52 protein-coding genes (2 of these 52 only partly in view) are annotated in these 55,213 nt (G+C 68.8%); 16 read left to right on the top strand and 36 right to left on the bottom strand.

Annotated features, from left to right (window positions below; translation table 11 throughout):
• The 5 genes from fahA to L1081_RS18710 all read right to left on the bottom strand — a co-directional run.
• A protein-coding gene (gene fahA, locus L1081_RS18730) for a fumarylacetoacetase (protein ID WP_489413520.1) crosses the window boundary here: on the bottom strand, positions 1-140 show its 5' portion. The gene continues 1,135 nt to the left of window position 1, outside the view; the window shows 140 of its 1,275 coding nt (coding positions 1-140); the start codon lies at positions 138-140; the stop codon falls past the left edge of the window.
• Positions 141-168: 28 nt separating this feature from the next.
• Positions 169-1,482, bottom strand: coding sequence for a homogentisate 1,2-dioxygenase (gene hmgA, locus L1081_RS18725; RefSeq protein ID WP_489413519.1), 1,314 nt, complete (start codon positions 1,480-1,482; stop codon positions 169-171).
• A 42-nt stretch (positions 1,483-1,524) separates the two neighbouring features.
• Positions 1,525-1,725 carry a DUF2783 domain-containing protein gene (locus L1081_RS18720; RefSeq protein WP_319440386.1) on the bottom strand — a complete coding sequence of 67 codons (201 nt, stop codon included), beginning with the start codon at positions 1,723-1,725 and terminating at the stop codon, positions 1,525-1,527.
• A gap of 8 nt (positions 1,726-1,733) precedes the next feature.
• Positions 1,734-3,371 carry an FAD-dependent monooxygenase gene (locus L1081_RS18715; RefSeq protein WP_489413518.1) on the bottom strand — a complete coding sequence of 546 codons (1,638 nt, stop codon included), beginning with the start codon at positions 3,369-3,371 and terminating at the stop codon, positions 1,734-1,736.
• Positions 3,372-3,506: 135 nt separating this feature from the next.
• On the bottom strand, positions 3,507-4,466 hold the full coding sequence (locus L1081_RS18710; protein WP_319428718.1) for an MBL fold metallo-hydrolase: 960 nt from the start codon (positions 4,464-4,466) through the stop codon (positions 3,507-3,509).
• A 145-nt stretch (positions 4,467-4,611) separates the two neighbouring features.
• Here L1081_RS18710 and L1081_RS18705 point away from each other — a divergent pair, with 145 nt between their 5' ends.
• Positions 4,612-5,478 carry an IclR family transcriptional regulator domain-containing protein gene (locus L1081_RS18705; RefSeq protein WP_489413517.1) on the top strand — a complete coding sequence of 289 codons (867 nt, stop codon included), beginning with the start codon at positions 4,612-4,614 and terminating at the stop codon, positions 5,476-5,478.
• The gene (locus tag L1081_RS18700; protein WP_489413516.1) at positions 5,475-6,227 is read left to right on the top strand and encodes a Sir2 family NAD-dependent protein deacetylase; all 753 of its coding nucleotides are present in this window, start codon (positions 5,475-5,477) and stop codon (positions 6,225-6,227) included. The genes L1081_RS18705 and L1081_RS18700 overlap by 4 nt, the downstream gene beginning before the upstream one ends.
• Here the strand turns inward: L1081_RS18700 and L1081_RS18695 are convergent.
• The 7 genes from L1081_RS18695 to L1081_RS18665 form a co-directional block, all read right to left on the bottom strand.
• Positions 6,224-6,736: a GFA family protein gene (locus L1081_RS18695; RefSeq protein ID WP_489413515.1), complete on the bottom strand. Its 513-nt coding sequence runs from the start codon at positions 6,734-6,736 to the stop codon at positions 6,224-6,226. The two genes, L1081_RS18700 and L1081_RS18695, sit on opposite strands and share 4 nt — an antisense overlap.
• 21 nt (positions 6,737-6,757) lie before the next feature.
• Entirely contained in the window at positions 6,758-6,979 is a 222-nt protein-coding gene (locus L1081_RS18690; RefSeq protein ID WP_021005054.1) for a hypothetical protein, read from the bottom strand.
• Positions 6,980-7,031: 52 nt separating this feature from the next.
• Positions 7,032-7,697: an ABC-type transport auxiliary lipoprotein family protein gene (locus L1081_RS18685; protein WP_489413514.1), complete on the bottom strand. Its 666-nt coding sequence runs from the start codon at positions 7,695-7,697 to the stop codon at positions 7,032-7,034.
• A 14-nt stretch (positions 7,698-7,711) separates the two neighbouring features.
• Entirely contained in the window at positions 7,712-8,683 is a 972-nt protein-coding gene (locus L1081_RS18680; RefSeq protein ID WP_489413513.1) for an MlaD family protein, read from the bottom strand.
• A 14-nt stretch (positions 8,684-8,697) separates the two neighbouring features.
• Positions 8,698-9,519 carry an ATP-binding cassette domain-containing protein gene (locus L1081_RS18675; protein WP_489413512.1) on the bottom strand — a complete coding sequence of 274 codons (822 nt, stop codon included), beginning with the start codon at positions 9,517-9,519 and terminating at the stop codon, positions 8,698-8,700.
• Positions 9,520-9,574: 55 nt separating this feature from the next.
• A complete protein-coding gene (locus L1081_RS18670) occupies positions 9,575-10,741 on the bottom strand; it encodes an MlaE family lipid ABC transporter permease subunit (protein WP_489413511.1) in 1,167 nt (388 codons plus the stop codon).
• 148 nt (positions 10,742-10,889) lie between these two features.
• On the bottom strand, positions 10,890-11,795 hold the full coding sequence (locus L1081_RS18665; RefSeq protein WP_489413510.1) for a LysR substrate-binding domain-containing protein: 906 nt from the start codon (positions 11,793-11,795) through the stop codon (positions 10,890-10,892).
• Between the two features lie 137 nt (positions 11,796-11,932).
• On the opposite strand from L1081_RS18665, the gene L1081_RS18660 reads away from it, so the two are divergent.
• Positions 11,933-13,561, top strand: a complete 1,629-nt coding sequence (locus L1081_RS18660) for a GMC family oxidoreductase N-terminal domain-containing protein (RefSeq protein WP_489413509.1) — start codon at positions 11,933-11,935, stop codon at positions 13,559-13,561.
• A gap of 116 nt (positions 13,562-13,677) precedes the next feature.
• Here L1081_RS18660 and L1081_RS18655 read toward each other — a convergent pair whose 3' ends face one another.
• The 7 genes from L1081_RS18655 to L1081_RS18625 all read right to left on the bottom strand — a co-directional run bounded on the left by L1081_RS18655 (position 13,678) and on the right by L1081_RS18625 (position 20,409).
• Positions 13,678-14,751, bottom strand: coding sequence for an extracellular solute-binding protein (locus L1081_RS18655; RefSeq protein ID WP_489413508.1), 1,074 nt, complete (start codon positions 14,749-14,751; stop codon positions 13,678-13,680).
• A 12-nt stretch (positions 14,752-14,763) separates the two neighbouring features.
• Positions 14,764-15,894, bottom strand: a complete 1,131-nt coding sequence (locus L1081_RS18650) for an FAD-dependent oxidoreductase (RefSeq protein ID WP_489413507.1) — start codon at positions 15,892-15,894, stop codon at positions 14,764-14,766.
• On the bottom strand, positions 15,891-17,306 hold the full coding sequence (locus L1081_RS18645) for an FAD-dependent oxidoreductase (RefSeq protein ID WP_489413506.1): 1,416 nt from the start codon (positions 17,304-17,306) through the stop codon (positions 15,891-15,893). The genes L1081_RS18650 and L1081_RS18645 overlap by 4 nt, the downstream gene beginning before the upstream one ends.
• Positions 17,303-17,608: a (2Fe-2S)-binding protein gene (locus L1081_RS18640; RefSeq protein ID WP_478079557.1), complete on the bottom strand. Its 306-nt coding sequence runs from the start codon at positions 17,606-17,608 to the stop codon at positions 17,303-17,305. Before L1081_RS18640 ends, L1081_RS18645 begins: the two co-directional genes overlap by 4 nt.
• The gene (locus tag L1081_RS18635; protein WP_489413505.1) at positions 17,609-18,403 is read right to left on the bottom strand and encodes an ABC transporter permease subunit; all 795 of its coding nucleotides are present in this window, start codon (positions 18,401-18,403) and stop codon (positions 17,609-17,611) included. It lies immediately after the preceding gene.
• A gap of 87 nt (positions 18,404-18,490) precedes the next feature.
• Positions 18,491-19,342, bottom strand: coding sequence for an ABC transporter permease subunit (locus tag L1081_RS18630; RefSeq protein ID WP_489413504.1), 852 nt, complete (start codon positions 19,340-19,342; stop codon positions 18,491-18,493).
• Positions 19,339-20,409 carry an ATP-binding cassette domain-containing protein gene (locus L1081_RS18625; protein ID WP_489413503.1) on the bottom strand — a complete coding sequence of 357 codons (1,071 nt, stop codon included), beginning with the start codon at positions 20,407-20,409 and terminating at the stop codon, positions 19,339-19,341. Before L1081_RS18625 ends, L1081_RS18630 begins: the two co-directional genes overlap by 4 nt.
• Before the next feature lie 205 nt (positions 20,410-20,614).
• On the opposite strand from L1081_RS18625, the gene L1081_RS18620 reads away from it, so the two are divergent.
• Entirely contained in the window at positions 20,615-21,472 is an 858-nt protein-coding gene (locus tag L1081_RS18620) for an IclR family transcriptional regulator domain-containing protein (RefSeq protein WP_489413502.1), read from the top strand.
• A gap of 21 nt (positions 21,473-21,493) precedes the next feature.
• Here the strand turns inward: L1081_RS18620 and L1081_RS18615 are convergent, their stop codons facing one another.
• Positions 21,494-21,994 (bottom strand): hypothetical protein, encoded by a 501-nt coding sequence (locus tag L1081_RS18615; RefSeq protein WP_489413501.1) that lies wholly within the window; start codon positions 21,992-21,994, stop codon positions 21,494-21,496.
• Between the two features lie 217 nt (positions 21,995-22,211).
• Between L1081_RS18615 and amaB the strand changes: the two genes are divergently transcribed.
• From amaB to L1081_RS18595, 4 genes are all read left to right on the top strand, one after another.
• The gene (gene amaB / locus L1081_RS18610; protein ID WP_489413500.1) at positions 22,212-23,750 is read left to right on the top strand and encodes an L-piperidine-6-carboxylate dehydrogenase; all 1,539 of its coding nucleotides are present in this window, start codon (positions 22,212-22,214) and stop codon (positions 23,748-23,750) included.
• Between the two features lie 93 nt (positions 23,751-23,843).
• Positions 23,844-24,749 carry a transporter substrate-binding domain-containing protein gene (locus tag L1081_RS18605; RefSeq protein ID WP_489413499.1) on the top strand — a complete coding sequence of 302 codons (906 nt, stop codon included), beginning with the start codon at positions 23,844-23,846 and terminating at the stop codon, positions 24,747-24,749.
• A complete protein-coding gene (locus L1081_RS18600) occupies positions 24,746-25,987 on the top strand; it encodes an aminotransferase class I/II-fold pyridoxal phosphate-dependent enzyme (RefSeq protein ID WP_489413498.1) in 1,242 nt (413 codons plus the stop codon). Before L1081_RS18605 ends, L1081_RS18600 begins: the two co-directional genes overlap by 4 nt.
• 160 nt (positions 25,988-26,147) lie before the next feature.
• Entirely contained in the window at positions 26,148-27,821 is a 1,674-nt protein-coding gene (locus L1081_RS18595) for a thiamine pyrophosphate-dependent enzyme (protein ID WP_489413497.1), read from the top strand.
• A 4-nt stretch (positions 27,822-27,825) separates the two neighbouring features.
• Here the strand turns inward: L1081_RS18595 and L1081_RS18590 are convergent, their stop codons facing one another.
• Positions 27,826-28,125: a hypothetical protein gene (locus tag L1081_RS18590; RefSeq protein WP_489413496.1), complete on the bottom strand. Its 300-nt coding sequence runs from the start codon at positions 28,123-28,125 to the stop codon at positions 27,826-27,828.
• A gap of 407 nt (positions 28,126-28,532) precedes the next feature.
• Between L1081_RS18590 and L1081_RS18585 the strand changes: the two genes are divergently transcribed.
• Both L1081_RS18585 and chrA read left to right on the top strand, forming a co-directional pair.
• Complete coding sequence (locus L1081_RS18585; RefSeq protein ID WP_489413495.1) at positions 28,533-29,291, top strand: TSUP family transporter; 759 nt, start codon at positions 28,533-28,535, stop codon at positions 29,289-29,291.
• Between the two features lie 22 nt (positions 29,292-29,313).
• A complete protein-coding gene (chrA, locus tag L1081_RS18580) occupies positions 29,314-30,660 on the top strand; it encodes a chromate efflux transporter (RefSeq protein ID WP_489413494.1) in 1,347 nt (448 codons plus the stop codon).
• Positions 30,661-31,058: 398 nt separating this feature from the next.
• Here the strand turns inward: chrA and L1081_RS18575 are convergent, their stop codons facing one another.
• The 5 genes from L1081_RS18575 to L1081_RS18555 all read right to left on the bottom strand — a co-directional run bounded on the left by L1081_RS18575 (position 31,059) and on the right by L1081_RS18555 (position 34,479).
• The gene (locus tag L1081_RS18575; protein ID WP_319428768.1) at positions 31,059-32,570 is read right to left on the bottom strand and encodes a tripartite tricarboxylate transporter permease; all 1,512 of its coding nucleotides are present in this window, start codon (positions 32,568-32,570) and stop codon (positions 31,059-31,061) included.
• A gap of 13 nt (positions 32,571-32,583) precedes the next feature.
• Positions 32,584-33,072, bottom strand: a complete 489-nt coding sequence (locus L1081_RS18570) for a tripartite tricarboxylate transporter TctB family protein (RefSeq protein WP_124958416.1) — start codon at positions 33,070-33,072, stop codon at positions 32,584-32,586.
• 195 nt (positions 33,073-33,267) lie between these two features.
• Positions 33,268-33,684 (bottom strand): RNA-binding regulator, encoded by a 417-nt coding sequence (gene rbp / locus L1081_RS18565; RefSeq protein ID WP_319428772.1) that lies wholly within the window; start codon positions 33,682-33,684, stop codon positions 33,268-33,270.
• Between the two features lie 180 nt (positions 33,685-33,864).
• Entirely contained in the window at positions 33,865-34,098 is a 234-nt protein-coding gene (locus L1081_RS18560) for a putative quorum-sensing-regulated virulence factor (protein WP_489413493.1), read from the bottom strand.
• Positions 34,099-34,104: 6 nt separating this feature from the next.
• Positions 34,105-34,479: a translation initiation factor Sui1 gene (locus L1081_RS18555; RefSeq protein WP_489413492.1), complete on the bottom strand. Its 375-nt coding sequence runs from the start codon at positions 34,477-34,479 to the stop codon at positions 34,105-34,107.
• A gap of 65 nt (positions 34,480-34,544) precedes the next feature.
• Here L1081_RS18555 and L1081_RS18550 point away from each other — a divergent pair, with 65 nt between their 5' ends.
• A complete protein-coding gene (locus L1081_RS18550) occupies positions 34,545-35,816 on the top strand; it encodes a DEAD/DEAH box helicase (RefSeq protein ID WP_489413491.1) in 1,272 nt (423 codons plus the stop codon).
• 2 nt (positions 35,817-35,818) lie between these two features.
• On the opposite strand, the gene L1081_RS18545 is transcribed toward L1081_RS18550, so the two are convergent.
• The 9 genes from L1081_RS18545 to argE all read right to left on the bottom strand — a co-directional run bounded on the left by L1081_RS18545 (position 35,819) and on the right by argE (position 47,873).
• Entirely contained in the window at positions 35,819-36,985 is a 1,167-nt protein-coding gene (locus tag L1081_RS18545) for an acyl-CoA dehydrogenase family protein (RefSeq protein WP_489413490.1), read from the bottom strand.
• A 5-nt stretch (positions 36,986-36,990) separates the two neighbouring features.
• Complete coding sequence (locus L1081_RS18540; RefSeq protein WP_489413489.1) at positions 36,991-38,151, bottom strand: acyl-CoA dehydrogenase family protein; 1,161 nt, start codon at positions 38,149-38,151, stop codon at positions 36,991-36,993.
• A gap of 14 nt (positions 38,152-38,165) precedes the next feature.
• Positions 38,166-39,080, bottom strand: coding sequence for an SDR family oxidoreductase (locus L1081_RS18535; RefSeq protein WP_489413488.1), 915 nt, complete (start codon positions 39,078-39,080; stop codon positions 38,166-38,168).
• A 43-nt stretch (positions 39,081-39,123) separates the two neighbouring features.
• A complete protein-coding gene (locus L1081_RS18530) occupies positions 39,124-41,073 on the bottom strand; it encodes an acetyl-CoA carboxylase biotin carboxylase subunit (RefSeq protein WP_489413487.1) in 1,950 nt (649 codons plus the stop codon).
• Positions 41,070-42,692, bottom strand: coding sequence for a carboxyl transferase domain-containing protein (locus L1081_RS18525; RefSeq protein ID WP_489413486.1), 1,623 nt, complete (start codon positions 42,690-42,692; stop codon positions 41,070-41,072). The genes L1081_RS18530 and L1081_RS18525 overlap by 4 nt, the downstream gene beginning before the upstream one ends.
• Before the next feature lie 72 nt (positions 42,693-42,764).
• Positions 42,765-43,538, bottom strand: coding sequence for an MHYT domain-containing protein (locus tag L1081_RS18520; RefSeq protein ID WP_489413485.1), 774 nt, complete (start codon positions 43,536-43,538; stop codon positions 42,765-42,767).
• 142 nt (positions 43,539-43,680) lie between these two features.
• Positions 43,681-45,336, bottom strand: coding sequence for a Vgb family protein (locus L1081_RS18515; RefSeq protein WP_489413484.1), 1,656 nt, complete (start codon positions 45,334-45,336; stop codon positions 43,681-43,683).
• Between the two features lie 115 nt (positions 45,337-45,451).
• Positions 45,452-46,714, bottom strand: a complete 1,263-nt coding sequence (locus tag L1081_RS18510) for a DUF445 family protein (protein WP_489413483.1) — start codon at positions 46,712-46,714, stop codon at positions 45,452-45,454.
• Positions 46,707-47,873 carry an acetylornithine deacetylase gene (argE, locus tag L1081_RS18505; RefSeq protein WP_489413482.1) on the bottom strand — a complete coding sequence of 389 codons (1,167 nt, stop codon included), beginning with the start codon at positions 47,871-47,873 and terminating at the stop codon, positions 46,707-46,709. The genes L1081_RS18510 and argE overlap by 8 nt, the downstream gene beginning before the upstream one ends.
• 101 nt (positions 47,874-47,974) lie before the next feature.
• Here argE and L1081_RS18500 point away from each other — a divergent pair, with 101 nt between their 5' ends.
• From L1081_RS18500 to L1081_RS18490, 3 genes are all read left to right on the top strand, one after another.
• On the top strand, positions 47,975-49,162 hold the full coding sequence (locus L1081_RS18500) for a glycerophosphodiester phosphodiesterase family protein (protein ID WP_489413481.1): 1,188 nt from the start codon (positions 47,975-47,977) through the stop codon (positions 49,160-49,162).
• 110 nt (positions 49,163-49,272) lie between these two features.
• A complete protein-coding gene (locus L1081_RS18495; protein ID WP_489413480.1) occupies positions 49,273-50,475 on the top strand; it encodes an amidohydrolase in 1,203 nt (400 codons plus the stop codon).
• Positions 50,472-51,566, top strand: coding sequence for a DUF2817 domain-containing protein (locus tag L1081_RS18490; protein WP_489413479.1), 1,095 nt, complete (start codon positions 50,472-50,474; stop codon positions 51,564-51,566). Before L1081_RS18495 ends, L1081_RS18490 begins: the two co-directional genes overlap by 4 nt.
• Here the strand turns inward: L1081_RS18490 and L1081_RS18485 are convergent.
• Positions 51,563-52,687 carry an ABC transporter substrate-binding protein gene (locus L1081_RS18485; RefSeq protein WP_489413478.1) on the bottom strand — a complete coding sequence of 375 codons (1,125 nt, stop codon included), beginning with the start codon at positions 52,685-52,687 and terminating at the stop codon, positions 51,563-51,565. The genes L1081_RS18490 and L1081_RS18485 overlap by 4 nt on opposite strands.
• A gap of 57 nt (positions 52,688-52,744) precedes the next feature.
• Here L1081_RS18485 and L1081_RS18480 point away from each other — a divergent pair, with 57 nt between their 5' ends.
• Positions 52,745-54,835 carry a molybdopterin-dependent oxidoreductase gene (locus tag L1081_RS18480; RefSeq protein ID WP_489413477.1) on the top strand — a complete coding sequence of 697 codons (2,091 nt, stop codon included), beginning with the start codon at positions 52,745-52,747 and terminating at the stop codon, positions 54,833-54,835.
• Positions 54,832-55,213 carry the beginning of an aminopeptidase gene (locus tag L1081_RS18475; RefSeq protein WP_489413476.1) on the top strand. 749 nt of this gene lie beyond the right edge of the window, so the window shows 382 of its 1,131 coding nt (coding positions 1-382); the start codon lies at positions 54,832-54,834; the stop codon falls past the right edge of the window. Before L1081_RS18480 ends, L1081_RS18475 begins: the two co-directional genes overlap by 4 nt.

The following is a 55,213-nucleotide window of genomic DNA, read 5'->3' as shown; positions in this document are numbered from 1 at the left end:
AAAGCCTCGCTGCTGCTGCCCGCCGCGCGGAAGCGGCCGAAAGGCAGGTTCTGGATCGGGAAGTCGCAGCCGGCTTCGTTGGCGGAGGCGACCCAGCTGCGCAGCTTCGGGTCATGGGTGGCGTTCAGTGCGGTGGTCATGGATGTCTTTCTGTATTTGAGTCGGCGGTCATGCCTTGAACTGGTCCTGGAGACCGGCCCAGCAGTCGGCGTAGTCGGTGTCGAGCGCGGGGCTCTTGAGCGCGAAGTTCGTTGGAATGAAGCGGTAGCGGCTCTCGAACATGAAGGCCAGCGTGTTGTCCAGCTTGTGCGGCTTCAGGTCGGCGTGCGTGGCCTTGTCGAAGGCTTCCTCGTCGGGGCCGTGCGGCACCATGCAGTTGTGCAGGCTCGCGCCGCCGGGCTTGAAGCCGCCCGGCTTGGCGTCGTATTCGCCGAACACCAGGCCCATGAATTCGCTCATGAGGTTGCGGTGGAACCACGGCGGACGGAAGGTGTTCTCCATCACCATCCAGCGCGGCGGGAAGATCACGAAGTCGCAGTTCGCGGTGCCGGGCGTGTCGCTCGGCGAAGTCAGCACGGTGAAGATCGACGGATCGGGATGGTCGAAGCTGATCGAGCCGATCACCATGAAATTGGCCGTGTCGTATTTCACCGGCGCCAGGTTGCCGTGCCAGGCGACCACGTTGAAGGGCGACTGCCTGGCCGGTGCCTTCCAGAAGCGGCCGCCGAATTTCTTCACGAGTTCGTAGGCGCCTTCTTCGGATTCGAACGCTGCCACGGGCGCCTGGAAGTCGCGTGCGTTGGCCAGGCCGTTGGAGCCGATGGGGCCGAGTTCGGGCAGGCGGAAATGCGCGCCGTAGTTCTCGCAGACGTAGCCGCGCGAGAGACCGTCGGGCAATGCCACCTTGAAGGCCATGCCGCGCGGCAGCAGCGCGATCTCGCCGGGCTTCACGTCGAGCACGCCGAGCTCGGTGGTGATGACGAGGCGGCCCTGCTGCGGCACCACCAGCATCTCGCCGTCGGCGTTGACGAAGGCGCGGCGCTCCATCGAGCGGCCTGCGAGGTACATGAGCGAGCCGATGCCCACTTGCGATTCGGCATCGCCGTTGGCCGCGATGGTGCGCATGCCGTCGATGAAGTCCGCTTCGGCCGCGCCGGCGTCGAGCGGCAGCGGATGCCAGCGCAGGGGCTCGGGCGGCAGCGCGATCTCGCGGTCGGCGCCGGTGGTCCAGTGCGCCTGCGCATACGGCTGGTAGCGGCCCGAGACCACCGAAGGCTGGCGGCGATACAGCCAGGTGCGGCGGTTCTCGTGGCGCGGCGCGGTGAAGGCGGTGCCCGAGAGCAGCTCGGTGTAGAGGTCGAAGGGCGCGCGCTGCGGGTTGTTGCGGCCCTGCGGCAGGGCGCCGGCAACGGCTTCCGAAGCGTACTCGTTGCCGAAGCCGCTCTGGTAGCGCGGCTCGGTATTGGCTGTTGGATGGGTCATGGTGTTCTCTTTCGAAAATCAGGGCGATGAGCCGGCCCGCGCTCAGCTGCCGCGCGCGGCCTCGAAGGCCTCGCGCAGCACGGCCAGCGAGCCGATGTGGTTGGCCAGCACGAGCACGAGCCGCGCATTGAAGGCGTGGCTTTCTTCGGTGGAAAGCCCCTGGTGCGCCTCGATCAGCGCCTCGTAGAAGTCGTCGGGCGCTTCGAGATTCGGTGCGGTGATCAGTTGTTGTTGCTGTTGCATGGTGGTCCTCATGCCTTGGCGAGTGCGCGGCCGATGGCTGCGCGGATGTTTTCTGCCGCGGGTTGCCGCCAGCGCGCGCACACATGCTGGTCGGGCCGCAGCAGGTAGACGGTGCCGGGTTGCGCGTCGTAGCGCTGAGTGGCGAGTTCGCCTGCGGGCATTGCGCCTTCCACGCGCACCACGTGCAGCGGAAGGTCGCAGGACTTCAGCGCCTGCAGGCTGCGTTCGGCCGCTTCGCCGGTGCCGAACAGCAGCGCCGTGAACTGCGCCACATGGCATTCGCGCAGCAGCCAGCCGCTGCTGCCGTCGGCGCGCACGATGGGCGCATCGGCGGCCGCGGCGCCGGGCACCATCGCACCCGCAAACACATCGGCATCGGGCGTGTTGAGCGGCGAATCGCGCAGCACCGCGGGCACCGAGAGCCGCCCGCTGTTGACCAGCGTTCGCGCAAAGGCGTGGCGCTTGGTGAGCTCGAGCACCGCGTCGCGGAACAGCCGGCTCACTTCGCTCTTGGGCGTGATGAAGTCGGTGGCGCGCGTGGAGTGGCGGATGTTCTCGTCGGCCGCGTATTCGCGCTCGCTCGCATAGCTGTCGAGCAGCGCGCCGGGTGCCTCGCCCTTGAGCACGGCCGCGAGCTTCCATGCGAGGTTGTCGGCGTCCTGCACGCCCGAGTTGGCGCCGCGTGCGCCGAAGGGCGAAACGCCATGCGCCGAATCGCCCGCGAACAGCACGCGGCCATGGCGGAAGCGCTCCATGCGCTGGCACGCAAAGGTGTAGACGCTGGCCCAGCCGATCTGGAACTGCACGCCCTCGAAGCCGATGCTGTCGAGCAGCGCGCGCACGCGCGGCGTGATGTTCCCGGGCTTGCGCTCTTCCACCGGATCGGCGTCCCATCCGAGCTGGAAGTCGACGCGCCACATGCCGTCGGCCTGCTTGTGCAGCAGCACGCTCTGGCCGGGGTGGAACGGCGGGTCGAACCAGAAGCGGCGCTCGGTCGGCAGGTCCGCATCCATCGTGATGTCGGCGATCAGGAAGCGGTCGCGGAACACGCGGCCCTTGGTTTCCAGGCCCATCAGCTGCCGCAGGTTGGAGCGCGAGCCGTCGCAGGCGCCGACGTAATCGGCGGCCAGCTGATAGCTGCCCTCGGGTGTTTCGACGGTGAGCACCGCGCCGTCATCGCGCGACTCGATGCCCGTGACCTTGTTGTTCCAGCGCAGGTCGATCAGCGGCAGCGTGGCGGCGCGCTCGACGAGATAGCCCTCGACGTAGTACTGCTGCAGGTTGATGAAGGCCGGGCGCTCGTGGCCGGGCTCGGGCAGCAGGTCGAAGCGGTAGACCTGCTCGTCGTGGAAGAACACCTTGCCCACGTGCCACGACACGCCCTTGTCGACCATGCGGTCGCCGCAGCCGAGGCGGTCGAACACCTCGAGCGTGCGCTTGGCGAAGCAGATCGCGCGCGAGCCGCTGGACAGCGTGTTGTCGTTGTCCAGCAGCACCACGGGAATCCCGCGCAGCGCAAGGTCGATGGCCAGCGTGAGGCCGACCGGTCCGGCACCGACGATCACGACCGGGTGATGGGCGGGCGTGGACGCATCCTGGTCGGCGTGGCGCCTGTAGTCGAAGCGCAGGCTTTGATAGTCGATCACGTTTTGTCTCCGTGTCTTTGTATTGCTCCTTCCCCCGCTGGAGGAAGGCTGGGATGGGGGCTGGCGGCGCTCGAAATTGGCGCTCTGCGTGCCCCCACCCCAACCCTCCCCGGAAGGGGAGGGGAGCAGGACAGGTCAGCCCTCGAGTGCCTTCCACATCTCGATGTCCCGCTCGGCCGTCCACACGCGCGGGTCGGCATGGCCCGAGGCCTCGTCGTACGCGCGGCTCACGTCGAAGGGCATGCAATGGTCGAAGATCACCCACTGGCTGTACTTGGGGCTCAGCTTGGCGTAGGTGTCCTTGTAGACCGTGTTCAGGTCGCGGCCGGCCTTCACGCCCTCTTGCACGCTGGCGTACACGTCGGAGATGAAGTCGCGCGTGCCGCGCAGGCCCTCGGCCACTTCGGCCGGCGTGGTGAGCGCGGCGCCGCGGCCCGGCACCAGCGCGGCGGGTTTGAGCGCGGCGATGTTGTCCAGCGTCTGCGGCCAGTCCTGGAAGTAGGCGTCGCCCGCATACGGCGTGGCGCCGAACTCGACCAGGTCGCCCGACAGCAGCGTGCGCTCCTCGGGCAGCCAGACCACGGTGTCGCCCTTGGTGTGGCCGCGGCCCAGCTGGATCAGCTGCACCTCGAGCTTGCCGAGCCACAGCGTCATCTTGCCGGTGAAGGTCATGGTGGGCCAGGTCAGGCCCGGGGGCACGGTCTCGACGTTCTGGAACAGGCGCGGGAAGCGGCCGATCTCGCTGGCCTTGTCGGCCTCGCCGCGCTCCACGATCAGGTCGCGCGTGTCCTGGCTGGCCAGGATGTGCTCGGCCCCGTAGCCGGCCGCGCCCAGCACGCGCACCGCGTGGTAGTGCGTGAGCACCACGTACCTGATGGGCTTGTCGGTCACTTCGCGGATGCGGCGCACCACGTCGGCCGCCATGGCGGGCGTGGCCTGGGTGTCGGCCACCAGCACGCAGTCGTCGCCGATCACGATGCCGGTGTTGGGATCGCCCTCGGCGGTGTAGGCCCAGGCGTGCGCCGAGATCTGGCTGAAGGTGATCTTCTTCTCTTCCATGTCGGCCTGGCTGGCGAACTTCTTGGCTTGGCTCATCGTGTGTCTCCGTCGGTTGGATCGAAATTGGGATTCGTCTAAAACAAATGAATTTGCGGTTAGCGAATTTCGAGAGTGTAAGCCCGGGATCGGTTCATGTCTAATCCCTTCTTCATGAACGAACAACCAGACGCCAAGGCGGGCCATGGCAGCCAATGACACCGACCGCGCCGCCCAGCGCGGCATCCAGAGCATCGAAGTGGGCGGCCAGCTGCTGCGCGCGCTGGTGCACCACGGCCGGCCGATGGCGCTGAAAGACCTGGCGCGCGAAGCCGACATGACGGCTGCCAAGGCCCATCCCTACATGGTGAGCTTCGGGCGGCTCGGCCTGATCGAGCAGGACCGCGCCAGCGGCCACTATCTGCTCGGGCCGCTGGCCTTGCAACTGGGGCTCATCAGCCTGCAGCAGGCCGACCCGGTGCACATTGCGACGCAGCTGATCGCCGAGGTGGCGCAGCGCATCGGCCACACGGTGGCGCTCGCGGTCTGGGGCGCACGCGGCGCCACCATCGTGCGCACGGCCGAATCGCCGTCGCCGGTGCACGTGAACATGCGTCACGGCACGGTGTTCTCGCTCACCAACACCGCCTCGGGCCGCGTCTTCGCCGCCTACCTGGAGGCGGGGACGGTGCGGCAATTGCTCGACGCCGAGCGCCAGCGGCAGAAGCAGCGCAAGGCCGGTGAAGAGCCGCCCGCGGCCGGCATGCCGCCGCAGCCGCCGCTGCCTTCGTGGAACGAATTCGAGCGCCAGCTGCAGGAAGTGCGCGCGCACGGCATCAGCCGCTCCGAGGGCGAGGTCATCGAGGGCGTCAGCGCCATGTCGGCGCCGGTGTTCGACCACACGGGCGCCATCGTGCTGTCGGTCACGGCCATCGGCCCGGCTGCCATCTTCGACACCGCGTGGGACGGCGAAATCGCAGGCGCGCTCAAGGCCTGCGCGGGCACGGTCTCCGCGCGCCTGGGCGCAACGTCTTCGGGAAGAAACGCTTCCGGAAAAAACCTGGATCCATGACCCTGGGCACTGCTTTTTCTTCTTCTTCCGCGTCTGCCGTCGAATCCGCCATCGCCCTGCTGGGTGCAGCGCGGCGCATCGCCGTGCTCTCCGGCGCGGGGCTGTCCAGGGCTTCGGGCATTCCGACCTACCGCGACGCCGACGGCCTCTGGATGAACCAGAACGCACTGCAGTTCTCCCACGCCGAAGACCTGCAGCGCGATCCCAAGGGCTTCACCCGCTTCTGGGCCCGGCGGCTCGACACGGTCGAGGCCGCGCAGCCGAACCCCGGGCACACGGCGCTCGCGCTGCTGCAGCGGCTGCGCCCCGCCACGCGCCTGATCACGCAGAACGTCGACGGCCTGCTCTCGATCGCGGGCGGACTGGACGTGCTCGAACTGCACGGTTCGCTGCGCCGTTGGCGCTGCGACCACTGCGGCAACCGCCGCGGCCCCTGGCCCTTTCACCGCTGCATGCGCTGCGCCTCGCGCGCCCGGCCCGACGTCGTGATGTTCGGCGAGATGCTGAACCACGGCGTGCTGCAGGATGCCCAGTCGGCTGCGCAGGAGGCGGACGTGTTCATGGTGGTCGGCAGCACGGCCGTGGTCTATCCGGCGGCCGAGCTGCCACAGCTGGCGATGTCGCGCGGTGCCCGGCTGATCACGCTCAACATGGAGCCGCTGCCGCACCTGGACGAGGCGGCCTCGGTGGTCCTGCGCGGCGCGGCGGAGCTGTTGCTGCCGCAACTGGTGGCGGGGATGGGCGGCTAGCTTTCGGAAGCCCTGGCCTCGCGCAGCGCACGCCAACGCGCGAGGCTTGCTGCAGGCCAGTATGCCTCGCGCTCGTAGTATTCGGCCACCGCTGGCGTGCCGGGCGGCAGCACCACCCAGGGCTGCTTCGACATCGTGAAAATGTGCAGGTCCGGCGCCAGCCGGTCGGGCGTATCGAGCGTGCCCACGCGCACGAAGCACACGGCATCGCCCGCACCGGCGTAGTGGCTCCAGAGTGCGACACGGCAATGGGAGCAGCGAACGTATTTCTGGCCGCGTCCGCTGGCCGAAGGCGTCAGCACCACATCGACGGTGCCTTGCAGCAGTTGCATGTGCGCGGGTTCGATCAAGGCGTTGAGCGCGAAGGACGAGCCCGTTTCGCGTTGGCACCAGCGGCAATGGCAGCAGTGCACGAACAGCGGCGCAGCCGTCATGCGGTAGCGCACGGCGCCGCAAGTGCAGCCCCCGTCGAGGGGCACGAAGTCATTGCCGTCAACAGCGGCGGCCATGGTGCTTTCCTGAAAGGGCGCTCAGCCCTTCTTGCCCCCCAGCAGCACCAGCGCCCCGCCCACCACGATGGCGGCCACGCTCGCCCAGGCCGGGAAGTTGACCTGCTGCTTCTCCTTCACCGAGAACTCCAGCGGCCCCAGCTTGGCCTGGTGCGTTTCCTTCGTGAAGCTGAAGCCGCCGAGCCCGAGGCCCGCGATGCCGGCGACGACGAGCAGGATGCCGATGATGCGTGTGGCGTTCATGGTGAGGTCTCCTCCGTTGATGAAAAAAAGCGGGCCGGGGCCGAAGCCGAGCTTACTGCCGCGGCTGCTGGTCCACCCACTGCACGATCTCGGCCACCGCCGTGTCGGTGGCCGCGGCCAGCGCCTTGACGCCGCCGGGCGCATCGGCGCTTGGCGCGGGGCGGCGCACGGTGAAGCTGCGCTGGCCCAGCACGCGGTCGCCGCCGGTGGTGCCGCGGATCAGCGTGGCGCGCATGCGGACCAGGCCAACGCTGCTGCTGGCCGAATCGAAATAGTGGCTGAACTCGTCGAGCGAGATGCGCAGCGTGTCGGGCACCTTGCCCTCGGCGCGCGCGATGGTTGCGGCTTCTTCGGGGCCGAGCACGGTGCGCCGCTCGGCGAGCGCGTCGCGCAGCCGCTGGCGCAGCAGCTGTGCCGGCGGCAGGCTCCAGCGCGACTGCCCGTAGGGACGCAGCTCGTTGGCATCGGCATAGCCGAGCCGGTAGAGGATCTGCGTGCCGTCGAGCCGCGTGTTGCTCTCGATCTCGGCCAGCGCGAGCGTGGGCAATGCGGCCGCGGGCGGATTGGCGGCGGCGGCCGAGGCGGCTGGACCTGGCCCGAAGTCGTACAGCGTGGCGCGCGCGGGCTTGTCGGGCAGCGCGCCGCAGCCGGCGAGCAGCAGCAGGGCGAGGCCGGCGCAGGCGGCCCGGCGCGGATGGAGGTGGATGGCGTTCTTCATGGTCATCATCACGTTCAGGGACGTGCCAGCGAATGGGTGGCGGGCGGCGCGGAGAAGCCGGGCTCGCCGGGCCCCGCGGCGGTGCCGCCGTTGCCGAACAACAGCGACTGCGGGTTGTCGTTGATGCTGTCGGCCGCGCGGCCGAGCCGGCGCACCGCGCGCGAGGTGTCGTCGGCCACGCGGTTCACGCGCGGCAGCGTGGCGGCGTTGAACGAATCGACCGACTGCGCCAGCGCCTTGGTGCCGTCGCTCAGCCGCTCGATCGGACCGTCGGGTGCGTTGAGCCGGCCCACGGTGGTGTTGAAGTTGTTGGCCACGCGCGAGACGTCGCCGGCGGCCGTCTTCACCGAGGACAGAGTGCCCGGAAGCGCCGCGAGCGCCGGGTTCAGGCCGGTCTTCACCGTGCTGTCGAGCTGCTTGAGCAGCGTGTTGGCGCTGGCCGAGGCCGCCGCGATGTTCTCGAGCGCATCGGCCGCGCGCTTCTGGTTGTCGTCGCCCAGCAGCTGGTTGGCGCGCTTGGTCGCTTCGTCGACCTGGTTGATGATCGCCTCGCCGCGGTCCTGCAACTGCGCCAGCATCGAGGGCTTGAGCGGAATGCGCGGCGGATCGTCGTTGTTGGGCGCGAGCGCGACGTTCGATTCGCCCTTGTCGTCCAGCGCGATGAAGGCCAGGCCGGTCACGCCCTGGTAGCTCAGCGTGGCAAAGCTCGAGGTGGTGAGCGGCACGCGCTGGTCGACCGTGATGCGCACGCGCACGTTGCCGCGGGTCTTGGGGTCGAAGTCGATCGAGGTCACCTTGCCGACCGCGATGCCGCGGTAGCGCACCATGGCCTGCGGCTGCAGGCCGCTGACCGGGTCGCGCGTGGAAAGTTCGTAAATGTTGCGCACGGTGTTGTCGCGCGTGAACCAGACCACCAGCCCCACGAGCACGGCGATGAGGCCGAGCACGAAGGCGCCGGCGGCGATGGCATGGGCTTTGTTTTCCATGGTGTGGCTACCTTTCAGTGGACCGCGCCGGCGGGCGGCGGCGGGGCATCGGCGGGTTTGTCATGCAGGGCCTCCAGGGCGCGCTGGCCGCGCCCGCCCAGAAAATATTCGTGGATGAACGGATGCGGATAGGCGATCACCTCGCGCGCCGAGCCGCTGACGATGACCTTGTGGTCGGCCAGCACCGCAATGCGGGTGCTCAGGTCGAACAGGGTGTCCAGGTCGTGCGTGACCATCACCACCGTCAGGCCCAGCTCGCGGTGCAGGCCGCGCAGCAGGTCGCAGAAACTGTCGGAGGCCTCGGGGTCGAGGCCCGCGGTGGGCTCGTCCAGCAGCAGCAGCGGTGGGTCCATGATGAGCGCCCGCGCCAGCGCCACGCGCTTGATCATGCCGCCCGACAGGTCGGCCGGGCTCATGTTGGCATGCCGCGGTTCCAGGCCCACCATCTGCAGCTTGACCAGTGCCGCGTTGCGGATCAGCTCGTCGGGCAGCAGCTTGAGTTCGCGCAGCGGAAAGGCAATGTTCTCGAGCACGCTGAAGGCCGAGAACAGCGCGCCGTGCTGGAACAGCATGCCGACGTTGGCCGCGCCCTTGGCGCTGAGCTCGCCCGGCGCCCGGCCCAGCACCTCGACCGTGCCCTTCGACGGCTTCTCGAGCCCGAGGATCTGGCGCAGCAGCACCGTCTTGCCGGTGCCCGAGCCACCCACCAGCGACAGCACCTCGCCGCGCTCGATGCGCAGGTCGAGCTCGCGGTGCACCACGTGCTCGCCGTCGGCGTTCTTGAACACCGTCCAGAGCTTGCGGATGTCGACCACGGTGTTTGACACATCGCTCATTCGAATGCCTCCGCGCTACGCGCTGCGGTATTCGCCTTGGGAACGGCCCGGCGGCTCATGCCCGAAACCCCACGCCCTTGAACAGCACCGCGAACAGCGCGTCGACCAGGATCACCGCGGTGATCGAGGTCACCACCGACGAGGTGGTGCCGCGGCCCAGGCTCTCGGTGTTGGGCTTGACCTTCATGCCGAAGTAGCAGCCGATCAGCGCAATCAGGATGCCGAACACCGCCGACTTCGCGAGCGCGAGCCAGAGGTTGGCAATCGGCACCGCGCGCGGCAGCGCCGACAGGAAGTAGGCCGGCGAAATGTCGAGCGCGGCGTCGGCCGCGAGCATGCCGCCCAGGAGCGCCGCCATCGAGGTCCAGAGGCTGATCAGCGGCATCGCGATGGCCAGCGCCAGCACGCGCGGCATCACCAGCCTGAAGCCGTGCGGAATGCCCATCACGCGCATCGCGTCGAGTTCCTCGGTCACGCGCATCACGCCGATCTGCGCCGTGATGGCCGAGCCCGAGCGACCCGCGATCAGCACCGCGGCCAGCACCGGCCCGAGCTCGCGGATCAGCGACAGCCCGAGGATGTTGACCACGAAGGCCTCGGCGCCGTACTGGCGCAGTTGCTGCGAGATCAGGTAGGCCAGCACCACGCCGATCAACAGGCCCACCAGCGCCGTGATGTGCAGCGCGGTGGCGCCGAACTGGTAGAGGTGCCCCGAGAAATCGCGCCAGGGCGCGCGGTGCGGCGCGCGCAGCAGCGTGCCGGCGTCGAGCGCGAGCTGGCCGATCAGCCCCACGAAGTCGCGCACCACCTCCAGCGCGCGCGGGCCGGTGTGCGAAAAATGCCGCAGCCGCTCGGCCAGCGTGGGCGGCGGCTCCTCGGGCGTGCCCACCGTGAACTGCGCGACCTGGTCGAGCACCGCCTTGTGCTGCGGCGACATCTCGAGCGTGGCCGGCCAGTCATGGCGCCAGTGGTCCCAGAGCAGCTGCGCGCCGATGTGGTCGAGCTGCTCGATGGGGCGCAGGTCCCAGGCGCGGTCTTCGGCCGGCGGCGCGCCTGCCAGGTCCTTGGAAAGCGCCTGCCACGCGCTGCGCGACGACATGGCCAGCGTGGTCCAGCGGCCGCTGGCCACGGTCCAGCGGCGGCCGTCCTGCTCGCGCTCGTCGACGCGCGGCAACACGCTGTCGGCGGCGGATGCGTCGGCAGTCGGGGTTGCTATGGGCATGATGCGGCGATGGAGGGCGAAGTAAGAAGAAAGAGGCGGTCCGGAAGGGCGCATCGTAACCGGATGAATCGACATTCCCGGTGCGCACCGCCGCCGCTTCGCGTAGGGCGGAACGCCGTTTCGCCGGTCATTCGTAACCCTTTTCCGCTCAGTTCCAGGCCCGCGCGAGCGCGTTCCATGCGCTCGCGATCACCGGCTCGTTGCGCCGCGCCGCCAGCGAGACGAAGCGCAGTGCGCAGTCCAGCTGCACGCGGTCGGCCATCACGAGGCCGTGCGACTGGCTTTCGCGGATGGCGATCGAGTCGCGCAGCAGGCTCAGGCCCACGCCCGATTTCAGCAGGTCGAGCATCGAGGCCTCCTGGTCCACCAGCGCCACGCGGCGTGGCGACAGCCCGAGCGGGCCGAACACTTTTTCCAGCAGCCGGTGGTGCGCCGACTCCGACGGCGTGGCCAGCCAGGGCAGCGCGGCCAGCGCCTTCCAGTCGCGGCCCAGCACCTGCGGGCCCCAGCCCGCGGGCGCGACCACGCGGTAGGTGAAGCGCGTGAGCGTGCGCGCCGCGAGCGGTGCCGGCGCGGCGGCATCGCCTTCGTCCGCATCGAGGTGGAAACCCACGTCGAGCTCGCCGCGCAGCACCTGGGCCAGCACCGTGCCGCTCATGCCGTGGCGCAGCTCGGTCTCGATCTGCGGGGCCGATTCCACCAGTTCGCGCAGGAACATGCCGAGCCGGGTGAACTCCGGATCGAGGATGGTGCCGATGCGCAGCGCCCCGCGCACCGTGCCCTGCAGGTTGCGCGCGGCCTGCTGCAGGTCGCCCACGGCCGCGAGCACGCGCTCGGCCTGCGGCAGCAGCGCGGCGCCATCGGCCGTGAGCGCCAGCCCATGCGGCGTGCGCGTGAAGAGCTGCAGCCCGGTTTCCTCCGCCAGGCGCTTGAGCTGCAGGCTCACGGCCGGCTGCGTCAGGTGCAGCCGCTCGGCCGCGCGCGACACATTGCCCTCGCGCGCCGCCAGGACGAAGGCACGCAGAATCTGAAGGTCCAAGGCGGCGGCTGTCATATAAGAACGATTTATATGCCAATCGCTGCGAAATCATTGGCTTTTTGCGCATGGCTTGAGAGAAACTGCCCGCCGAAGCCCTCACCGGGCCCATGAGCACAAGAAATACCGTTGACCCCCGGAGACAAGCCAGCGCCATGAGCGACAACACATTCGACTACATCGTCATCGGCGGCGGCACGGCCGGCGCATTGATGTGCAACCGGCTGACCCGCAAATCGCAGCAGCGCACGCTGCTGATCGAAGCCGGCCGCAAGGACGACTACCACTGGATCCACATTCCGGTGGGCTACCTCTACTGCATCGGCAATCCGCGCACCGACTGGCTCTACAGCACCGAGCCCGACGCCGGCCTCAACGGCCGCGTGCTGCGCTATCCGCGCGGCAAGACGCTGGGCGGCTGCTCCAGCATCAACGGCATGATCTACATGCGCGGCCAGTCGCGCGACTACGACCGGTGGGCGCAGCTCACGGGCGACGACGCCTGGCGCTGGCAGAACGTGCTGCCCGACTTCAAGAAGCACGAGGACTACTACCTCGGCGCCGACGAGCTGCACGGCGCCGGCGGCGAATGGCGCGTGGAGAAGCAGCGCCTGCGCTGGGACATCCTCGACGCCTTTGCCGAGGCCGCGGTGCAGGCCGGCGTGCCGCACAGCACCGACTTCAACCGCGGCAGCAACGAAGGCGTCGGCTACTTCCAGGTCAACCAGAAGAACGGCTGGCGCTGGAACACCGCCAAGGCCTTCCTGCGGCCGGTCTGCTATGGCCGGCCCAACTTCGAGATGTGGGTCAACGCGCATGTGACCAAGCTGATCATCGAGACCCAGGCCGACGGCAGCCGGCGCTGCACCGGGGTGCAGGTGTGGGACGGCCACGAGATGGTCACCGCCCATGCCACTCGCGAGGTGGTGCTGTGCGCCGGCAGCATCGGCTCGCCGCAGATCCTGCAGCTCTCGGGCATCGGCCCGGCCGAGCTGCTGCGCCAGCACGGCATCGAGGTGGTGGTCGACGCGCCCGGCGTCGGCGCCAACCTGCAGGACCACCTGCAGATCCGCGCGGTCTACAAGATCAACGGTGCGCCCACGCTCAACGTGCTGGCCTCCTCGATGTACGGCAAGGCGAAGATCGGCCTCGAATACCTGATGAAGCGCAGCGGGCCGATGAGCATGGCGCCGTCGCAGCTGGGCGCCTTCACGCGCAGCTCGCCCGAGCATGAGTGGCCGAATCTCGAATACCACGTGCAGCCGCTGTCGCTCGATGCCTTCGGCGATCCGCTGCACAGCTTTCCGGCCTTTACCGCGAGCGTGTGCAACCTCAACCCCACGAGCCGCGGCACCGTGCGCATCAAGAGTCCGCGCTTCCAGGATGCGCCCGCGATCGCGCCCAACTACCTGAGCACCGACGAAGACCGCAAGGTGGCGGCCGATTCGCTGCGCGTGACGCGCCGCATCGCCTCGCAGCCGGCGCTCGCCAAGTACAAGCCCGAGGAATGGAAGCCCGGCGTTCAATACCAGAGCGACGAGGACCTGGCGCGCCTGGCCGGCGACATCGCGACCACCATCTTCCATCCGGTCGGCACCACGAAGATGGGTGCCGACGGCGACCCGATGGCGGTGCTCGATTCGAAGCTGCGCGTGCGCGGCGTGCAGGGACTGCGCGTGGTCGATGCGGGCGCGATGCCGACCATCACCAGCGGCAATACCAACAGCCCGACGTTGATGATGGCCGAGAAGGCCGCGGGGTGGATTCTCGAAGACAACCGCTGAGTTTGTGCCCTGCGTTTTCGTGGGATGCCGCGGAACCGGCTTTGCCGGGCCGCTGGCGTCGCCCCCGGAAGGGGGTGGGCGAAGCGACACGAAGTGCGCGCAGACTGGGGGTGAGCCTATTTCTCGATCGTCTTGTTCCACCGCGCGTTCCACGCGGGCCGATTGGCATTGATGCTGTCCCAGTCGATCGTGACCGCCGTCTTCATCCACTTGTTGATATCGGCCACCTGCTGCACACCGTCGCCCACGGCCGGCGCCTTGGGGTTGGTCGGGATCTGCGCGCCGTACTGAAGCACGTTGGCCTGGGCCAGCGGGCTCAGCAGGAACTCGGCGAGCTTTTGCGACAGCTCGGGCTCGCTGTTGTTCGCGATCACGCACTGGCCCACCATCAGCACCACCGCGCCTTCCTTCGGCGGCGCGTATTCCACCGGAATGCCCTTGGTCTTGAGCGCGGCCACCGCGGTGGGCGTGAGCGGGAAGATGGCGGCCTCGCCGGTCTGCACCATCTCCGACAGCTTGGCCGAGCTCGGGATGTACTCCAGCACGTTCGGGCCGATGGTGGTGGGCCAGGCCTTGAAGCCGGGCTCCACGTTCTTGTCATTGCCGCCCTGGATGCGGTTGAACATCAGGAAGCCGTGCAGCCCGAAGGACGATGAGGACATCGACTGGAAGACTACCTTGCCCTTGTACTTGGGGTCGGCCAGGTCCATCCACGAGGTGGGCGGCGCCCAGCCCTTTTCCTTGAACATCTTCGCGTTGTAGGCCAGGCCCGTCATGCCCAGGCTCACGCCGCTGGCCATGTCGTCCTTGAAGCGCGCCGCCGGGTAGATTTCGCTGAGCGACGGGTTGGTACGCTGCTTCTGGCACAGGCCCATGCCGATGGCGCGCACCATGATGCCGTCGTCCAGGAACATCACGTGCATCTGCGGGCGGTCCTTGTTGGCCTGCGCCTTCGCGAGGATGTCGGACGAGGTGCCCGGCACCACCACCACCTTGGCGCCGTAGAGCTTCTCGAAGGCCGGGAACACGTACTGCGTGTACGCCTTCTCCATGGTGCCGCCGTTCATGCCGATGTAGAGCGTCTTGGTCTGCGCGCCGGCCGCGCCGCCGGCCGCGAGCGCGGCCACCGCCGCCGCACCGAGCATGGTCCGGCGAAGAGAGAAGAAGGAAGTCTTCCGGAAACGGGACATGGTGTTTTCCTTTCAGGGTGGGGTGGGGGTGAAGCGTTCGATCGAGAAGCTCTCGATCGGCGTGCTGCTGCGGCCGTCGCGCACGAGTTCGGCCAGCACTTCGCCGGCAGCGGGGCCGACCTGGAAGCCCGCGCCCGAAAAGCCGAAGCCATGGAACAGGCCGGGCGTGGTGCGGCTCGGCCCGAGCACCGGCTGGCGGTCGGGCAGGTAGCCTTCGGTGCCGCTCCAGGTGCGGATGAAATGCGCATGGCGCAGCGCGGGCAGCAGCTCGACGGCCTGGGCGGAGAGCGAGGCGATGGCGTCGCGGTCAGAGCGGGCGCGGTCGGCATCGAGCGCGATGCCCTTGCCGCCGCCGCCCAGCACGAGGTTGCCGCGCGCCACCTGGCGGCAGTAGATGCCGCCGCCCTCCACGCCGAGGCTCCAGTCCATGAAGAAGGGCAGCGGCTCTGTCACTGCCATCGCGGGATGGCCCGATTGCAGCGGCACCTCTTCGCCGAACTCCGTGGCGATCGAACCGGCCCAGGCGCCCGCGCAGTTGAGCAGCGCCGGCGCATGCACTTCGAGCGCATTGCCCGAGCGCAGCATGAACGCCTGGCCGTCATGCGCCACCTCGTCGACCTTGTGGCGCTCGAAGACCTGCGCGCCCGCGCGCTGCGCCGCGAGCGCGAAGGCCGGCGACACCAGCCGCGGATTGGCCTGCCCGTCTTCCGCGCACAGCGAGCCGCCGACGGCGCGCGCGCCGAGCCAGGGACAGCGCTCGCGCAGGCGGGCATCGGAGATCAGCTCGAGGCCCAGGTCGAAGTCGCGGCTTTGCGCACGGTAGCGTTCCAGCGACGCCATGTCGGCCTCGCTGCGCGCGATCTTGAAGTGGCCCGAGCGCAGGTACTCGCCGTCGGTGCCGATGGTTTCGCGCAGGCGGCCCCAGATGCGGTGCGCGCGCTGCGCCAGCGGCAACTGGTCGATCGGACGGCCCTGGCGCCGCACGCCGCCGTAGTTCACGCCGCTCGAACGCGAGCCGCACAGGTCGCGCTCCAGCAGCACCACGCCGATGCCCATCTGCCGCAAGGCCAGCGCGGCGGACGCGCCGACGATGCCGCCGCCGACGATCGCTACGTCGGTGCGCAATGTCTGGCGCCCGCTCATTCGCCGGCTCCTTCGGCGGATGGCGCGGCGGCCAGGCGGATCGGAATCGGCTTGATGGGCGCCTGCCCGCGCAACCGGCCCACCTGCCGCAGCGGCAGCCCCGTGGCATGCGCGAGGATCTCCGCCGCCGCTGCGCCGCACATGCGGCCCTGGCAGCGACCCATGCCGATGCGCGACAGCGCCTTCAGGCGGTTCATCTCGTCGGCGCCGGCGGCGGCGACGGTCTGGCGCAAGGTGCCGGCCGTGATGTTTTCGCAGCGGCAGACCACGAGTTCGTCGGGCGCATGCGCGGCCCAGTCCTGCGGCACGGGGAAGGCGCGTTCGAGCCCTTCCCGGAATCCGCCGAGCTTGTAGAGCTTGCGTTCGAGTTCGGTGGCGCGCATCGCATCGACCGCCACGCCGTTGTCAGCCAGCAGCGCGAGCGCCGCGCGTTCGCCGGCCCATTCGGCCGCATCGGCACCCATGATGCCGGCGCCGTCGCCCGCAAGGTACACGCCGCGCACGCTGGAGCGGCCGGCCGCATCGCGCACCGGCAGATGGGCGCGGTGCAGCGGCGCGAATTCGAAACGGCAGCCCAGCAGGTCGGCCAATTGCGTTTCGGAGCGCAGCGCGTAGCCGAAGCCGACGGCATCGCAGGCCAGCGCGCGTTCTTCGCGGCCGTCGTGCCACGCGACGCCGGCCACCCGGCTCTCCTGGGCATCGCCGAGCACGCGCAAGGGCCGCACGCCGCTGTGCAGCGCCACGCCGTGCGCGCGCAGCCAGGCCACGTAGTACACGCCCTTCGCGAATACGGCGGGCTGCCGCAGCATCGCGGGCGTGGCGGCCAACTGGTCGGCGAGGCGCGCGGTGTCGAGCACCGCGGCCACCTTCGCGCCGGCCTTGGCGTACTGATACGCCACCAGATAGAGCAGCGGGCCGGTGCCCATGAACACCACGCGCTCGCCGATGGCGCAGCCCTGGAACTTGAGCGCCACCTGCGCGCCGCCCAGCGTGTAGACGCCGGGCAGTGTCCAGCCCGGCACCGGCAGCACGCGGTCGGTGGCGCCGGTGGCAACGATCAGCTGGCGGTACGAAAGGTTCGACGTGCTGCGCGTCGGGCCATGCAGCACGTCGAGCCGGCCGCCTTGCGCATTCCACACCAGGCTGTCGGGACGGTAATCGATGCGCTCGCGCAAGGAATCGAAGGCGGCATGCACCGCATCGGCGCGGCCGGCTTCGAAGCCATAGAGCGCCTGCGCGCTGCGCTGGGCCAGGCTCGCGGGCGGCCGCCGGTAGATCTGCCCGCCGGCGCGCGACGCCTCGTCGATCACCACCGGCCGCAGGCCGTGCGCCACCAGTGCCTGTGCGGCGCGCACGCCGGCCGGCCCGGCGCCCACGATCACCGGCCGCAATGCGGCAGGAGAAGCCGTCATGCGCCGCTCCTTCCGGTGACCAGCGCCATGCCCGGCGCGATGAAGGTGGAGCAGGCGCGCAGGCGCTCGCCCTGCTCGGTGGCGATCCAGCAATCCTGGCAGGCGCCCATCATGCAGAAGCCCGCGCGCGGGGCGCCGCTGAATTCGTTGCGCCGCAACTGGGCGGCCTGCGTGAGCACCGCGGTCAGCACGGTGTCGCCCACGAGGGCGGAGGCGGGCTGGCCGTCGAGCGTGAAGGGCACCGCGGCGCGGCCGGTCTCGGCCACGCGATGCAGCAGCGGTTGAAGCTTTGGCAAGCTCATCTATCGGCGCCCCACCAGCACGCGGTCCAGCCCGTAGACGCGGTCGAGCACCACCATGGCGATGGCCGTCACCGCCACCATCAGCGCCGACACCGCCGCCATCAGCGGATCGATCGACTCGGTGGCATACATGTACATGCGCACCGGCAGCGTCACCGTGCTGGGCGAGGTGACGAAGATCGACATCGTCACTTCGTCGAAGCTGTTGATGAAGGACAGCAGCCAGCCGCCCGTGACGCCCGGCAGGATCATCGGCAGCGTGATGCGCCGGAACACCGTGGCCTGGCTCGCGCCCAGCGAGAGCGCGGCCTGCTCGGCGCTGCGGTCGAAGCCCACCAGCGCGGCCACCACGAGCCGCAGCGTGTAGGGTGTGACGATCAGCGCATGCGCCATCACCAGCCAGCCGAAGCTGCCCGTGCCGCCCACCAGCGCGAACAGGCGCAGCAGGGCCACGCCCAGCACCAGGTGCGGAATGATCAGCGGCGAGAGGAACAGGCCGTTGAGGAAGTCGCGCCCCGGAAACGCGTAGCGCGTGATCGCCATGCCCGCCGGCACCGCGAGCAGCGTGGCGATGGTGGCCGAGGCCAGCGCGAGCCACAGGCTGTTCCAGAACGACTGCATGAAGTCCGGATGCGCGAACACCGCCTTGAACCAGCGCAGCGAGAAGTGCGTGGTGGGAATCGTCAGCGTGTTCTCGGGCGTGAACGCGACGACGCACACCACCACGAGCGGCGCCAGCATGAAGGTGATGACGAGCGCGTTGAACGCCAGGGCGAGGGGGCCGTTCTTGGTCATGAGGCCTCCCGCCGGGCCGCCCCAAGGGAGGCCTGCGCCCCCTCGGGGGGCAGCGAATACACGAAGTGATGGAGCGTGGGGGTCATATCACCCGAGCGCTTTCTTGTAGCGGCCCTCGACGAGGCGGTTGTAGCTCAACATCACGATGAGGTTGGCCACCAGCAGAACCAGCGCGACGGCGGCGCCGAGCGGCCAGTTGAGTTCGTGCAGGTACTCGTCGTACACCACCGTCGCGACCATCTTCAAGCGGCGCCCACCGAGCAGCCCCGGAATCGCGAACGAGCTCGCGGCCAGGCCGAACACGATCAGGCTGCCCGAGAGAATGCCCGGCATCACCTGCGGCAGCACGATGCGCCTGAGCGTGGTGAAGGGCGAGGCCCTGAGCGAGAGCGCGGCGTTCTCCACGCCCGCGTCGAGCTTCTGCAGCGAGGTCCAGACCGGAATCACCATGAAGGGCAGCATCACGTGGACCAGCGCGACGATCACCGCGGTCTCGGTGTAGAGCATCTTCACCGGCCCGATGCCCACCAGCCGCAGCAGCCCGTTCACCGCGCCTTCGGGCCCGAGCAGCATGCTCCAGCCGAAGGCGCGCACCACCACCGACACCAGCAGCGGCGCCAGCACCACCAGCAGCAGCACCGAGCGCCAGGGGTTGCGCATGCGACTCAGAACATAGGCCTCTGGCGCGCCGACCAGCACGCAGATCAGCGTGACGAGGCCCGAGATCCAGAAGGTGCGCCAGAAGATGCCGTGGTAGTACGAGTCGGTGAACACCTGCGCGTAGTGCGCGAGCGTGAACTCGCCGGCCTTCGGACCGGTGGCCGGGTCGTAGACGTTGAACGACAACACCGCGGTGAGCGCGAGCGGCACCACCAGCAGGGCCGCGAACAGCAGCAGCGCGGGCCCCGACAGCCACCAGGGCGTGGCCTTGCCCTTCATGCCGCCACCGCCTCGCCGGCCGGCAGCAGCCGCGTGCAATGCGCAGGCCAGTCGATGCCGGCGGCATGGCCTTCGCCGAGCGCGTCGCGGCCGTCGTTGGGGCTCAGCACCATCAGGTCGCCGGCGGGCGTGCCCAGGCGATAGAGCCACTGGCTGCCGAGGAAGAAGCGCTCCAGCACCTGGCCATCGAGCCGACCGCGGCCGGCCTCCACCAGCTGCAGCTTTTCGGGGCGCACGCTCATCAGCACCGCATCGCCTGGCATGTAGCCGGTGTCGTCGACCTCGACCGCGAGCGCGCCCACCGCCACATGGCAGCTGCGCGCTCCGCTGGCCGTGACGCGCCCGTTCAGCAGGTTGGCCTTGCCCACGAAGGTGGAAATGAAGCGCGTGCTCGGATGCTCGTACACGCGGTGCGGATGGTCGATCTGCGTGGCGCAGCCGCCTTCCATCACCACCACGCGGTCGCTGATCGACATGGCCTCGCTCTGGTCGTGCGTGACCATCACCGTGGTGGTGCCCACCTTGCGCTGGATCTGGCGCAGCTCGAACTGCATCTCCTCGCGCAGCTTGGCGTCCAGGTTGGAGAGCGGTTCGTCCAGCAGCAGCACCGGCGGCTCGATGACGAGCGCGCGGGCCAGTGCCACGCGCTGGCGCTGGCCGCCCGAGAGCTCGCGCGGGTAGCGCGCGGCATGCGCTTCCAGGTGCACCAGCGCGAGCGCCTGCTTCACCCGTTCAGCGCGCTCGGCCTTGGGCATCTTGCGCATCTCCAGGCCGAAGCTCACGTTGTCGGCCACCGTCATGTGCGGGAACAGCGCATAGGTCTGGAACACGATGCCCAGGCCGCGCGTGTTGGCCTTGGCATGCGTGATGTCCTTGCCCGCGAGCTCGATGCGCCCGCTCGACACCGCCTCGAAGCCCGCGATCATCTGCAGCGTGGTGGTCTTGCCGCAGCCCGAGGGGCCGAGCAGCGAGACGAACTCGCCCTTCTCCACCGTGAGGTTCATGGCCGACACGGCGCGCGTGGCGCCGTAGAACTTGGTCAGGTCGGTGAGCCGTAGGAACGACATGGAAGGGCCTTTCTGCGGGGGTCTTGATGGCATGCAGCACCTTGGTGCACGCCGCGGACAAAGAGAGAACTTTCAATTCACTCTATTGCAACGATCGCGCCAGAACGCCTCGGGTATTCCATTAAACAGAATTTTTATCGAATTTATTCCGTTCAATGGAATATAGTGTGAAGAATCGAACTCAGGAATTCCACAGGAGCAAGGCATGGAAACCCCTTCGGCAGCCAGCGGCGGCGTGCCGCGTGTCTTTTCGGTGATCCGCGCGCTCGGCGCGGTGCAGGCCGAGGGCGGGCGAGTGACCCAGATCGCACGGTCCGTGGGCCTCACGCAGGCCACCACGCACCGCCTGCTGCAGTCGCTCATGGCCGAAGGCATGGTCGAGCAGGACGAGCACAGCAAGCTCTACCGGCTGAGCATCGATTTCTTCGCGCTCGCGGCCAGCGCCGGCAACCCCGGCGACCTGCGCTCCATCTGCCGCCCGGTGCTGCTGCGCCTGTGCGCGAGCCTGGGCGACAGCATCTTTCTCTTGGCGCGCAGCGGCTTCGATGCGATCTGCCTCGACCGCAGCGAAGGGCCGTTCCCGATCCGCTCGTTCACGGGCGACATCGGCGGGCGCATCGCGTTGGGCGTGGGGCAGGGCGCGCTCGCGATCCTCGCCTTTTTGCCGGAGGCGGAGCGCGAGGAGGTGATCCGCTTCAATCTCTCGCGCGTGCGCGAGTACGGCGTGTACGACGAGGTGTATCTGCGCACCGAGATCGAGCGCGTGCGCCAGGCCGGCTATGCGGGGCGCAACACCGGCCTGCTCGAAGGCATGGCTGGCGTCGCCGTGCCCATCCTCGACCGCGAGGGCCGCGCGGTGGCCGCGCTCAGCGTGGGCACCATCGCCGACCGGCTCAATGCCGACCGCATGCCCACGGTGGTCGAACTGCTCAAGCGCGAGGCAGCGGCCATCGGGCCGAAGATCAATCCCTTCGACGCGACCTTGCGGCGGCCGGCGCAGAGCCTGGCGGGTTCGCCGGCGGGGCAGAAGATCCCATTGCCCGACGCGCCGGGCCCCGCATAGGCGCGGCGGCGCCGGCCGGATTCATTTCAGCTTCCTGTCTTCGCTCTTGGCTTCTGCCATGGCCTCGGGTTCCAGCTCCTCGGCATAGCGGTTGAGGCGGATGAAGAGGCCCCAGCCTGCCATCAGCAGCCCCACGGCGCCGAGCATGGCGGCGGCATGCAGCATCAGTTCGGGCGCCTCGCGCGCCTTGAAGGTCGCGACCAGCCCTTCGACCGCAACGGCGACCACGATCACCACCATGAACCGCGAGAGGAACCTGCGCACCCGCGTCGGCGCGCCGATGTGCGCGTCGCGGACCACTTCCTCTTCCAGCACCGTCTGGGAAATCTGCAGCGCCACGACCCCGGCCGCCAGCAGCCCCACCGCCTCGATGACCGCCTCGGCCGCCGGAAGGTCCAGGCCCCGCATGACCGCGCCCCAGCCGGCGCGCGCCGCAATCACGACCAGCACGAGCGATGCAGCGGCGAAGGCCAGCGCCATCAGCGCGTGGATCGCGGCGTAGAGGGAATGGATCACTTTCATGGCGGCAGGGTGGTTGCGCGTGGGGGTGGAATCTTCGGTGCCGGGCGGCGGCTCGCGCGTAGGCGCGCAGCCCGTTGCACGCTGGGCGAAAGAGCAGTTCATTCCCCAAACGCATCAGGTCCTTCCGTTTTTTCACTAGGCAAGCGCGCGGGATTCGCTGATATTGGCCGGGTTTCCCGCCCCTTCCGTCCTTCCTCCTCCTTGCCGGAGCGCGCTCATGTCCGAAGCCCAAGCCCCTCTCTCCCTCGCCACCGAAGTCGAACAGCTGCTGCAGCGCCTGGGCGTGCCCCGCGGCGCCCACACCGGCGGCGAGCTGACGGTGCGCTCGCCGGTCACCGGCGAGGTGGTCGCGCAAGTGCGGCAGACCAGCGCCACGGAAGCGGCCGCGGCCATCGGCCAGGCGCACGAGGCTTTCAAGGCCTGGCGCAGCGTGCCCGCGCCGCGCCGCGGCGAACTGGTGCGCCTGCTGGGCGAGGAGCTGCGCGCGGCCAAGGCAGACCTCGGCCGCCTCGTCACGCTCGAGGCCGGCAAGATTCCGTCCGAAGGCGCAGGCGAGGTGCAGGAGATGATCGACATCTGCGACTTCGCGGTCGGCCTCTCGCGCCAGCTCTACGGCCTCACGCTCGCCACCGAACGTGCCGAGCACCGCATGATGGAAACCTGGCATCCGCTGGGCGTGTGCGGTGTGATCTCGGCCTTCAACTTTCCGGTGGCCGTGTGGTCGTGGAACGCGGCGCTGGCGCTGGTGTGCGGCGATTCGGTGGTGTGGAAGCCGTCCGAAAAAACGCCGCTCACCGCGCTGGCCGTGCATGCCATTGCGCAGCGCGCCATTGCGCGTTTCGGCGATGCGCCCGAAGGCCTGCTCGGCCTGCTGCTGGGCCAGCGCGACATCGGCGAAGTGCTGGTCGACGACCACCGCGTGCCGATTCTCTCGGCCACCGGCTCGACCGCGATGGGCCGGCAGGTGGGCCCGAAGCTGGCCGCGCGCTTCGCACGCGCCATTCTCGAACTCGGCGGCAACAACGCCGCCATCGTCACGCCCTCGGCCGACCTCGACCTCACGCTGCGCGCCATCGCGTTCTCGGCCATGGGCACGGCCGGCCAGCGCTGCACCACGCTGCGCCGGCTGTTCGTGCACGACAGCGTGTACGACGCGCTGGTGCCCAAGCTCGCCAAGGTATACGGCAACGTGCAGGTGGGCGATCCGCGCGAGGCCGGCACGCTGGTCGGTCCGCTGATCGACCGCGCCGCCTTCGACGGCATGCAGAAGGCGCTGGGCGAAAGCCGCGAGATCGGCGCCACGGTACATGGCGGCCAGCGCGTGGAGGGCATCGGCACGAAAGAGGCCTTCTATGTGCGCCCGGCGCTGGTCGAACTGAAGTCGCACGACGGCCCGGCGCTGCGCGAAACCTTCGCACCGATTCTTTATGTGGTGCGCTACAGCTCGCTGGACGACGCCATCGAATGGCACAACGCGGTGGGCGCGGGCCTGTCGTCCTCGATCTTCACGCTCAACGTGCGCGAGGCCGAGCGCTTCCTGTCGAGCGCGGGCTCGGACTGCGGCATTGCCAACGTCAACATCGGCCCGAGCGGCGCCGAGATCGGCGGCGCCTTCGGCGGCGAGAAGGAAACGGGCGGCGGCCGCGAAGCCGGCTCCGACAGCTGGAAGGCGTACATGCGCCGCGCCACCAACACCATCAACTACTCGACGGCGTTGCCCTTGGCTCAAGGCGTGACCTTCGACATCGGCGACTGATCGCCCCGGCCTTCGCGTTCCTGCCGCGCGGCGTTTCGCTGCAGCGGCCGGGCGATGGTCGTGCCCAAGAAAAACAACCAGGAGACAGAGAAAATGAAGATGCGATTGAAGACCCTCGCCACCGCCGCAGCGCTGCTCGCGCTCGCATTCGGCGCCGCCGCGCAGCAGGCGCCGGCCGGCGGCACGCTCGACAAGATCAGGAGCAGCGGCCGCGCGGTGCTGGGCGTGCGCGAAGCCTCGCCGCCCATGGCCTACATGCTGGGCGCGAACGACAAATACGTGGGCTACCACGTCGAGCTGTGCGAGCGCGTGCTCAAGGACATCGCGCCGCAGGCCAAGCTCGAATACATGGCCGTGACCGCGCAGAACACCATCCCGCTGGTGCAGAACGGCACGCTCGACATCGGCTGCGGCCCGACCACCAACAACACCGCGCGCCAGCAGCAGGTGGCGTTCGCGCTCACCACCTACGTGAGCGAGGTGCGCATGGCCACGCGCGTGGATTCGGGCATCAGCTCGCTCGACCAGCTGGCGGGCCGCACCGTGTCGGCCTCCACCGGCACCACCGCTGTGCAGCTGCTGCGCAAGCGCGAGCGCGCGCAGAACACCACCATCACCACGATGCTCGGCAAGGACCACCTCGAGAGCTTCCTGCTGATGGAGTCGGGCCGCGCCGATGCCTTCGTGCTCGACGACAACCTGCTCGCGGGCATCATCGCGAACGCGAAGAACCCGTCGGCCTACCGCATCGTCGGCGATGCGCTCGGCTCCGAGCCCATTGCGCTGCTGTTCCGCAAGGACGACCCGGCCTTCAAGGCCGCGGTGGACGACGCGCTGCGCCGCCTCATGAAGAGCGGCGAGCTCGAGAAGATCTACACCAGGTGGTTCGTCGCGCCGATTCCACCGAAGAACACCAGCCTGAACCTGCCGATGAGCGCGGCGCTGAAGCAGCTCATTGCCGAACCCAACGACAAGCCGCTGGAGGCCTACGCGAAGTGACATCCGCCGTTCTCGATCCCGCGCTTTCGGCTTCCGCATTCGAGCCCGCGCAGCGCGTGCGCGCCATCGGCGTGTCGGAAATCCTGCGCATCACCGACCATGCCAACGCGCTCAAGCGGGCCGGCCGGCCGGTGATCGTGCTGGGCGCGGGCGAACCGGACTTCGACACGCCCGAGCACATCCGCGCCGCCGCGGCCCGCGCCATGGAGCGAGGCGACACGCGCTACACCGTGCTCGACGGCAGCCCGGCCATGAAGGCCGCGGTGCAGCTCAAGTTCAGGCGCGACAACGCGCTGGACTTTGCGTTGGACGAGATCAGCGTGGGCGCGGGCGCCAAGCAGGTGACCTTCAACGCGCTGATGGCCAGCCTGAACCCGGGCGACGAGGTGATCCTGCCCGCACCGTACTGGACCTCCTACGCCGACATCGTGCAGATCTGCGGCGGCGTGCCGGCGAGCGTGCCCTGCGGCGAGGCCAACGGCTTCAGGCTCGATGCCGCGCAGCTCGAGGCCGCCATCACGCCGCGCACGCGCTGGCTCTTTTTGAATTCGCCGTCGAACCCGAGCGGCGCGGCCTACAGCGCGGCGCAGCTCGCGCCGCTGTGCGAGGTGCTGCTGCGGCATCCCGCGGTGTGGGTGCTGGTGGACGACATCTACGAACACATCCTCTACGACGGCCTCGCCTTCGCCACACCCGCGGCCGTGGAGCCGCGGCTGCGCGAGCGCACGCTCACCGTGAACGGCGTATCCAAGGCCTACGCGATGACCGGCTGGCGCGTGGGCTACGGGGCAGGGCCGCGCGCGCTGATCGCGGCCATGGCGGTGGTGCAGAGCCAGTCGACCTCGTGCCCGTCGTCGGTGAGCCAGGCCGCCGCGATCGAGGCGCTCACCGGGCCGCAAGACATCGTGGCCGAGCGGCGCGACGACTTCCAGGCACGGCGCGACTTCGTGGTGGCCGCACTGAACCGCGCACCGGGCCTGCATTGCCGCATGCCCGAGGGCGCTTTCTATACGTTTGCCAGCTGCGCGGGCGTGCTCGGCCGGCGCACCCGCGGCGGCGCGCTGCTGCAGACCGACAGCGACTTCTGCAACTACCTGCTGCAGGATTTCGAAGTGGCGGTGGTGCCGGGCAGCGTGTTCGGGCTGGCGCCGTATTTCCGCATTTCGTATGCCACGTCGATGGTGCAGCTCGAGGAGGCGTGTGCACGCATTGCCGCGGCATGCGAAGCTCTCGAATGACCTCGCATTTCTCCCTCCCCTTCCGGGGGAGGGCAGGGTTGGGGGCAGGCGGCGTATCCATCGCCCGCGACCTGGTCAGCGCCGCTTGCCCCCATCCCAGCCTTCCCCCGGGAGGGGAAGGAGCGAATACCCATATCCACAGCCATCCTTCGGAGTGCACATGACTTCTCCCCGCACCGGCGGCCAGATCCTGGTCGACCAGCTCCTCACCCACGGCGTCAAGCAGTTGTTCTGCGTGCCCGGCGAAAGCTTTCTGGCCGTGCTCGATGCGCTGCACGATGCATCCATCGACGTGACCGTGTGCCGCCAGGAAGGCGGCGCCACGATGATGGCCGAGGCGCAGGGCAAGCTCACGGGCCGGCCCGGCGTCTGCTTCGTCACGCGCGGCCCGGGCGCCACCAACGCGGCGGCCGGCGTGCACATCGCGCACCAGGATTCGACGCCGCTCCTGCTGTTCGTGGGCCAGGTGGCGCGCGAGGCGCTGGGCCGCGAAGCTTTCCAGGAGCTGGACTACGGCGCGGTGTTCGGCACCATGGCCAAGTGGGTGGTGCAGATCGATGACCCCGCCCGCGTGCCCGAGCTGGTCTCGCGCGCCTTCCATGTCGCCACCTCGGGCCGGCCCGGGCCGGTGGTGATTGCGCTGCCCGAGGACATGCTGACCGAAGCCGCCACGGTGGCCGATGCGCAGCCCTATGCGGTGGTCGAGACCCATCCGGGCGCGGCGCAGATCGCTGAGTTGCAGCAGCGCCTGTCGCAGGCCGAGCGGCCGGTCGCCATCCTGGGCGGCAGCCGCTGGTCGGAGGCCGCCACGCAGCAGTTCGCGGCTTTCGCCAAGGCGTTCTCGCTGCCGGTGTACTGCTCGTTCCGCCGCCAGATGCTGCTGTCGGCCGAGCATCCCTGCTACGCGGGCGACCTGGGCCTGGGCGCGAATCCGCGCATGCTCGAGCGCATCCGCAATGCCGATCTCGTGTTGCTGGTGGGCGGGCGCCTGTCGGAAGTGCCGTCGCAGGGCTATGAGCTGCTCGCCATCCCGAAGCCGAAGCAGGCGCTGGTGCATGTGCACGCCGATGCCGACGAGCTCGGCAAGCTCTATCGCCCGGCCCAGGGCATCCACGCCACGCCGCAGGCCTTCGCCGAGGCCGTGTCCGCGCTGCGCCCGGCCGCGCCGCCCGCCTGGCAGGCCGAGACGAAGGCCGCGCGCGAGGACTTCCTGCGCTGGAGCGATCCGGCGCTGATCCGCATTCCGGGCCCGCTGCAGATGGGCGAGGTCATGCAGCACCTGCGCGAGGTGCTGCCGGCCGACACCATCTTCTGCAACGGCGCGGGCAACTTCGCAACCTGGGTGCACCGCTTCTGGCCGTTCCGCGCGTTCGCGAGCCAGCTGGCACCCACCAGCGGATCGATGGGCTACGGCCTGCCGGCCGGCGTGGGCGCCAAGCGCCTCTGGCCGCAGCGCGAGGTGGTGGTGTTCGCGGGCGATGGCGATTTCATGATGCACGGCCAGGAGTTCGCCACCGCGGTGCAGTACGGCCTGCCGATCCTCGTGGTGCTGCTCGACAACGCCATGTACGGCACCATCCGCATGCACCAGGAAAAGCACTACCCGGGCCGCGTGAGCGCCACGCAGCTGAAGAACCCCGACTTCCGCGGCTATGCCGAGGTGTTCGGCGGCCACGGCGAGCGCGTAACCAGCACCGAGGAATTCGGCCCCGCGCTGGCGCGGGCGCGTGCCAGCGGCAAGCCCGCGATCCTGCATTGCCTGCTCGATCCCGAAGCCATCACGCCGGCCAGCACGCTGCAGTCGATCCGCAAGGCCGCTCTCGCGGCGCGCTGAAGAATCAGCCCAGCCCGTCCGCATAGCGCGGCAGCGGGTTCGGCAGGTGGCCGTCGGGCGCACGCGCCGCCAGCCGCGCGGCGCGCGCCAGCGGCTCCATGGCCTGCTCCAGCCGGGTGGCGAGCAGGTACAGGTCTTCGTCCTTGGTCTCGACCGCATGCGCGCGCGTCATGCGCACGATCTCCGCGGCGTAGTCGGCATTGGTGGCCATCCATTCGGTGTCGGTCACGCGCCCGTGCTTTCGCCTGAGCGCCACGTGCAGGCGCGCGGCCAGCGCAATGCGTTCGCTTTCGGACATGGACATGGCGGTCTCCATGGATGGATCAAGCGCTTGCGTGCACAAGTCATGCCATGTGGTTAACGGTCCGAAACACTTTGGTTTGCGAACCGCCCCCCAGAGGTAAGGCAAAGCGGGTAATTCCCAATGCACTGGGGCGGTGCACCGCCTAAAGTCTGCCCACTCGCGAACGGGCCCAGCTCGTACTGCCGAGGGTCCGAGGAGACAAATTCGGTCTACAACAAAAATTCTTCAAGGCTTCCGATCGAGAAGCCGTGCTGAACTTGAAAGGCGCCGCTGGTCGGCGTCTTTTTTTTGCCTGCCGCAACCCTCCCGTCGCGGCATTTTCTTCCGGCCGAAGAAGGCTCTCGCTCCCGCCCCGCTTCTGGTTGAAGCTCCTTTTTTGATAGCAATCCGGGTGCGACAATCCCGCCATGGAAATGCTGGTGGTGACGGGCGCCTCGCTGCTCGCGGGTTTTGTCGATTCGATCGTGGGCGGCGGAGGACTGATCCTCGTGCCGGCGCTCTTTGCCGTCTTTCCGGGCGCGCCGCCGGCCACCTTGCTGGGCACCAACAAGAGCGCGTCCATTTGGGGCACGGCGGCCGCGGCCGCCCAGTTCAGCCAGCGCGTCCAGATGCGCTGGGGCGCCCTGTGGCCGGCCGCGCTGCTCGGTTTCGTGGGCTCGATGCTGGGCGCCTGGGGCGTGACCGTGTTTCCTGGCGACTTCCTGCGCCGCGCGCTGCCCGTCGTGCTTCTGGGCGTGCTGCTCTACACGCTCGCGCGCAAGGACCTGGGCCGCAACCATGTCCCGCGCTTCAGCGGCCGGGCCGAAACGCTGGCGGCCTGCGCCATCGGGCTGTCGATCGGGTTCTACGATGGTTTCTTCGGCCCCGGCGCGGGCAGCTTCCTGGTCTTCCTGTTCGTGCGCTGGATGGGCTACGACTTCCTGAACGCCTCGGCCTCGGCCAAGATCATCAACACGCTCACCAACGCCGCGGCCCTGCTGCTGCTCGCGCTCAAGGGGCACGTCTGGTGGCACTATGGGCTGGTGATGGCGGTGGCCAACGTGGCCGGCAGCCTGCTGGGCACGCGTGTTGCGCTGAAGCACGGGGCCGGTTTCGTGCGGTTGGTGTTCATCGTCGTGGTGAGCGCGCTGATCCTGAAGACCGCCTATGACGCATTCCTGAAATAGCAAGTCCCGAAAGTCCTCCTGCATGCCGCCACCAGAGCCTGTCGAACCTCCCGCACCCGTCAGCTTCTGGCAGGCCTTCGCCTACTGGCTCAAGCTCGGCTTCATCAGCTTCGGCGGGCCGGCCGGGCAGATCGCGCTGATGCACCAGGAACTGGTCGAGCGCCGGCGCTGGATCTCGGAGAAGCGCTTCCTGCATGCGCTGAACTACTGCATGCTGCTGCCCGGGCCCGAAGCCCAGCAGCTGGCCACCTACATTGGCTGGCTCATGCACCGCACCTGGGGCGGCATCGCGGCGGGCGTGCTCTTCGTGCTGCCGTCGCTCTTCATCCTGATCGGCCTGTCGTGGGCCTACATGGCCTACGGCCACGTGCCGGCCGTGGCGGGCCTGCTCTATGGCGTGAAGCCCGCGGTGACGGCCATCGTGCTGTTCGCCGCCTGGCGCATCGGCTCCCGGGTGCTCAAGAACGCATGGCTCTGGGCCATTGCCGTGGCGGCCTTCGTGGCGATCTTCGCGCTGCGCCTGCCGTTCCCGCTGATCGTGCTGGCCGCCGGGGCCATCGGCTACTTCGGCAGCCGGTTCGCGCCGGCGTACTTTGCGGTGGGCGGCGGGCACGGCAGTGCCGCGGCATCGGCCGGGCCGGCGCTGATCGACGACCACACACCGACGCCGGTGCACGCGCTTTTCGGCTGGGGCCGTTTTGCGCGCGTGCTGGCGGTGTTTTTTGCGCTGTGGCTCGGCGCCCTTGGCGCACTCACGGCGATGTATGGGTGGAACGGCGCGCTCACGCAGATGGCGTGGTTCTTCACCAAGGCGGCGCTCTTGACCTTCGGCGGCGCGTACGCGGTGCTGCCTTATGTGTTCCAGGGCGCGGTCGACCACTACCACTGGCTCAGCGCCACGCAGATGATCGACGGCCTGGCGCTCGGGGAAACCACGCCCGGACCGCTGATCATGGTGGTGTCGTTCGTGGGCTTCGTCGGCGGCTGGGGGCAGGCGCTGTTCGGCCCGCAGGCGCTGTTCGCGGCGGGTGCGGCGGCGGCGGCGGTGGTGACCTTCTTCACCTTCCTGCCGTCGTTCCTGTTCATCCTGCTGGGCGGCCCCTTCATCGAATCGACCCACGGCAACCTGAAGTTCACCGCCCCGCTGACCGCCATCACCGCGGCCGTGGTCGGCGTGATCGTCAACCTGGCGGTCTTCTTCGCCTACCACGTGCTCTGGCCCGCGGGCCTGTCCGGGCCCTTCGAGATCCCCTCCGCCGTCATCGGCGTCCTCGCGGCCATCGCGCTCTTCCGCTTCAAGGCCGGCGTGATCCCTGTGGTGCTCGCCTCCGCGCTCGCAGGGATGGCCTGGCAACTGCTTGCGCGCTGACCGCCGCAAGCGGAGTCGAGGCCAGGAACACCGCGGAACCGGCCTTGCCGGGCCGCTGGTGTTGCCCCCTTGAGGGGGAGGCGGCTGCACGAAGTGAGCCGCTTCGGGGGTGGGCCAGGAACACCGCGGAACCGGCTTTGCCGGGCCGCTGGTGTTGCCCCCTTGAGGGGGAGGCGGCTGTACGAAGTGAGCCGCTTCGGGGGTGGGCCAGGAACACCGCGGAACCGGCTTTGCCGGGCCGCTGGTGTTGCCCCCTTGAGGGGGAGGCGGCTGCACGAAGTGAGCCGCTTCGGGGGTGGGCCAGGAACACCGCGGAACCGGCTTTGCCGGGCCGCTGGTGTTGCCCCCTTGAGGGGGGAGTCGAGCTACACGAAGTGAGCGAGGGACGGGGGTGGATTTTATTCTTCGACGAAGGCTTCTTCGCGTTTTGCCTTGATGGAAGGCAGCAGCACGATGCCGAGCAGCAGCGCCGCGGCCACCAGCAGGCCCGCCGACAGCGGCCGCGTGACGAACACGCTCCACGTGCCGCGCGACAGCAGCAGCGCGCGCCGCAGGTTCTCTTCCATCATCGGCCCGAGGATGAAGCCCAGCAGCAGCGGCGCCGGCTCGGTCTTGAGCTTCAGGAACAGGTAGCCGATGAAGCCGAAGATCGCGACCATCCACACGTCGAAGGTGTTGTTGTTGGTCGAGTACACGCCAATCGCGCAGAACAGCACGATCGCCGGGAACAGGAACTTGTAGGGCACCGTCAAGAGCTTGATCCACATGCCGATCAGCGGCAGGTTCAGCACGATCAGCATCGCGTTGCCGATCCACATCGAGGCGATCAGGCCCCAGAACAGCTCGGGGTTGCTGGTCATCACCTGCGGGCCGGGCTGGATGTTGTGGATGGTCATTGCGCCCACCATCAGCGCCATCACCGCGTTGGGCGGAATGCCCAGCGTGAGCAGCGGGATGAAGGAGGTCTGCGCGCCGGCGTTGTTGGCCGACTCGGGCGATGCCACGCCTCGGATGTTGCCCTTGCCGAAGGGCACTTCGCCGGGGCGCATCTTGATCTTCTTCTCCAGTGCGTAGGCCGCGAAGGCCGCCAGCAGCGCGCCGCCGCCGGGCAGGATGCCGAGCGCCGAGCCCAGCGCCGTGCCGCGCAGCACCGCGGGCGTCATGCGCTTGAAGTCATCCTTGGTGGGCCACAGGCCCCTGACCTTGTGCGTGAACACCTCGCGCTCGTCGTCGGGCTGCGAGAGGTTGCCGATGATTTCGCCGTAGCCGAACACGCCCATGGCAATCACCACGAAGCCGATGCCGTCTGTGAGCTCCGGAATGTCGAAGCTGAAGCGCGCCACGCCCGAATTGACGTCGGTGCCGACGATACCGAGCAGGAGGCCCAGCACGATCATCGCCACCGCCTTGAGCAGCGAGCCCGAGGCCAGCACCACCGCGCCGATCAGGCCCAGGGTCATCAGCGAGAAGTATTCGGCCGGGCCGAACTTGAACGCCAGCTCGGTCAGCGGCGGTGCGAAGGCCGCCAGGATCAGCGTGCCAACGCAGCCGGCAAAGAACGAGCCCAGGCCCGCAGCGGCCAGCGCGGGGCCCGCGCGGCCCTGCCTTGCCATCTGGTAGCCGTCGATGCAGGTGACCACCGAGGACGACTCCCCGGGCAGGTTCACCAGGATCGCGGTGGTCGAACCGCCGTACTGCGCGCCGTAGTAGATGCCGGCCAGCATGATCAGCGCCGACACGGGCGGCAGCGCGTACGTGGCGGGCAGCAGCATCGCGATGGTCGCGACCGGGCCGATGCCCGGCAGCACGCCGATCAGCGTGCCCAGGATGCAGCCGACCAGGCAGTACAGCAGGTTGGTGAAGGTGAAGGCGACGCCGAAGCCGGTCGCGAGGTTGTGGAACAGTTCCATGGCGGTGTGCTCCTCAACCCGAAATGAAAGTAGGCCAGACCTGGATCTGCAGCTTGAGCGCCCAGATGAAGGCCACGTAGCTGCCGGCCGCCAGGATGGTGGACAGCACCAGCACGTCGCGCAGCTTGAAATGCTGGCCGGCCATGCTCGAGATGATGGTGAGCGCATAGATCGCGACGATCATTCCCATGGCGGGCAGGCCGATGCTCGGCAGGCCCCCGAGCAGCACGCCGAACGCCAGGTTGGCGCCGAGCACGAAGGCCAGCGGCTTCCAGGCCCATTTGCCGATCGGGTCGCCGCCCGCGGTCTCGACCACCATCGCCTGGAACATGATGAGCGCCCCGAGCACGGCCAGCAGGATGCCCAGCATGAGCGGGAAGTAGCCGGGGCCCATGCGGGCACCGTCGCCGATGTTGTAGGTGGTGGCACCGATGGCGAAGGCGCCGCCCACGGCTGTGAACATGACTCCCGAAAAGAAGTCAGCCTGACTCTTGATACGCATTGTCTCGACCCTCTTGATTGGACGGGTGAGGGTCGTCGCCCAGGGCTGACCGTTGGCTGACCGGCCCGGTAAGGACAAATGCGTACAAGGGTTCTCCCGCGGGCCTTGCGCAAGCAGGTGCCAAGAGCAGGGCAGAAACGAAAAAAGCTCCCGAAGGAGCTTTTTCATTTGAGAGCGAGGTCTCGGGGGAAGGGCTTAGTAGCCGCCGCGACCACCGCCGCCGCCGCCGTAGCCACCGCCACCACCGCTGCGGCCACCGCCGCCGCCGCCACCGTAGCCGCCGCCGCCACCACCACCGCCGTAGCCGCCACCACCAGCGCCGCCGCCGTAGCCGCCGCCACCACCGGTACGGGGGGGACGAGCTTCCATCGGACGTGCTTCGTTCACGGTCAGGGCGCGGCCCTGGAGCGAATGGCCGTTCATGGCTTCAACGGCTGCCAGCGCTTCAGCGTCGGTGCCCATTTCCACGAAACCGAAGCCCTTGGAGCGACCGGTGTCGCGTTCCATCATGACCTTGGCGCTGACGATCGAGCCGAACTCGCCGAAAGCCTGTTCCAGGTCGTTGTCACGCACGGAGTAGGCGAGGTTGCCTACGTAGAGTTTCTTGCCCATTGAGGGACTCCTAATTCAAACCAACAAGACAAAGCGATGGAGTCCCAGAATCACAACAAACAAATGCGCTGTGGCGCGAAACTGACCGATCACCGAATTACGTGCACGGGAGCAAGCTCACAGACACGTAGGCTGGATTATCAATCCGATCTGGGAAAAGCGTGCCGAAATCCGCGCTTATTACGAAACATCACGCCCTGACGGGCGGTTTCGCAACGGTTGGAGCAGGCCGGAGAGCCCGTTGTGGTCTATTTCATGCATCAAATGGAGCAGCCGGCCAATTTCGCCCGCGGGAAAACCCTCGCGTGCGAACCAATTCAGATAATTCCCGGGCAAATCGGCAATCAGCGTGCCCTTGTGCTTGCCGAAGGGCATTTGGAGCGTGACGAGGCGCTGCAGGTCTTCGGGTTTCATTGAAATTCAGCCTCCCGCGCGCTTGACGGTGTGGCCCTGCTTCGAAAGCGCGGCAATCACCAGTTCGCGGTGGTCGCCCTGGATCTCGATGATGCCGTCCTTCACCGTGCCGCCCGAGCCGCAGGCCGTCTTGAGCTGCCTGCCCATGGCCGCGAGTGCCGCGGCGTCGAGCGCGAGGCCCTTGACCACGGTCACGCCCTTGCCTTTGCGGCCCTTGGTCTCGTGCGATACACGCACAATGCCGTCGGTGGCCGGCGCGCGCGCCTTGATTTCCCTGCAGCGGCACTGCGCCATCGGCGCGCCGCAGTCGGGGCACATGCGGCCGCCCGCCTCGGTGGAGTACACCAGCGCGCTGGCCGGATTGCTTTTCATCGTTGCCATTCGATCGATCTTTTCGTCTTCTTCACTTCTTCACTGTCTCCCGGTTCATCTCTCTGTCTGCTCACATGCCATTCGACTCACTGGGCCTGGCCCCCGCGCTCGTGCACGCTGCCGCCGAAAGCGGCTACGCCGCGCCGACCGCCATCCAGGCTGCGGCCATTCCCGCCATTCTGCAGGGCCGCGACGTGCGGGGCTCGGCGCAGACCGGTTCCGGCAAGACCGCCGCATTTTCCCTCCCGCTGCTGCAGCGGCTGGCCGCAGAACCGGCACAGGCGCCGCGGCGCGTGCGCGCGCTGGTGCTCGTGCCCACGCGCGAACTCGCGGCCCAGGTCGGCGAGACCCTGCGCAGCCTGGCGCAGCACCTGCCCGAGCGGCTCAAGATCGCGATCGCCTTCGGCGGCGTGTCGATCAACCCGCAGATGATGAGCCTGCGCGGCGGCGCCGACATCGTGGTGGCCACGCCGGGCCGGCTGCTCGACCTGGTGGAGCACAACGCGCTGAAGCTCGGCGCCGTGTCCATGCTCGTGCTGGACGAGGCCGACCGCCTGTTCGACCTCGGCTTTGCCGAGGAGCTGGGCCGCATCCTCGCGCTGCTGCCGGCGCAGCGCCAGAACCTGCTGTTCTCGGCCACTTTCCCGCCCGCCATCCAGGCGCTGGCCGACGGCATGCTGCAGGGCCCCGCGCTGATCGACGTGCAGGGCGAGCCCGGCACCGAGCCCGCCATCGTGCAGCGCGTGATCGAGGTCGACGCGAACCGCCGCACCCAGCTGCTGCGCCATCTGCTGAAGGAAAACAACTGGGACCGCGTGCTGGTCTTCGTCGCCACGCAGCATGCGGCGCAGACCGTGGCCGAGAAGCTCTACAAGAACGGCGTGTACGCGGTGCCGTTCCACGGCGACATTGCGCAGGGCACGCGCACGGGCATCCTCGCGCAGTTCAAGGAGAGCCGCTGGGACGTGGTGATTGCCACCGACCTCGCCGCGCGGGGCATCGACATTGCGCAGCTGCCCGTGGTCATCAACTACGACCTGCCGCGCTCGCCCACCGACTACATCCACCGCATCGGCCGCACGGGCCGTGCCGGCGAAAGCGGGCTTGCTATCAGCTTCGTGAGCGCGGCCACCGAGGCGCACTTCCGCCTGATCGAGAAGCGCCAGGGCCTCAGCCTGCCGCGCGAGCGCATCGAAGGCTTCGAGCCCACCGAGGCGCCCGTGCCGATGGCCGATGCCTCGGGCACCGGCGGCATCAAGGGCAAGCGGCCGAGCAAGAAGGACAAGCTGCGCGCGGCGAATGCGCTCGCCGCGGCGCGGCCGGGCGAGAGCGAGCAGAACGACTGAGCCTAGAGCCAGCCCAGCTGCCGCGCGGCCAGCTCCTTCATGATGTCCTCGGCGCCGCCGCCGATCATCATCACCTTCACTTCGCGGTAGATGCGCTCGCTCACCGTGCCGCGCATGAAGCCCATGCCGCCGAGGATCTGCACCGACTGGTCGGCGCAGAACTGCATGGTTTGCGTGGCGTGGTTCTTGAGCATGCAGACCTCGGCGACCCACTCCGGCGCATTGACGTGGCCCGCCGCCTCGAGCACATCGCCTTCGGCCGACACCGCTTCGAGCCAGGCTTCGGTGGACGCGATGCGCATCCGCATGTCCACCAGCTTGTGGCGCACCGCCTGGTGCTCGATCAGCGCGGCGCCGAAGGTCCTGCGCCCCTGCGACCAGGCCAGCGCCTCGTCGAGGCAGGCCTGCGCGAAGCCGAGCGCGCCGGCCGCCAGGCCGATGCGCTCGCCGTTGAAGTTGCCCATGACCATGCGGAAACCCGCGCCCTCTTCGCCGAGCAGGTAGCGCGCGGGCACGCGCACGTTGTCGAAGTGCAGCTGCGCGGTGTCGGAGCACCACCAGCCCATCTTGGCGAGCCGCGTGCGCCTGAGGCCGGTCGCATCGCCCGGCACCAGCAGCATCGAGAGGCCGCGCGCGCCGCGCTCTTCGCCGGTGCGCACCGCCAGCGTGATCCAGTCGGCGCGCATGCCCGAGGTGATGAAGGTCTTCTCGCCGTTCACCACATAGTGCTCGCCGTCGCGCCGCGCGGTGGTGCGCAGCGCCGCCACGTCGGAACCGCCGCCCGGCTCGGTGATCGCGAGCGCGGAGATCTTCTCGCCGCGCAGCACGGGCGGAACGACCTCGGCGTGCACTGCGTCGCTCGCATGCAGCACCACGGGCGGCAGGCCGATGTTGTGCGAGAACAGGCTCGCGAGCACGCCGCCGCTCCTGCCGTGGCGCGCGAGCGCAATCCACGCCGGCAGCTTCAGCGCATAGGAGGCCGGCGTGCCGCCCAGTGCCTCGGGATAGCCGAGGCCGAGCAGCCCCAGCTGCGCGGCGCGCGTGTAGAGCGCACGCGGGAATTCGCCCGCGTCGTCCCAGGCCTCGACATGCGGCGCGATCTCGTTTTCGGCAAAGCGCCGCACCGTGTCGGCGAGCGCCGCGCGGTCGGCCCGAAGTTCGGCGTCCATGCGCTTCAGCCGCGCGGCGGCCGCTTGGCGATGCCCATGGTCTTGGCGAGGATGCCCAGCATCACTTCGTCCGCACCGCCGCCGATCGATCCCAGGCGGCCATCGCGATAAAGACGCGAGACGCGGTTCTCGAGCGTAAAGCCCATGCCGCCCCAGAACTGCAGGCAGGTGTCGGCCACCTGCCGCGTAAGGCGGCCGGTCTTGAGCTTGGCCATCGAGGCCAGTTCGAGCACGTCCTGGCCCTGCACGTGCAGGTCGCAGGCGCGGTAGGCAAGAGCGCGCAGCGCTTCCACCTCGGTCTTGAGTTCGGCCAGCTTGAACTGCACCCACTGCTGGTCGGCCAGCGTGGCGCCGAACATCTGGCGCTGCTGCGCCCATTCGATGGTCTGCGCGATGCAGTCCTCCATCGGTTCGAGCGAGCTCGCGGCGGCCCACAGGCGTTCTTCCTGGAACTGCTGCATCTGGTAGGCGAAGCCCTGGCCCTCCTCGCCGATGCGATAGCGCTGCGGCACGCGCACGCTGTCGAAATGGATCAGGCCGGTGTCGCTCGAATGCATGCCGATCTTGCGGATTTTCTTCGCCTTCTCGATGCCGGGGCTGTCCATCGGCACCATCACGAGCGACTTGTTGCGGTGCACCGGGCCATCGCTGGTGTTGACCAGCATGCACATCCAGTCGGCCTGCAGGCTGTTGGTGATCCACATCTTCTGGCCGCTGATGAGGTAGTCGCCGCCGTCCTTGCGCGCATGGCTCCTGAGGCCCGCCACGTCGCTGCCCGCGCCGGGCTCGCTCACGCCGATGCAGCCGACCGTGTCGCCCGCGATGGCGGGCGCCAGGAACTCGCGGCGCAGCTCGTCGCTGCCGAAGCGAGCGAGCGCGGGCGTGCACATGTCGGTCTGCACGCCAATCGCCATCGGCACGCCGCCGCAACTCACATGGCCGAGCGCCTCGGCCATGGCCATCGCATACGAATAGTCGAGCCCGGCGCCGCCGAAGGCTTCGGGCTTGTTGAGGCCCAGCATGCCCAGCTTGCCGAGCTTCCTGAAGACCTCGTGCGCGGGAAAGATCTCGGCCTCTTCCCACTCGTCCACATGCGGGTTGATTTCGTCGTCGATGAAGCGACGCAGCGTCTTCTGGATCTCGAGGTGCTCGTGGGTGTACTGCATGCGGTTGTCTCCAATCAGTCGTTCGCCTCGCCGCCGTCCCGGAACACGCGCGGCGTCTCTGCCAGGTGAAAGCCGCCGAAGGGCCGCACCGCCGCGCGCTGCCGAACCTGCGCATCGGGCAGCGCCATCGGCCAGCCCATGCGCACCTGTGGCCGCGCGCCGTCCACGCGCAGCACGCTGCCGCTGATGAAGCTCGCCGCCGGGCTCAGCAGGAAGGCGATGGCGGCGGAGGTCTCGGCCTCGTTGCCGAAGCGGCCCGCGGGCACGGTGTCGCGCATGGCGCGCAGCATCTTGCCGGCCTCGGGCGGGTAGTGGTCCATGCCGCTCGATGCGATGTAGCCCGGCGCCACGGCGTTCACGCGCACGCCGCTCGCGGCCCATTCGAGTGCAGCGGTCTCGGTGAAGCTCACCATGCCCGCGCGCGCGGCGCCGCTGTGGCCCATCTGGGGCATCGAGCCCCACATGTCGGCCACGATGTTGACGATGGCGCCGCCATGCGCCTGCATGCTCTGCAGGAAGCATTCGCGCGCGACCAGGAAGCCGCCCGTGAGGTTGGTGTGGATCACCGCCTCCCAGCCCTTGGCCGAGATGGCCGCGAGCGGCGTGAGGTACTGGCCGCCCGCGTTGTTGACGAGGCCGTCGATGCGGCCGTGCGCTGCAACGATCTCGGCGACGGCGGTGCGCACCGCTTCTTCCTGCCGGATGTCGAAGGCCTGTGTGCTGGCCTTGCCACCCGCATCCGCGATTTCGGCCTGCACCTGCTGCAGCTTGTCGGCCTTGCGGCCGGCCAGCACCACCTGCGCGCCGAGCGATGCAAGCTCGTGCGCCGTGCAGCGGCCGATGCCCGAGCCGCCGCCCGTGACGAGGATCACCTGTCCGGCGAACAGGTCGGGCGAGAACACGGAGCGGTAGCGAGAAGGAGCGTTCATGGTGGAGGCTTCCGCAAAGGCTGGCAAGGTGCAGCGTGCGCCGTCATGCGTCGGCAATCTCGGCCACCACATGGCGCGCGGCCACCTGCGCGCCCACCGCCACATGCAACGCGGCGACACGGCCGGCGCGCGGCGCACAGTGCACATGTTCCATCTTCATCGCCTCGAGCGTGGCGATCGGCTGGCCGGCGGCGACGGCCTCGCCTTCGGCCACCAGCAGCGCGATGACGCGGCCGTTCATCGAGGCGCGCAGCAGGCCGTCGCCGCCGGCGGCTTCGGCGCGCGGCACTGCGGCATGCGTGAGGTCCTGGAGGTCGAAGGCCCGGCCATGGAAATGGAGCCACAGGCGCAGCGCAGATTCGCGCACCGCCAGGGCCTGTTCCGAGACGCCCTCGCACGAGAAGCGCAAGGCGCCATTGCCGGGCAGCGAAAGCAGCTCGATCCGCGTCGGCGCTGCCGCATCGAGCGCGACGTCGAAACGGCCCGCGCCCCGAGGCGTCACGCGGGCGGCATGCACCTGGCCGTCGAGCGAAAAGCGCAGCGCGTTGGGCAGTGTGTGCGCGAGCGGCGAGGGCCATCCGCGTTCGCCGAGCTGGAGCAGCAGCGCCGCGAGCCATGCGGCGCGGCGCTCCATGGCGGCGTCGGGTGCCAGCAATGCGTCGGCGTGTTCGGCAATGAACGCCGTCGTCGCCGAACCGCCGGCAAACACCGGATGCGTCAGCGCGCGCTGAAGGAACTGCTGGTTGGTCGCAAGGCCCAGGGCCACCGTGTCCTGCAGCCCCGCGACCAGCCGGCGGCTGGCTTCTTCGCGCGTGCGGCCATGGGCCGCGAGCTTGGCGATCATCGAATCGTAGAAGGGCGGCACCGCGGCGCCGTCCCGCAGCGCGTGCTCGACGCGCAATGCCGGCGAAGGCCGCCATGCGGCGAGCGTGCCGCTCTGCGGCATGAAGCCCTGCCGCGGATCTTCGGCACACAGCCGCACTTCGATGGCATGGCCGCTCAGGCGCACGTCCTGCTGTGCAAGAGGCAGCGGCTCGCCCGCCGCGACGCGCAGCTGCAGCTCGACCAGGTCGAGCCCCGTCACGGCCTCGGTCACCGGATGCTCCACCTGCAGCCGCGTGTTCATCTCCATGAACCAGTACTGCCCGCCGGCATCGAGCAGGAATTCGAGCGTGCCCGCACCTTCGTAGCCGATGGCTTTCGTCGCCGCCACGGCCGTAGCACCCATGCGTTCGCGCAAGGCCTCGGACACCGCGGGCGAAGGCGATTCCTCGATCAGCTTCTGATGCCGGCGCTGCACCGAACAGTCGCGCTCGCCCAGGTGGATGGCGTTGCCGTGCCGGTCGGCGAACACCTGGATCTCGATATGGCGCGGCGCGGCGATGGCGCGCTCCAGGATCACGGTCGCATCGCCGAAGGCATGGAGCGCCTCGGACTGCGCGCTCTGCAGCAGCTCGGCAAAGACCTCGGCCGAAGGCGCGAGCCGCATGCCCCGCCCGCCGCCGCCGGCCGTGGCCTTGATCATCACGGGCCAGCCGATGCGCGCGGCTTCGGCTGCGAGCGTGGCCGTGCGCTGGTCTTCGCCCTGGTAGCCGGGGATGCACGGCACGCCGGCAGCCTGCATCAACCGCTTCGCCGCGGCCTTGTCGCCCATGGCGCGGATGGCTTCGGGCGAGGGGCCGATGAAGACGAGGCCCGCATCGCGGCAGGCTTGTGCGAAGTCCGCGTTCTCGGCGAGGAAGCCGTAGCCCGGATGGACCGCTTGCGCGCCGCTCGAACGCGCGGCTTCGACGATCGCGGCGATGTCCAGGTAGCTCTGCGCGGGCAGCGGCTCGCCGATGCACGCGGACTGGTCGGCCTGGCGCACGTGCTCCGCATCGGCATCGGCGCTCGAATACACGGCGACCGTGCGACAGCCCATGGCGCGCGCCGTGCGCATCACGCGCAGCGCGATCTCGCCGCGGTTGGCTACGAGGATCTTGTGGAAGCTCATGGCCGCGCCACCGAGAACTGCATGGCCTGCAGCTCGCGCGCATCGGCATCGCGGCACACCGACAGCACTTCGGCCAGCACCGCGCGCGTGTCGCGCGGATCGATTACGCCGTCGTCGAGCAGCAGCGCGCTGGTGGTGAAGACGCTGGTCTGCCGCTCGAAGCGCTCGAGGATCTGCCGGCGCATGGCGTCGATCTTCGCGTGATCGACCGCGTCCTTGCCGCCGTTCTTTCGCGCCATGCCCGCCTCCATCACGATGGCCATGGTCTGCGCCGCCTGTTCGCCGCCCATCACCGCGGTGCGCGCGTTGGGCCACGAGAAGCAGAAGCGCGGCGCGAAGCCGCGGCCGCACATGCCGTAGTTGCCCGCGCCGTACGAAGCGCCGCAATGCAGCGTGACCTGCGGTACGGTGGCGCTGGTCACGGCCTGGATCATCTTGGCGCCGTGCTTGATGATGCCGGCCTCCTCGTGTGCGCGGCCCACCATGTAGCCGGTGATGTTCTGCAAATACACGATGGGCGTGCGCGACTGGCAGCAGGCCTGGATGAAGTGCGTGGCCTTGGTGGCGCCGTCGGAGTCGATCGGACCGTTGTTGCTGACGATGCCCACCGCGCGGCCTTCGAGCCGCATGTGGCCGCACAGCGTGGCGCTGCCGTAGTGCGCGCTGAATTCGAGGAACTCGGAGCCGTCGGCAATGCGCGCGATCACCTCGCGCATGTCCACCGGCCGCCGGCCGTCGCTCGGCATGATGCCCAGCAGTTCCTCCGCCGCGTAGAGCGGCGGCGCGAACTTGCGCGGCGCCTCGTCGCGCGCCCAGTCGATGCCGCCGAGGATCGCGCGCGCGATGCGGATGGCGTCGCGGTCGTCCTCGGCCAGGTAGTCGCCCAGCCCCGAGACGTGCGTGTGCATCACGGCGCCGCCCAGTTCTTCTTCGGTGGCGATTTCGCCGGTGGCGGCCTTGAGCAGCGGCGGGCCGGCCAGGAAGGCGCGCGTGCGGTCACGCACCATCACGATGTAGTCCGAAAGGCCCGTCTGGTAGGCGCCGCCCGCGGTCGAGGAGCCGTGCGTCACCGTCACCACCGGCAGGCCCGCGGCGGAGAGCCGCGCCAGGTTGCGGAAGATGCCGCCGCCGCGCACGAAGTCCTGCACCCGGTACTGCATGAGATTGGCGCCCGCGCTTTCCACCAGCTGCACGTAGGGCAGCTTGTTTTCCAGCGCGATCTCCTGCACGCGCAGCTGCTTGTCGAGGCCCATGGGCTGCAGCGCGCCGGCGTCGATGCCCGAGTCGGAGGCGCTGACCATGCAGCGCACGCCCGCGACCCGGCCGATGCCCGCGATCACGCCGCCGCCGGGCACGCTCCGGTCGAGGTCTTCGCTGTCGTGCCCCAGCCCCGCGAGCGAGGCCAGCGGCAGGAAGGGCGCGCCGGTGTCCAGCAGCAGGGCGAGCCGTTCGCGCGGCAGCAACTGGCCGCGCCTGGCAAAGCGCTCGGCCGAGGCGTTCGATGCCGCTGCCGCGCGGGCCTCGTGGGCGCGCACCTGCCCGAGCAATGCCAGCATGCCGGCGCGATGGGCCTGGAAGGATTCGCTGGCCGCGTTCAGCCGGGATTCGATGGCGGGCATGGAAGAGTCAGTGCAGATCGCTTTCGCTCTGCACCGACTCTAGGGCGCTGATGCGCGCCCGGCTTGCGCCAATTAGCTGGTGCGGGCCCGCCGCGGCGCAGCGGGTGCGTCCATGCTGGTGCCCGTGATCACCCAGTAGATGAAGATCAGCACCGCGCCGGCCGTGCCGAACACCGACAGGCCCATGTAGTTGCCGCCGATGGCCAGCGCGTCGGTGGGCGCGGCCGCGATGCAGATCATGCTGGCCGCGCTCATGCCCACGTAGTGCATGGTGCAGACGGCCACGCCCATCACGGCCGCCGCCGCAATCTGGTGGCTCAGCCGGCGCAGGTTGAAGGCCAGCCACAGGGCCGCGCCGGCGGCGGTGATGGCAATGGCCACCGACAGCGCCACGATGGTGGGGTCGAAATCCATCGAGGCGCGCATGTTCATCGCGAACATGCCCATGTAGTGCATCACGCACACGCCCAGCCCCGCGAGCAGGCTTCCGGCCAGCCAGCCGGCCCGGCTGAACTTGCGCCGCCCGCCCGCCATGTACAGCGCAATGCCCGAGATCAGGATGGCCGCCACCAGCGAGACGACCGTGAGCGGCACGTTGTACGAAATGCCCACCGGCAGGCGGTACGCCAGCATGCCGATGAAATGCATCGACCAGATGCCGATGCCGCCCAGCGCCACCGCGGCGCAGGCGACGACCGCGAGGTTGGGTTTGCCGTCGGCGCCGACCATGCGCCCCGCGCAGATCAGCGCCACCAGGGAGCCCGCGAACGAGATGAGGAACGAGAGCGCCACCAGCCCCAGCGAATACTCGGGCGACAGCAACTGGCCTACAACGAGGGGAGTCATGTCTTTCTTCTCCTTAAAAGGAACGACTCGCCGCCGCAGGCCGGCCGGCCAAAGATGTAACGAGACGTCCGCTCAGAAGTTTGTAATAGTTGTTTTCAAAAGTAAACCCGATTTCATGGGATTTACTCCCATTTTGTTGCTGTCAGTTTTTCGGACGAATGCGGTAGATCGCATTGTTGCGGTCGGCCGCCATATAGATGGTCCCGTCGCTGCCGACTGCGACCCCGGTGACCACGTAAGGCGGCGGCAGGCCCGGTCCCGCGGCCAGCCCGATCGGCAGGTTTTCCGCGACGGTGCGGCGCGAGCCGTCGGCCGGAGCTATCTCCACCAGCCGGCGCGCCGCGCTCTCGGCCACGATGAAGCTGCCCCAGGGCGTCTCGGCCACGCCTTCGGGCAATGCCAGGCCTTCGGCAATCGCACGCAGCGGGGCGCTGGCATCGAGCGGAATGCGGGTCAGCTTGCCCGCGGCCTCGGTGACGTAGAGCGCGCCGTCCCGACCGACGATCATCTGCACCGGGCCGCCCAGTCCGCTGGCGAGCACTTGCTTCTCGGCAAAACGAGGGCCGCTCGCGCGGGTGATGCTGCCGGTGGCGATCTCGGCATAGATCACGCTGCCGTCGGCCATGGGAATGGCGTCGAACGGCGCCTTCAGCCCGTGGATGGTTTCGACGGTCCGCAGCGTCTGGCGGTCCACCAGCTGCACGGTGCCCGTGAACCACGAGGTCAGCGCGAAGCGCGTGCCCGACAGGCCGATGGCGAACGGATAGTCGAGCTCCGGATCGCGCTGCATGCGGAACACGTCGCGCACCTCGCCCGTGCGCACGTCCACCTGCCGGAAGCCGAACACATCGGCCACCCAGAGCGTGCGGCCCTCGATCTTGAGCCCCGCCGGCGCGGCGAGCTTGCCGCTGGTGAGCGTGCGCAGCACCCCGGTGGCGGGGTCGAAGGCCTGCACTTCGTTGTTGGCCATGTTCGACACGTAGATCGTGCCGTCGGGGGCGATGGCCAGATTGTCGATCGACGGACGCAATTGCCTGGCGACGGTCTTGCGGCCCGTGGCAAGGTCCACCTTGACCAGCTCGCCGCTGCGCGCATCGACCACCCAGAGATTGCCCTTGCCGTCGAGGTTGGCGGCCGCGGGAATCTTGAAACCGCCGGCGATCACGGTCATGTTGCCGTTGACAGGATCGATCTTCACCACCTGGCCCTTGAACCACAGCGGCCCGTAGAGCATGCCGTCGGGCCCGACCTCGAAGCCGTTGAAGCCGCCCATGTCCTTCTTGATGAGCCGCGGCGGCTTCTGGCCCGTGCGGTCGATCTCCCAGAGCGCGTCGCCCAGGAACACCTGCGAGGCGTAGAGCTTGCCGCTGCTGCGGTCGAAGTCCAGCGAGTTGAGGCCGGGCAGGCCCTTGGCGAGCACGCGCATCGGCGCGCCGTCGCTTTCGCGGTAGCGCAGCATGCCCATGAGGTAGTTGGTCCATGCCAGCTCGCCCCTGGGGCCGACCGCGATGTCGTCGGCCTGGCCCTCGGGCGCATCGACCAGGACCTTGGCCGCGCCGGTGCCGCGGTCGACCTCCCACAGCGTGTTGCCGAGCACCGAGCCCGCGAGCAGGCGTCCCTTCTGGTCGAGGGCCAGGCCGTGCACGCCCGCGAACGAGGACGGCGCGACCAGCACTTCGGGCTCCGACCACGCGGCGGGGCGGGTGGGCGGTGGCGACGGCGGCGCGATGCCGGCGCAGGCGGCCAGCAGGGCGAGGATGGCGATGAGCACGGCGGCGCGGAGGGGGCGGCGGGGCATGTCTTCTCTCCTTCTTGTGGATGCATCTTGTCTTGCGATGTGCAGGCAGTCTAGAAGCAGGCACGGGGGGCCGGGCAGTCGCTCCCGGGACATGCGGCCTTTGGTCCGCGCCAGCTCAACCGCGCAGAAGCTGCGTCGCCGTGTGGATCGAAAGCCCCACCAGCCCGCCCACCAGCGTGCCGTTGATGCGGATGAACTGCAGGTCGCGCCCGATGTGGCGCTCCAGTTCGTTGGTCATCTCGCTGGCGTTCCATTCCCCGACGCGCTCCTCGATGTAGCGGCGGATGTCCTCGCGGTAGCGCTCGATGGCCAGCGGCGCGGCCGCCTCGATCTGCTCGTTGATCCAGCGGCGGATCGCCTCGTCGGCCTGCAGCCGCGTGCCGAGCGCGCCCGCCATCGATGCGATGCGTTGGCCAATGGTGGAGTCGCCCCGGCCGAGGTCGTCATGCAGCCAGGCCAGCAGCTCGCCCCAGATGCCGTGCAGGTAGTCGCCGAGCGCGGGGTGCGCCATCAGTTCGGCGCGGATCTGTTCGCCCCGCTGCTGGAACTCGGGGTCGAGCTTGAGCCGCACCACGAAGTCGTCGACGAAGTGGTCGAAGCGCCGTCGCATCGGATGCTCCGGCTCGGCCGCGAGTTCGGCGATGGTGCGCGCCACGGCCGCCACGATCTTGCGCGTGGCGAGCTTGGCCGCCACCTGATCCAGGCCCACGTAGCGCAGCGTTTTTATCTCGCGTGCAATGGCTTCGGTGATGTGTGCCTGCACCTCCTCGCCTTCGAGCAGGCCGGCCACCTGCTGCAGCACGTCGTCCAGCAGCGCCTGGTGGCGCCCGCCGGCCGTGAGCGCATCGAGCGCCTGGCCGGTGAGGCGGGAGAGGTCGATCTTCTGGAGGCCCGCCGCGGCGGCACGGCCCATGAAGGCGCGCACGCGCTCGTCGTCGAATGCAGAAAGCCCGTAGCGGGTGGCCGCCACGCCCCATTCGCCGAGCTTCTGGCCGCTCGCGGGCCGCGCCAGCCAGTCGGCAATGCGCCCGGCCGCGTCGAACTCGCGCAGCTTGGCGAGCACCTGTTCGGTGCCGAGGAAGTTGTTGCAGATGAAGCCGGCCAGCTTGGCGCCGATGCGGTCCTTGTTGCTCGGGATGATCGCGGTGTGCGGGATCGGCAGACCCAGCGGATGGCGGAACAGCGCCACCACCGCGAACCAGTCGGCAATGGCGCCGACCATCGCGGCTTCGGCAAAGGCGGCCACGTAGCCCCAGACCGGATGCTCGCCGTGCAGCGCGCTGGCCAGCGCATAGAGCAGCGCCGCCGCGCACAGCAGGCCGAGCGCGACGCGCTTCATGCGCTGCAGCGCGCCGCTGTCGTGGTTGTCCTCAGCCAATGGTGGGCGTGGCGGCAAGGCGTTCCATGAACAGCTCGCAGCGCGCCAGCTGCTCCAGGCTCACGAACTCGTCGGGCTGGTGCGCCTGCTCGATGCTGCCCGGGCCGCACACCACGGTGGGGATGCCGGCGTTCTTGAACAGGCCCGCTTCGGTGCCGAAAGCCACCAGTGTGGTGCGCTCCTCGCCCGCAAGGCGCTGGGCCAGCTGCGTGACCGGATCGCCGGCCGCGCCCAGGAAGCTCGGAATCTCGCAGATGGTCTCGAACCTGAAGCCCGCATCGGGCGCCACCTTCTTCATCGACGCCTCGAGGCTGCCGGCATAGGAGACGACCTCGTCTTGCATCTTTTGGGCGTCGGCGGTCGGCAGGTCGCGGAATTCGTAGCGGAACTCGGCGTCGCGCGGCACCACGTTGTCGGCGATGCCGCCATGGAACTGGCCCACGCTCGCGGTGCTGAAGGGCACGTCGAAGCCTTCGTAGCGCGGTTCGCTGCGCTCGAAGCCTTCGGCCATGTCGCGCACCTTGCCGACCACGCGCGCGGCCATCTCGATGGCATTGACCGACTGCGGCGTGAGCGACGAATGCGCCTCCTTGCCGCGCACGCAGCAGCGGTAGCGGTACACGCCCTTGTGGGCGATGGCCGGCACCATGCTGGTGGGCTCGCCCACGATGCAGGCGAGGGGCCTGATGCCGGCGTCGCGCATGTCGGCGATGAGTTCCTTCACGCCGAAGCAGCCGATCTCTTCTTCGTAGCTGAAGGCAAAGTGCACCGCGAAGGGCGAGTCGCTTTCGAGGAAGCGCCTGGCATTGGACAGCGCGATGGCGATGAAGCTCTTCATGTCGGCCGAGCCGCGCCCGTAGAGGCGCTCGTTCTGCACGGTGGCGGAGAGCGGGTCGACGCTCCAGTCCTGCCCGTCCCACGGCACCGTGTCGGTGTGGCCCGAGATGATCACGCCGGCCGGCTTGCCCTCGCCGAGGGTGGCGAACAGGTTGGCCTTGGTGCGCTCGGCGTTGTAGGTGATGCGGCTCTTCACGCCCAGCGCGGCCAGGTGGCTCTGCGCGAGGTCGATCAGCTGGAGGTTGCTGTTTGCGCTGACGGTGTTCATGCGCACCAGCGTCTGGGCCAGTGCGAGGCTTTGGGGGGAAAGCGTATGGGGCATGCAACACATTGTCCAAGAAGTCGGTGCCGACCGCCGGCGGGCGCCCGGGCTGTCATGCGCAGCGGGTACCCTGCGCCTCTTTTGGATGGAGAAAAAAGACGATGCGCACCGTTCACTTCGCCCTTGCCGCGACCGCCGTCCTTGGCCTGGCGGCCTGCAGCACCACCGGTCCTGCCCACAAGCTGCTCACGCTCGACGGCAACCCGCCGCTGGTCATTGCGCACCGCGGTGCCTCGGGCCAGCTGCCCGAGCAGACGCTCGAAGCCTATGCGCGCGCCATCGAACTGGGGGCCGACGTGATCGAGATGGACCTGGTCTCCACCAAGGACGGCGTGCTCATCGCCCGCCACGACCCCAACCTGGCCATCAGCACCGACGTGGCGAAGCACCCGCGCTTCGCCTCGCGCAAGAAGACCATCAAGGTCGACGGCGAAACCCAGACCGGCTGGTTCAGCAACGACTTCACGCTGGCCGAGATCAAGACGCTGGGCGGCATCTCCACCGACCCCGAGCGCCCGCAGGAATTCAACGGCAAGTTCAAGATCCCCACCTTCCAGGAGATCATCGACTTCGCCAAGGCCAAGTCGAAGGAAACCGGCCGCACCATCGCGATCTACCCCGAGACCAAGAACCCGACCTACTTCCGCGACCTCGGGCTGCCGATGGAAGACAAGGTCGTCGCCGCCATCAACGCCGCCGGCTGGAACAGCAAGACCGCGCCCATCTACGTGCAGTCCTTCGAGCCCGGCAGCCTCAAGTACATGAAGGCCAAGGGCCTGAACACCCGGCTCATCCAGCTGATCGACGGCGATGGCATCGACATGAAGACCGGCGCCATGACCTACGCCGTGCCGGTCGACCGACCCTACGAATGGACCAAGGCGGGCGACAAGCGCAACTTCGACGTCATGGTCACGCCCGCGGGCCTGGCCGAAATCAAGACCTATGCCGACGGCATCGGCCCGTGGAAGCGCTACATCGTGAGCATCAAGGGCAGCATCGGCTCCGACGGCAAGCCGCTCGACGTCAACAAGGACGGCAAGATCAACGATGCCGACGCCACCTCGGTCTCGCCCACCGCGCTCGTAGCCGATGCGCACAAGGCGGGGCTCTTCGTGCACCCGTTTACCTTCCGCAACGAGTCGCGCCGGCTGGCGGCCGACTACAACAAGGACGGCAGGAACGAGTACGCGGTCTACTACAAGCTGGGCGTGGACGGGGTGTTCACCGACTTCCCTGACACCGCAACCGCCGCGCGTGCGGAGTACCTGAAGAGCATGGGCCGCTGAGTTTCTGTTCGTGAAACACCGCGGAACCGGCTTTGCCGGGCCGCTGGTGTTGCCCCCGGTAGGGGGAAGGCGTAGCCTCGGGGGCGTGCTTATTGCATAGACTGTGCCCCATGAAACTCATCGATTCGCTCGTCACGCAGGCGGCCGGCATCGCCGCCGTGCGGCGTGACCTCCACGCCCATCCCGAACTCTGCTTCGAAGAAGTCCGCACCGCCGACGTGGTGGCAGGCAAGCTCACCGAATGGGGCATACCCATCCACCGGGGGCTGGGCACCACCGGCGTGGTGGGCATCGTCAAGAACGGCAGCAGCCACCGCGCCGTGGGCCTGCGCGCCGACATGGACGCGCTGCCCGTCACCGAGCTCAACACCTTCGCCCATGCCAGCAAGCACCACGGCAAGATGCACGCCTGCGGCCACGACGGCCACACGGCCATGCTGCTCGCAGCCGCGCAGCACCTGTCGAAGAACCGCAATTTCGACGGCACCGTCTACCTGATCTTCCAGCCGGCCGAAGAGGGCGGCGGCGGCGCGCGCGAGATGATCAAGGAGGGGCTGTTCGAGCAGTTTCCGATGGACGCCGTGTTCGGCATGCACAACTGGCCCGGCATGAAGGCCGGCCAGTTCGCGGTGAGCCCGGGGCCGGTGATGGCGTCGGGCAACAAGTTCTACGTCAACGTGATCGGCAAGGGCGGCCATGCCGCGCTGCCGCAGACCGGCATCGACCCGGTGCCGATCGCCTGCGAGATCGTGCAGGCGTTCCAGACCATCCTCACGCGCAAGATGAAGCCGACCGACTCGGCCGTGATCTCGGTCACCACCATCCATGCGGGCGAGACCAACAACGTGATCCCCGACAACTGCGAGCTGACGGGCACGGTGCGCACCTTCTCGATCGAGGTGCTCGACATGATCGAGTCGCGCATGCGCAAGATCGCCGAGCACATCTGCGCCGCGCACGACGCGACGTGCGACTTCCGCTTCGAGCGCTACTACCCGCCCACCATCAACACCGAGGCCGAGGCCAACTTCGCGCGCCGCGTGATGGGCGAGATCGTGGGCGCCGAGAACGTGCTGCGGCAGGAAGCCGCCATGACCTCCGAGGACTTCGCCTTCATGCTGCAGGCCAAGCCCGGCGCCTACGCCTTCATCGGCAACGGCGACGGCTCGCACCGCGACGTGCACCACGGCGAAGGGCCGTGCACGCTGCACAACGCGAGCTACGACTTCAACGACGACCTCATTCCCCTGGGCGCCACCTGCTGGGTGCAGCTGGCCGAGCAGTTCCTCAAGCCCGGGGGAGCCGCGCCTTGATCAGCATCGGCGAGGCGTTTTCGCCGCGCTACGCCCAGGCCCGCCAGAAGTTCCTGCAGGCGTGCGTGAGCGCGGGCCTCGCGGCGCTGCCGCATGCGCATCCGGGCAAGGGGCGGGACGGCGAGGAGCTTTCGATGGACGTGGCGCTCGACGGCGCCGCGGACGCCGAGCGCCTGCTGATCGTCACCAGCGGCTGCCACGGCGTGGAGGGCCACTGCGGCAGCGGCGTGCAGGTGTTCGCGCTGCACGACGCCGAATGGCGCGAGAAGGCCCGGGCGCAGGGCGTGGCGGTGCTCTATGTGCATGCGCTCAATCCGCACGGCTTTTCGTACGGCCGGCGCGTCACGCAGGAGAAGGTCGACCTGAACCGCAACTTCGTCGATTTCTCGAAGCCGCTGCCGGCCAACGATGCCTATGCCAAGCTGCATCCGCTGCTGGTGCCCGAGACCTGGCCGCCCACGCCCGAGAACGAGGCCGCCATCGAGAAATGGATCGGCAAGCATGGCGCCGCTGCCTACCAGGAGGCCATCACCAGCGGGCAATACCAGTTCGAAGACGGCCTGTTCTTCGGCGGCAAGGCGCCGGCCTGGAGCAACAAGACCTTGCGCGGCGTGCTGCGCCGGCATGCCGCCAGCGCGCGCCGGCTGGCATGGATCGACTTGCACACGGGGCTCGGTCCGAGCGGGCTGGGCGAGCGCATCTTCGCCTGCCGCGACGACAAGGCCGCCTACGCGCGCGCCAATGCCTGGTGGGGCACGCCCGCGGCGCCCGTCACCTCGATCTACGACGGTTCCTCGAGTTCGGCGCTGCTGCGCGGGCTGATGTGGGACACCGCGCATCAGGAGTGCCCGCAGGCCGAATACACCGGCATCGCGCTCGAATACGGCACGCTGCCCATGCTCGACGTGCTGGCTGCGCTGCGGGCCGACCACTGGCTGCACAAGCACCCCGAGGCGCCGGCCGACCTGGCCGACGGCATCCGCGCGCGCATGCTCGAGGCCTTCTATACCGACACCGACGCCTGGCGCGGCCAGGTCATCAGCCAGGCCAGGCAGGCGATGTTCCAGGCCGTGGACGGCCTCGGAAGCTAGGTCCGAACCCGCCCGTCGCCCGTCAGCATCGACAGCTCGACGAACTTCGATGCCACGTGGTTCCTGGCCGAGAAAGACACCTCGAAGCCGCCGAACTGCTGCCGGTCGATGCTTTCGAGCCCCGCGATGAGGCCGTCGCGCGAGGCCTTGCCCGGCGCGCGGCGCAGGCCCTCGGTCAGCACCTTGGCGGCGATGTAGCCCTCCATGCTCGAGAAGTTGGCGCTCGTGCCGGCGCCGGCCTTCTTCACCGCCTCGCTGAATTCGCGCGTGATCGCATTGGCCGGGTTGTAGGGCGAGGGCACCACCTGCGTCACCATCACGCCCGCGCCTTCCTTGCCGAGCTCGTCGGCCAGCGCCTGGGTGCCCACGAAGGACACGTTGAAGAAGGTGCCGCCGTAGCCCGCCTTGCGCGCCTGGCGGATGAAGGCCGCGCAGGCCTTGTAGGCGCCCACCTGGACCACCGCGTCGGGCCGTGCCGCCGTGATGCTCTTCACCGCCGACGCCACGTCGACCGAATTGCGCTCCACCGTGGCCAGCGCCACCGGCTTGAGATCCTGCTGAGACAGCGCCAGCGTGACGCCGTCGAGCCCGGCCTTGCCGTAGGCGTCGTTCTGGTAGAAGACCGCGATCTTCTTCAGGCCCAGGTGCGTGAGCTGCTTCACGATCAACGCGGTCTCGTCGTTGTACGAGGCGCGCAGGTGGAACACGTTCCTGTGGAAGGGTTCGCGCAGCGACATCGCGCCGGTGAAAGGCGCGACGAAAGGCACCTTCTCCTTCACCGCGAGCGGCAGCGCCGCCATGCTGGTGGGCGTGCCGATATAGCCGAAGAGCGCGAACACGTCCTCTTCGATCAGCTTTTGCGTGTTGGCGGCGCAGCGGTCAGGCTCGTAGCCGTCGTCCAGATTCTTGATGACGACGTTGCGCCGGCCGGCCTGGGCGTTGTATTGGTCCAGGAACAGCTTGGCGCCCTGGTGGAACTGGATGCCGAGCTGCGCGGCCGGGCCGGTGAACGCTGCCGACTGGCCCAGCACCAGCGGCGCATCGCCCTGTGCCCGCGCCAGCTGGAAGCCGCCGAGCGCCGCCGCGCCGGTGGCCAGGGAAAAATGTCTGCGATTGATCATGTGAAACCTCCTTTGCGCCTTGCCGCGCCACTGCCTGGAAAACTTTAGACTTGCCGGATGGTCGATGCCCCGGTCTCCACAACTGCTGTTCTCCCCACCCCCACGTCCACGGTCCTGGGCGCCTGTCCGCACGACTGCCCGGACACCTGCGCGCTGGTCACCACCGTCAAGGACGGGGTGGCCGTGAAGCTGCAGGGCAATCCGGCCCATTCGCATACCGCTGGTGTTCTCTGCACCAAGGTTTCGCGCTACATCGAGCGCAACGACCACGCCGAAAGGCTCGTCCAGCCCATGAGGAGGACCGGTCCCAAGGGCAGCGGCCAGTTCGAACCTGTGAGTTGGGAGGCCGCTCTTGACGACATCGCCGCGCATCTCCGTGCATTGCAGACAGATCCGGAAACAATTGTGCCTTATAGTTACGCAGGCACGATGGGTCTGGTGCAGGGCGAGTCGATGGATCGACGTTTTTTCCACAAAATGGGCGCCACGCTGCTGGACCGCACGATCTGCTCCATGGCCGGCGGCGAGGCCATGGTCCACACCCTGGGCGCCAAGACCGGCATGCGGATCGAGTTTTTCGCCGAGGCGAAGCTGATCCTGATCTGGGGCAGCAACTCCATTGCCAGCAATTTGCATTTCTGGCGCCACGCCCAGGCCGCCCGGCGCGCCGGTGCGCGGCTGGTGTGCATCGACCCTCGCAAGACCGAAACCGCCGACAAGTGCGACGAGCACATCGCCCTGCTGCCCGGCACCGACGCCGCGCTGGCCCTGGCGCTGATGCACGAACTCATCGTGCACGGCTGGCTCGACCACGACTTCATCGCCAACCACACGCTCGGCTGGGAGCAGCTGCAAGAGCGCGCACTGCAATGGCCGCCCTCGCGTGCGGCTGCCGTGTGCGGCGTGCCCGAGGCGCAGATCGCGGCGCTGGCGCAGGCCTACGGCACCACCCGGCCGGCCGCGATCCGCCTGAACTACGGCATGCAGCGCGTGCGCGGCGGCGGCAACGCGGCGCGCGCCATCGCCTGCCTGCCCGCGCTGGTGGGGGCCTGGCGCGACCGCGCGGGCGGGCTCCTTCTGAGCAGCTCGGGCCACTTTCCGGTCGACCGCGCCGCGCTGCAGCGCCCCGACCTGCTCGCGGGCCGCCAGCCGCGCACCATCAACATGAGCACCATTGGCGACGCGCTGCTCGATGGCCAGGCAAAGCCGGTGAAGGCCATCGTGGTCTATAACAGCAACCCGGTCGCGGTGGCGCCCGAATCGGGCAAGGTGGTGGCGGGCTTCGCGCGCGAAGACCTTTTTACCGTGGTGCTCGAGCAGTTCCGCACCGACACCGCTGACTACGCCGACTACCTGCTGCCCGCCACCACCCAGCTCGAGCACTGGGACATCCACACCAGCTACGGCCACACCGACGTGCTGCTGAACCGGCCCGCGGTGGCGCCGCGCGGCGAAGCGCGCAGCAATGCCTGGGTGTTCCGCGAGCTCGCGCGCCGCATGGGCTTCGACGAGCCCTGCTTCTCGGACGACGACGAGGCGCTGTGCCGCAGCGCCTTTGCGCCGGGCGCCATCGACTACGCGCAGCTGCTGGAGCAAGGCTTCACCAGCCTCGCGCTGCCCGAGGCGCCCTTTGCCGAAGGCCGCTTCCCGACCCCTTCGGGCCGCTGCGAATTCTTCAGCGCGCGTCTGCAGGCGCAGGGCATGGACGGCCTGCCCGACCATGTGCCCAACTACGAAGCGGCCGGCAGTTCCACCGAGTTTCCGCTGGCCATGATCTCGCCGCCGGCGCGCAATTTCCTCAACTCGACCTTCGTCAACGTGACCAGCCTGCGCGCCATCGAGGGCGAGCCGCTGCTCGAGATCCACGAGGCCGACGCGGCCGCCCGCGGCATCGAGGACGGCGCCGTGGTCCGCGTGTTCAACAAGCGCGGCGAACACCGCTGCCGCGCCGAAGTGTCGCGCCGCGCGCGGCCGGGCGTGGTGCATGGCATGGGCATCTGGTGGCGCAAGCTCGGCTTGGACGGCACCAACGTCAACCAGCTCACCAGCCAGCGCCTGACCGACATCGGCCGCGGGCCGACCTTCTACGACTGCCTGGTCGAAGTGGAGCGTATTGCTCCCTCTCCCTCTGGGAGAGGGTTGGGGTGAGGGCTGCCCCCGTATTCGCCCTGGCCGGCGCACTGATGCTCGGCGGCTGTGCCGACCTCGGCTACTACTGGCAGTCGGCCAACGGCCACCTCGGCATCCTGCGGGTGGCCAAGCCGGTGCCCGAGTGGCTCGCGGACCCCGCCGTTTCCGCGCCGCTGAAGGCCAAGCTCGAGCTCGCGCAGCGCATCCGCCGCTTCGCCGTGACCGAACTGGCGCTGCCCGACAACCCCAGCTACACCTCGTACGCTGATCTGCGCCGCCCCGCGGCGGTGTGGAACGTGGTGGCCGCGCCGCCGTATTCGCTCACGCTCAAGAGCTGGTGCTTTCCGGTGGCCGGCTGCGTGGGCTACCGCGGCTACTACGACGAGGCCGCCGCCA

The organism is Variovorax sp. MSC1_012 (assembly GCF_023667525.1).
Lineage (GTDB): Bacteria > Pseudomonadota > Gammaproteobacteria > Burkholderiales > Burkholderiaceae_C > Variovorax > Variovorax beijingensis_B.
Note: the sequence above shows the minus strand (reverse complement) of the source record. Positions and strands in the feature narration are given on the sequence as shown.

What these genes read in the sequence shown, in the direction of transcription:
- L1081_RS18720 (WP_319440386.1), bottom strand. Translation starts at nt 1,725, where the DNA reads ATGCAACAGCAACAACAACTGATCACCGCACCGAATCTCGAAGCGCCC.
- L1081_RS18690 (WP_021005054.1), bottom strand. Translation starts at nt 6,979, where the DNA reads ATGAACGCCACACGCATCATCGGCATCCTGCTCGTCGTCGCCGGCATC.
- L1081_RS18495 (WP_489413480.1), top strand. Translation starts at nt 49,273, where the DNA reads ATGAAACTCATCGATTCGCTCGTCACGCAGGCGGCCGGCATCGCCGCC.
- L1081_RS18520 (WP_489413485.1), bottom strand. Translation starts at nt 43,538, where the DNA reads ATGACTCCCCTCGTTGTAGGCCAGTTGCTGTCGCCCGAGTATTCGCTG.
- L1081_RS18575 (WP_319428768.1), bottom strand. Translation starts at nt 32,570, where the DNA reads ATGGAACTGTTCCACAACCTCGCGACCGGCTTCGGCGTCGCCTTCACC.
- L1081_RS18485 (WP_489413478.1), bottom strand. Translation starts at nt 52,687, where the DNA reads ATGATCAATCGCAGACATTTTTCCCTGGCCACCGGCGCGGCGGCGCTC.
- L1081_RS18625 (WP_489413503.1), bottom strand. Translation starts at nt 20,409, where the DNA reads ATGTCGTTCCTACGGCTCACCGACCTGACCAAGTTCTACGGCGCCACG.
- L1081_RS18670 (WP_489413511.1), bottom strand. Translation starts at nt 10,741, where the DNA reads ATGCCCATAGCAACCCCGACTGCCGACGCATCCGCCGCCGACAGCGTG.
- rbp (WP_319428772.1), bottom strand. Translation starts at nt 33,684, where the DNA reads ATGGGCAAGAAACTCTACGTAGGCAACCTCGCCTACTCCGTGCGTGAC.
- L1081_RS18655 (WP_489413508.1), bottom strand. Translation starts at nt 14,751, where the DNA reads ATGTCCCGTTTCCGGAAGACTTCCTTCTTCTCTCTTCGCCGGACCATG.
- L1081_RS18660 (WP_489413509.1), top strand. Translation starts at nt 11,933, where the DNA reads ATGAGCGACAACACATTCGACTACATCGTCATCGGCGGCGGCACGGCC.
- chrA (WP_489413494.1), top strand. Translation starts at nt 29,314, where the DNA reads ATGCCGCCACCAGAGCCTGTCGAACCTCCCGCACCCGTCAGCTTCTGG.
- L1081_RS18685 (WP_489413514.1), bottom strand. Translation starts at nt 7,697, where the DNA reads ATGAAGAACGCCATCCACCTCCATCCGCGCCGGGCCGCCTGCGCCGGC.
- L1081_RS18595 (WP_489413497.1), top strand. Translation starts at nt 26,148, where the DNA reads ATGACTTCTCCCCGCACCGGCGGCCAGATCCTGGTCGACCAGCTCCTC.
- L1081_RS18570 (WP_124958416.1), bottom strand. Translation starts at nt 33,072, where the DNA reads ATGCGTATCAAGAGTCAGGCTGACTTCTTTTCGGGAGTCATGTTCACA.
- L1081_RS18635 (WP_489413505.1), bottom strand. Translation starts at nt 18,403, where the DNA reads ATGACCAAGAACGGCCCCCTCGCCCTGGCGTTCAACGCGCTCGTCATC.
- L1081_RS18695 (WP_489413515.1), bottom strand. Translation starts at nt 6,736, where the DNA reads ATGGCCGCCGCTGTTGACGGCAATGACTTCGTGCCCCTCGACGGGGGC.
- L1081_RS18680 (WP_489413513.1), bottom strand. Translation starts at nt 8,683, where the DNA reads ATGGAAAACAAAGCCCATGCCATCGCCGCCGGCGCCTTCGTGCTCGGC.
- L1081_RS18540 (WP_489413489.1), bottom strand. Translation starts at nt 38,151, where the DNA reads ATGCAGTACACCCACGAGCACCTCGAGATCCAGAAGACGCTGCGTCGC.
- L1081_RS18530 (WP_489413487.1), bottom strand. Translation starts at nt 41,073, where the DNA reads ATGAGCTTCCACAAGATCCTCGTAGCCAACCGCGGCGAGATCGCGCTG.
- L1081_RS18665 (WP_489413510.1), bottom strand. Translation starts at nt 11,795, where the DNA reads ATGACAGCCGCCGCCTTGGACCTTCAGATTCTGCGTGCCTTCGTCCTG.
- L1081_RS18555 (WP_489413492.1), bottom strand. Translation starts at nt 34,479, where the DNA reads ATGGCAACGATGAAAAGCAATCCGGCCAGCGCGCTGGTGTACTCCACC.
- L1081_RS18640 (WP_478079557.1), bottom strand. Translation starts at nt 17,608, where the DNA reads ATGAGCTTGCCAAAGCTTCAACCGCTGCTGCATCGCGTGGCCGAGACC.
- L1081_RS18585 (WP_489413495.1), top strand. Translation starts at nt 28,533, where the DNA reads ATGGAAATGCTGGTGGTGACGGGCGCCTCGCTGCTCGCGGGTTTTGTC.
- L1081_RS18560 (WP_489413493.1), bottom strand. Translation starts at nt 34,098, where the DNA reads ATGAAACCCGAAGACCTGCAGCGCCTCGTCACGCTCCAAATGCCCTTC.
- L1081_RS18480 (WP_489413477.1), top strand. Translation starts at nt 52,745, where the DNA reads ATGGTCGATGCCCCGGTCTCCACAACTGCTGTTCTCCCCACCCCCACG.
- L1081_RS18650 (WP_489413507.1), bottom strand. Translation starts at nt 15,894, where the DNA reads ATGAGCGGGCGCCAGACATTGCGCACCGACGTAGCGATCGTCGGCGGC.
- hmgA (WP_489413519.1), bottom strand. Translation starts at nt 1,482, where the DNA reads ATGACCCATCCAACAGCCAATACCGAGCCGCGCTACCAGAGCGGCTTC.
- L1081_RS18605 (WP_489413499.1), top strand. Translation starts at nt 23,844, where the DNA reads ATGAAGATGCGATTGAAGACCCTCGCCACCGCCGCAGCGCTGCTCGCG.
- L1081_RS18620 (WP_489413502.1), top strand. Translation starts at nt 20,615, where the DNA reads ATGGAAACCCCTTCGGCAGCCAGCGGCGGCGTGCCGCGTGTCTTTTCG.
- L1081_RS18630 (WP_489413504.1), bottom strand. Translation starts at nt 19,342, where the DNA reads ATGAAGGGCAAGGCCACGCCCTGGTGGCTGTCGGGGCCCGCGCTGCTG.
- L1081_RS18535 (WP_489413488.1), bottom strand. Translation starts at nt 39,080, where the DNA reads ATGAACGCTCCTTCTCGCTACCGCTCCGTGTTCTCGCCCGACCTGTTC.
- amaB (WP_489413500.1), top strand. Translation starts at nt 22,212, where the DNA reads ATGTCCGAAGCCCAAGCCCCTCTCTCCCTCGCCACCGAAGTCGAACAG.
- argE (WP_489413482.1), bottom strand. Translation starts at nt 47,873, where the DNA reads ATGCCCCATACGCTTTCCCCCCAAAGCCTCGCACTGGCCCAGACGCTG.
- L1081_RS18545 (WP_489413490.1), bottom strand. Translation starts at nt 36,985, where the DNA reads ATGGACGCCGAACTTCGGGCCGACCGCGCGGCGCTCGCCGACACGGTG.
- L1081_RS18525 (WP_489413486.1), bottom strand. Translation starts at nt 42,692, where the DNA reads ATGCCCGCCATCGAATCCCGGCTGAACGCGGCCAGCGAATCCTTCCAG.
- L1081_RS18675 (WP_489413512.1), bottom strand. Translation starts at nt 9,519, where the DNA reads ATGAGCGATGTGTCAAACACCGTGGTCGACATCCGCAAGCTCTGGACG.
- L1081_RS18550 (WP_489413491.1), top strand. Translation starts at nt 34,545, where the DNA reads ATGCCATTCGACTCACTGGGCCTGGCCCCCGCGCTCGTGCACGCTGCC.
- L1081_RS18700 (WP_489413516.1), top strand. Translation starts at nt 5,475, where the DNA reads ATGACCCTGGGCACTGCTTTTTCTTCTTCTTCCGCGTCTGCCGTCGAA.
- L1081_RS18710 (WP_319428718.1), bottom strand. Translation starts at nt 4,466, where the DNA reads ATGAGCCAAGCCAAGAAGTTCGCCAGCCAGGCCGACATGGAAGAGAAG.
- L1081_RS18645 (WP_489413506.1), bottom strand. Translation starts at nt 17,306, where the DNA reads ATGACGGCTTCTCCTGCCGCATTGCGGCCGGTGATCGTGGGCGCCGGG.
- L1081_RS18500 (WP_489413481.1), top strand. Translation starts at nt 47,975, where the DNA reads ATGCGCACCGTTCACTTCGCCCTTGCCGCGACCGCCGTCCTTGGCCTG.
- L1081_RS18615 (WP_489413501.1), bottom strand. Translation starts at nt 21,994, where the DNA reads ATGAAAGTGATCCATTCCCTCTACGCCGCGATCCACGCGCTGATGGCG.
- L1081_RS18705 (WP_489413517.1), top strand. Translation starts at nt 4,612, where the DNA reads ATGGCAGCCAATGACACCGACCGCGCCGCCCAGCGCGGCATCCAGAGC.
- L1081_RS18515 (WP_489413484.1), bottom strand. Translation starts at nt 45,336, where the DNA reads ATGCCCCGCCGCCCCCTCCGCGCCGCCGTGCTCATCGCCATCCTCGCC.
- L1081_RS18590 (WP_489413496.1), bottom strand. Translation starts at nt 28,125, where the DNA reads ATGTCCATGTCCGAAAGCGAACGCATTGCGCTGGCCGCGCGCCTGCAC.